The 54,187-nt window shown below is 62.8% G+C and carries 58 protein-coding genes (2 of these 58 running past the window's edge); 21 read left to right on the forward strand and 37 right to left on the reverse strand.

The window, feature by feature from the left end:
• Positions 1 to 422, forward strand: partial view of a LysR family transcriptional regulator gene (locus AC1D13_RS02810; protein WP_477667496.1) — the final stretch only. The gene continues 487 nt to the left of window position 1, outside the view; only the last 422 of its 909 coding nucleotides appear in the window; its start codon lies beyond the left edge, outside the window; the stop codon is at positions 420 to 422.
• Between the two features lie 17 nt (positions 423 to 439).
• Here the strand turns inward: AC1D13_RS02810 and AC1D13_RS02815 are convergent, their stop codons facing one another.
• From AC1D13_RS02815 to AC1D13_RS02825, 3 genes are all read right to left on the reverse strand, one after another.
• Positions 440 to 655 (reverse strand): hypothetical protein, encoded by a 216-nt coding sequence (locus tag AC1D13_RS02815; RefSeq protein WP_477646876.1) that lies wholly within the window; start codon positions 653 to 655, stop codon positions 440 to 442.
• 297 nt (positions 656 to 952) lie between these two features.
• Complete coding sequence (locus tag AC1D13_RS02820; RefSeq protein ID WP_477667495.1) at positions 953 to 1,405, reverse strand: hypothetical protein; 453 nt, start codon at positions 1,403 to 1,405, stop codon at positions 953 to 955.
• A 232-nt stretch (positions 1,406 to 1,637) separates the two neighbouring features.
• Positions 1,638 to 4,226 (reverse strand): ABC transporter permease, encoded by a 2,589-nt coding sequence (locus AC1D13_RS02825; RefSeq protein WP_477688903.1) that lies wholly within the window; start codon positions 4,224 to 4,226, stop codon positions 1,638 to 1,640.
• A 193-nt stretch (positions 4,227 to 4,419) separates the two neighbouring features.
• Between AC1D13_RS02825 and AC1D13_RS02830 the strand changes: the two genes are divergently transcribed.
• Positions 4,420 to 5,391: a threo-3-hydroxy-L-aspartate ammonia-lyase gene (locus AC1D13_RS02830; protein ID WP_477667493.1), complete on the forward strand. Its 972-nt coding sequence runs from the start codon at positions 4,420 to 4,422 to the stop codon at positions 5,389 to 5,391.
• Positions 5,392 to 5,415: 24 nt separating this feature from the next.
• Here the strand turns inward: AC1D13_RS02830 and AC1D13_RS02835 are convergent, their stop codons facing one another.
• The 4 genes from AC1D13_RS02835 to nudK form a co-directional block, all read right to left on the reverse strand.
• Complete coding sequence (locus AC1D13_RS02835) at positions 5,416 to 6,063, reverse strand: ABC transporter ATP-binding protein (protein WP_477688904.1); 648 nt, start codon at positions 6,061 to 6,063, stop codon at positions 5,416 to 5,418.
• Positions 6,060 to 7,034, reverse strand: coding sequence for a tRNA (adenosine(37)-N6)-dimethylallyltransferase MiaA (miaA, locus tag AC1D13_RS02840; RefSeq protein ID WP_477667491.1), 975 nt, complete (start codon positions 7,032 to 7,034; stop codon positions 6,060 to 6,062). Before miaA ends, AC1D13_RS02835 begins: the two co-directional genes overlap by 4 nt.
• The gene (locus AC1D13_RS02845; protein ID WP_477667490.1) at positions 7,012 to 8,253 is read right to left on the reverse strand and encodes a multidrug effflux MFS transporter; all 1,242 of its coding nucleotides are present in this window, start codon (positions 8,251 to 8,253) and stop codon (positions 7,012 to 7,014) included. Before AC1D13_RS02845 ends, miaA begins: the two co-directional genes overlap by 23 nt.
• Positions 8,254 to 8,315: 62 nt before the next feature.
• Complete coding sequence (nudK, locus tag AC1D13_RS02850; RefSeq protein WP_477667489.1) at positions 8,316 to 8,963, reverse strand: GDP-mannose pyrophosphatase NudK; 648 nt, start codon at positions 8,961 to 8,963, stop codon at positions 8,316 to 8,318.
• Positions 8,964 to 9,058: 95 nt separating this feature from the next.
• Between nudK and AC1D13_RS02855 the strand changes: the two genes are divergently transcribed.
• On the forward strand, positions 9,059 to 9,817 hold the full coding sequence (locus tag AC1D13_RS02855) for a DeoR/GlpR family DNA-binding transcription regulator (RefSeq protein WP_477667488.1): 759 nt from the start codon (positions 9,059 to 9,061) through the stop codon (positions 9,815 to 9,817).
• Between the two features lie 43 nt (positions 9,818 to 9,860).
• Here the strand turns inward: AC1D13_RS02855 and AC1D13_RS02860 are convergent, their stop codons facing one another.
• From AC1D13_RS02860 to mutL, 4 genes are all read right to left on the reverse strand, one after another.
• Positions 9,861 to 10,220, reverse strand: a complete 360-nt coding sequence (locus tag AC1D13_RS02860; protein ID WP_457278969.1) for a hypothetical protein — start codon at positions 10,218 to 10,220, stop codon at positions 9,861 to 9,863.
• A gap of 27 nt (positions 10,221 to 10,247) precedes the next feature.
• Positions 10,248 to 11,579: an ammonium transporter gene (locus tag AC1D13_RS02865; RefSeq protein WP_457278968.1), complete on the reverse strand. Its 1,332-nt coding sequence runs from the start codon at positions 11,577 to 11,579 to the stop codon at positions 10,248 to 10,250.
• Between the two features lie 106 nt (positions 11,580 to 11,685).
• Positions 11,686 to 12,636, reverse strand: coding sequence for an alpha/beta hydrolase (locus AC1D13_RS02870; protein WP_477688905.1), 951 nt, complete (start codon positions 12,634 to 12,636; stop codon positions 11,686 to 11,688).
• 32 nt (positions 12,637 to 12,668) lie between these two features.
• Entirely contained in the window at positions 12,669 to 14,579 is a 1,911-nt protein-coding gene (mutL, locus tag AC1D13_RS02875) for a DNA mismatch repair endonuclease MutL (protein ID WP_477667487.1), read from the reverse strand.
• Positions 14,580 to 14,717: 138 nt separating this feature from the next.
• Here mutL and AC1D13_RS02880 point away from each other — a divergent pair, with 138 nt between their 5' ends.
• From AC1D13_RS02880 to AC1D13_RS02890, 3 genes are all read left to right on the forward strand, one after another.
• Positions 14,718 to 15,383 (forward strand): hypothetical protein, encoded by a 666-nt coding sequence (locus tag AC1D13_RS02880; protein WP_477667486.1) that lies wholly within the window; start codon positions 14,718 to 14,720, stop codon positions 15,381 to 15,383.
• A 48-nt stretch (positions 15,384 to 15,431) separates the two neighbouring features.
• On the forward strand, positions 15,432 to 16,085 hold the full coding sequence (locus AC1D13_RS02885; RefSeq protein ID WP_477667485.1) for a DedA family protein: 654 nt from the start codon (positions 15,432 to 15,434) through the stop codon (positions 16,083 to 16,085).
• A gap of 127 nt (positions 16,086 to 16,212) precedes the next feature.
• Positions 16,213 to 18,063, forward strand: a complete 1,851-nt coding sequence (locus AC1D13_RS02890) for an AMP-dependent synthetase/ligase (RefSeq protein ID WP_477667484.1) — start codon at positions 16,213 to 16,215, stop codon at positions 18,061 to 18,063.
• On the opposite strand, the gene AC1D13_RS02895 is transcribed toward AC1D13_RS02890, so the two are convergent.
• From AC1D13_RS02895 to AC1D13_RS02915, 5 genes are all read right to left on the reverse strand, one after another.
• Positions 18,047 to 19,303 (reverse strand): ROK family transcriptional regulator, encoded by a 1,257-nt coding sequence (locus AC1D13_RS02895; RefSeq protein WP_457278962.1) that lies wholly within the window; start codon positions 19,301 to 19,303, stop codon positions 18,047 to 18,049. The genes AC1D13_RS02890 and AC1D13_RS02895 overlap by 17 nt on opposite strands.
• Positions 19,300 to 19,752: an RbsD/FucU family protein gene (locus AC1D13_RS02900; RefSeq protein WP_457278961.1), complete on the reverse strand. Its 453-nt coding sequence runs from the start codon at positions 19,750 to 19,752 to the stop codon at positions 19,300 to 19,302. The genes AC1D13_RS02895 and AC1D13_RS02900 overlap by 4 nt, the downstream gene beginning before the upstream one ends.
• Before the next feature lie 146 nt (positions 19,753 to 19,898).
• Complete coding sequence (locus AC1D13_RS02905) at positions 19,899 to 20,708, reverse strand: ATP-binding cassette domain-containing protein (RefSeq protein ID WP_477688906.1); 810 nt, start codon at positions 20,706 to 20,708, stop codon at positions 19,899 to 19,901.
• Entirely contained in the window at positions 20,708 to 21,664 is a 957-nt protein-coding gene (locus AC1D13_RS02910) for an ABC transporter permease (RefSeq protein ID WP_457278959.1), read from the reverse strand. Before AC1D13_RS02910 ends, AC1D13_RS02905 begins: the two co-directional genes overlap by 1 nt.
• Before the next feature lie 85 nt (positions 21,665 to 21,749).
• A complete protein-coding gene (locus AC1D13_RS02915; protein ID WP_477688907.1) occupies positions 21,750 to 22,739 on the reverse strand; it encodes a substrate-binding domain-containing protein in 990 nt (329 codons plus the stop codon).
• A 129-nt stretch (positions 22,740 to 22,868) separates the two neighbouring features.
• Between AC1D13_RS02915 and AC1D13_RS02920 the strand changes: the two genes are divergently transcribed.
• The 3 genes from AC1D13_RS02920 to AC1D13_RS02930 all read left to right on the forward strand — a co-directional run bounded on the left by AC1D13_RS02920 (position 22,869) and on the right by AC1D13_RS02930 (position 25,814).
• A complete protein-coding gene (locus tag AC1D13_RS02920; protein ID WP_477688908.1) occupies positions 22,869 to 23,882 on the forward strand; it encodes a PfkB family carbohydrate kinase in 1,014 nt (337 codons plus the stop codon).
• Positions 23,883 to 24,000: 118 nt separating this feature from the next.
• Positions 24,001 to 25,323 carry an aromatic ring-hydroxylating dioxygenase subunit alpha gene (locus tag AC1D13_RS02925; RefSeq protein WP_457278956.1) on the forward strand — a complete coding sequence of 441 codons (1,323 nt, stop codon included), beginning with the start codon at positions 24,001 to 24,003 and terminating at the stop codon, positions 25,321 to 25,323.
• 29 nt (positions 25,324 to 25,352) lie between these two features.
• Positions 25,353 to 25,814, forward strand: coding sequence for an aromatic-ring-hydroxylating dioxygenase subunit beta (locus AC1D13_RS02930; protein WP_457279778.1), 462 nt, complete (start codon positions 25,353 to 25,355; stop codon positions 25,812 to 25,814).
• Positions 25,815 to 25,884: 70 nt separating this feature from the next.
• Here AC1D13_RS02930 and AC1D13_RS02935 read toward each other — a convergent pair whose 3' ends face one another.
• The 3 genes from AC1D13_RS02935 to tsaE form a co-directional block, all read right to left on the reverse strand.
• Positions 25,885 to 26,100: a glycine zipper 2TM domain-containing protein gene (locus AC1D13_RS02935; RefSeq protein WP_457278955.1), complete on the reverse strand. Its 216-nt coding sequence runs from the start codon at positions 26,098 to 26,100 to the stop codon at positions 25,885 to 25,887.
• Between the two features lie 190 nt (positions 26,101 to 26,290).
• Positions 26,291 to 27,682 (reverse strand): N-acetylmuramoyl-L-alanine amidase, encoded by a 1,392-nt coding sequence (locus tag AC1D13_RS02940; RefSeq protein WP_477688909.1) that lies wholly within the window; start codon positions 27,680 to 27,682, stop codon positions 26,291 to 26,293.
• Positions 27,679 to 28,167 carry a tRNA (adenosine(37)-N6)-threonylcarbamoyltransferase complex ATPase subunit type 1 TsaE gene (gene tsaE, locus AC1D13_RS02945; protein ID WP_477667478.1) on the reverse strand — a complete coding sequence of 163 codons (489 nt, stop codon included), beginning with the start codon at positions 28,165 to 28,167 and terminating at the stop codon, positions 27,679 to 27,681. Before tsaE ends, AC1D13_RS02940 begins: the two co-directional genes overlap by 4 nt.
• Before the next feature lie 15 nt (positions 28,168 to 28,182).
• On the opposite strand from tsaE, the gene queG reads away from it, so the two are divergent.
• Positions 28,183 to 29,235 (forward strand): tRNA epoxyqueuosine(34) reductase QueG, encoded by a 1,053-nt coding sequence (gene queG / locus AC1D13_RS02950; RefSeq protein WP_477667542.1) that lies wholly within the window; start codon positions 28,183 to 28,185, stop codon positions 29,233 to 29,235.
• Between the two features lie 204 nt (positions 29,236 to 29,439).
• On the opposite strand, the gene AC1D13_RS02955 is transcribed toward queG, so the two are convergent.
• Genes AC1D13_RS02955 through AC1D13_RS02965 form a run of 3 tightly spaced genes read right to left on the reverse strand, consistent with a single transcriptional unit; the run spans position 29,440 to position 31,704 of the window.
• Positions 29,440 to 30,171 (reverse strand): DnaJ domain-containing protein, encoded by a 732-nt coding sequence (locus AC1D13_RS02955; protein WP_457278952.1) that lies wholly within the window; start codon positions 30,169 to 30,171, stop codon positions 29,440 to 29,442.
• A 47-nt stretch (positions 30,172 to 30,218) separates the two neighbouring features.
• Entirely contained in the window at positions 30,219 to 30,743 is a 525-nt protein-coding gene (locus AC1D13_RS02960) for a hypothetical protein (protein ID WP_457278951.1), read from the reverse strand.
• Positions 30,744 to 30,798: 55 nt separating this feature from the next.
• Positions 30,799 to 31,704, reverse strand: coding sequence for an AEC family transporter (locus tag AC1D13_RS02965; RefSeq protein WP_477688910.1), 906 nt, complete (start codon positions 31,702 to 31,704; stop codon positions 30,799 to 30,801).
• Between the two features lie 110 nt (positions 31,705 to 31,814).
• Between AC1D13_RS02965 and AC1D13_RS02970 the strand changes: the two genes are divergently transcribed.
• Positions 31,815 to 32,795 carry a tripartite tricarboxylate transporter substrate binding protein BugE gene (locus AC1D13_RS02970; RefSeq protein WP_477688911.1) on the forward strand — a complete coding sequence of 327 codons (981 nt, stop codon included), beginning with the start codon at positions 31,815 to 31,817 and terminating at the stop codon, positions 32,793 to 32,795.
• Positions 32,796 to 32,884: 89 nt separating this feature from the next.
• The gene (xerD, locus tag AC1D13_RS02975; RefSeq protein ID WP_457278948.1) at positions 32,885 to 33,787 is read left to right on the forward strand and encodes a site-specific tyrosine recombinase XerD; all 903 of its coding nucleotides are present in this window, start codon (positions 32,885 to 32,887) and stop codon (positions 33,785 to 33,787) included.
• Between the two features lie 285 nt (positions 33,788 to 34,072).
• Here the strand turns inward: xerD and AC1D13_RS02980 are convergent, their stop codons facing one another.
• Both AC1D13_RS02980 and AC1D13_RS02985 read right to left on the reverse strand, forming a co-directional pair.
• A complete protein-coding gene (locus AC1D13_RS02980) occupies positions 34,073 to 35,359 on the reverse strand; it encodes a class I SAM-dependent methyltransferase (protein ID WP_477667477.1) in 1,287 nt (428 codons plus the stop codon).
• A 98-nt stretch (positions 35,360 to 35,457) separates the two neighbouring features.
• Positions 35,458 to 36,270, reverse strand: coding sequence for a ferritin-like domain-containing protein (locus AC1D13_RS02985; protein WP_477667476.1), 813 nt, complete (start codon positions 36,268 to 36,270; stop codon positions 35,458 to 35,460).
• A 151-nt stretch (positions 36,271 to 36,421) separates the two neighbouring features.
• On the opposite strand from AC1D13_RS02985, the gene AC1D13_RS02990 reads away from it, so the two are divergent.
• Complete coding sequence (locus AC1D13_RS02990; RefSeq protein WP_457278945.1) at positions 36,422 to 36,946, forward strand: gamma carbonic anhydrase family protein; 525 nt, start codon at positions 36,422 to 36,424, stop codon at positions 36,944 to 36,946.
• A 160-nt stretch (positions 36,947 to 37,106) separates the two neighbouring features.
• Positions 37,107 to 38,075, forward strand: a complete 969-nt coding sequence (hslO, locus tag AC1D13_RS02995; RefSeq protein ID WP_457278944.1) for an Hsp33 family molecular chaperone HslO — start codon at positions 37,107 to 37,109, stop codon at positions 38,073 to 38,075.
• A gap of 32 nt (positions 38,076 to 38,107) precedes the next feature.
• Here hslO and AC1D13_RS03000 read toward each other — a convergent pair whose 3' ends face one another.
• The 6 genes from AC1D13_RS03000 to AC1D13_RS03025 form a co-directional block, all read right to left on the reverse strand.
• Entirely contained in the window at positions 38,108 to 38,608 is a 501-nt protein-coding gene (locus tag AC1D13_RS03000; RefSeq protein WP_457278943.1) for a hypothetical protein, read from the reverse strand.
• Positions 38,609 to 38,638: 30 nt separating this feature from the next.
• A complete protein-coding gene (locus tag AC1D13_RS03005; RefSeq protein ID WP_457278942.1) occupies positions 38,639 to 38,914 on the reverse strand; it encodes a septum formation initiator family protein in 276 nt (91 codons plus the stop codon).
• Between the two features lie 197 nt (positions 38,915 to 39,111).
• A complete protein-coding gene (eno, locus tag AC1D13_RS03010; protein ID WP_457278941.1) occupies positions 39,112 to 40,395 on the reverse strand; it encodes a phosphopyruvate hydratase in 1,284 nt (427 codons plus the stop codon).
• A 27-nt stretch (positions 40,396 to 40,422) separates the two neighbouring features.
• Entirely contained in the window at positions 40,423 to 40,728 is a 306-nt protein-coding gene (locus tag AC1D13_RS03015) for a DUF1330 domain-containing protein (RefSeq protein ID WP_457278940.1), read from the reverse strand.
• Positions 40,729 to 40,761: 33 nt separating this feature from the next.
• Positions 40,762 to 41,619, reverse strand: coding sequence for a 3-deoxy-8-phosphooctulonate synthase (kdsA, locus tag AC1D13_RS03020; RefSeq protein ID WP_477688912.1), 858 nt, complete (start codon positions 41,617 to 41,619; stop codon positions 40,762 to 40,764).
• Between the two features lie 2 nt (positions 41,620 to 41,621).
• Positions 41,622 to 43,313 carry a CTP synthase gene (locus AC1D13_RS03025; RefSeq protein ID WP_457278938.1) on the reverse strand — a complete coding sequence of 564 codons (1,692 nt, stop codon included), beginning with the start codon at positions 43,311 to 43,313 and terminating at the stop codon, positions 41,622 to 41,624.
• Positions 43,314 to 43,614: 301 nt separating this feature from the next.
• On the opposite strand from AC1D13_RS03025, the gene coaBC reads away from it, so the two are divergent.
• From coaBC to AC1D13_RS03045, 4 genes are all read left to right on the forward strand, one after another.
• A complete protein-coding gene (gene coaBC, locus AC1D13_RS03030; protein ID WP_477688913.1) occupies positions 43,615 to 44,886 on the forward strand; it encodes a bifunctional phosphopantothenoylcysteine decarboxylase/phosphopantothenate--cysteine ligase CoaBC in 1,272 nt (423 codons plus the stop codon).
• Entirely contained in the window at positions 44,883 to 45,311 is a 429-nt protein-coding gene (locus AC1D13_RS03035; RefSeq protein ID WP_457278936.1) for a hypothetical protein, read from the forward strand. The genes coaBC and AC1D13_RS03035 overlap by 4 nt, the downstream gene beginning before the upstream one ends.
• Positions 45,312 to 45,314: 3 nt before the next feature.
• Complete coding sequence (dut, locus tag AC1D13_RS03040) at positions 45,315 to 45,761, forward strand: dUTP diphosphatase (protein ID WP_457278935.1); 447 nt, start codon at positions 45,315 to 45,317, stop codon at positions 45,759 to 45,761.
• Between the two features lie 231 nt (positions 45,762 to 45,992).
• Positions 45,993 to 46,502 (forward strand): outer membrane lipoprotein, encoded by a 510-nt coding sequence (locus AC1D13_RS03045; RefSeq protein ID WP_457278934.1) that lies wholly within the window; start codon positions 45,993 to 45,995, stop codon positions 46,500 to 46,502.
• Positions 46,503 to 46,584: 82 nt separating this feature from the next.
• Here the strand turns inward: AC1D13_RS03045 and AC1D13_RS03050 are convergent, their stop codons facing one another.
• Positions 46,585 to 47,109, reverse strand: a complete 525-nt coding sequence (locus tag AC1D13_RS03050; protein ID WP_457278933.1) for an FKBP-type peptidyl-prolyl cis-trans isomerase — start codon at positions 47,107 to 47,109, stop codon at positions 46,585 to 46,587.
• A gap of 14 nt (positions 47,110 to 47,123) precedes the next feature.
• Between AC1D13_RS03050 and AC1D13_RS03055 the strand changes: the two genes are divergently transcribed.
• The 3 genes from AC1D13_RS03055 (at position 47,124) to AC1D13_RS03065 (ending at position 49,349) form a co-directional block, all read left to right on the forward strand.
• Positions 47,124 to 48,353, forward strand: coding sequence for a JmjC domain-containing protein (locus tag AC1D13_RS03055; protein ID WP_477688914.1), 1,230 nt, complete (start codon positions 47,124 to 47,126; stop codon positions 48,351 to 48,353).
• 30 nt (positions 48,354 to 48,383) lie between these two features.
• The gene (locus AC1D13_RS03060) at positions 48,384 to 48,899 is read left to right on the forward strand and encodes a hypothetical protein (protein WP_477688915.1); all 516 of its coding nucleotides are present in this window, start codon (positions 48,384 to 48,386) and stop codon (positions 48,897 to 48,899) included.
• A 219-nt stretch (positions 48,900 to 49,118) separates the two neighbouring features.
• The gene (locus AC1D13_RS03065; RefSeq protein WP_457278930.1) at positions 49,119 to 49,349 is read left to right on the forward strand and encodes a hypothetical protein; all 231 of its coding nucleotides are present in this window, start codon (positions 49,119 to 49,121) and stop codon (positions 49,347 to 49,349) included.
• 105 nt (positions 49,350 to 49,454) lie between these two features.
• Here AC1D13_RS03065 and AC1D13_RS03070 read toward each other — a convergent pair whose 3' ends face one another.
• From AC1D13_RS03070 to AC1D13_RS03095, 6 genes are all read right to left on the reverse strand, one after another.
• Positions 49,455 to 50,228 carry an MBL fold metallo-hydrolase gene (locus AC1D13_RS03070; protein WP_457278929.1) on the reverse strand — a complete coding sequence of 258 codons (774 nt, stop codon included), beginning with the start codon at positions 50,226 to 50,228 and terminating at the stop codon, positions 49,455 to 49,457.
• A gap of 48 nt (positions 50,229 to 50,276) precedes the next feature.
• The gene (gene bamC, locus AC1D13_RS03075; RefSeq protein WP_457278928.1) at positions 50,277 to 51,422 is read right to left on the reverse strand and encodes an outer membrane protein assembly factor BamC; all 1,146 of its coding nucleotides are present in this window, start codon (positions 51,420 to 51,422) and stop codon (positions 50,277 to 50,279) included.
• Positions 51,423 to 51,453: 31 nt separating this feature from the next.
• The gene (dapA, locus tag AC1D13_RS03080; protein ID WP_477688916.1) at positions 51,454 to 52,338 is read right to left on the reverse strand and encodes a 4-hydroxy-tetrahydrodipicolinate synthase; all 885 of its coding nucleotides are present in this window, start codon (positions 52,336 to 52,338) and stop codon (positions 51,454 to 51,456) included.
• Between the two features lie 105 nt (positions 52,339 to 52,443).
• Positions 52,444 to 53,055, reverse strand: coding sequence for a class I SAM-dependent methyltransferase (locus AC1D13_RS03085; protein ID WP_477667471.1), 612 nt, complete (start codon positions 53,053 to 53,055; stop codon positions 52,444 to 52,446).
• A 100-nt stretch (positions 53,056 to 53,155) separates the two neighbouring features.
• Positions 53,156 to 53,965, reverse strand: coding sequence for an SDR family oxidoreductase (locus AC1D13_RS03090; protein WP_457278925.1), 810 nt, complete (start codon positions 53,963 to 53,965; stop codon positions 53,156 to 53,158).
• 191 nt (positions 53,966 to 54,156) lie between these two features.
• A protein-coding gene (locus AC1D13_RS03095; RefSeq protein ID WP_457278924.1) for an MFS transporter crosses the window boundary here: on the reverse strand, positions 54,157 to 54,187 show its end. Its footprint extends 1,190 nt past the window's final position; 31 of the gene's 1,221 nt are visible here — the last part of the coding sequence; its start codon lies beyond the right edge, outside the window; the stop codon is at positions 54,157 to 54,159.

Raw genomic sequence — 54,187 nt, forward strand, 5'->3', positions numbered from 1 at the left:
TGGTGGGCCGCAGGCTGGGCGCTGTGCGCTTTGTGGTGTGCGGATCAAAAACGCAGGCCAGGGCGGTGTCGTCCAAAAAAATCCCCTTGCTTGATGCGTTGGCGGGCTTTGACTGGATAGCGCCTGACGAATCGCTTCCGGAGCACCCCTCGGTGCTGTGGCGGCGCAAACAGTTGCCCAAAGTTATGCCGCGGCACTATGCGGACGGCATTGTGGCGGTGATGGATGCGATCAAGGCGGGGTTGGGGGTGGGCATTGTGCCGCGCTTCATGCTGGCGGGAGAGCCCGGGCTGGTGCCGCTGGGGGACACCCTGGCCGACTGCGAGTCAGACCTGTGGCTGCTGGCGCACGCGGAATCGCGCCACCTGCGGAGAATTTCCGTGGTGTATGACCACTTTGCAAACAGCATCAGGCTGGACTGATGCGATGGACTTCGACTTCAAAATGCTGAAGTCCGGAAGACGACTTCCCCGCTGGGAATGTGCACGACGCGCACTTCCTGCCGCGTGGGGTCGGCCACACTTTTCACGGCCACCGCCACAGCCAGCGAGTAGTCTGCGAAAAGATGATTCGAGCTCGACGGCAGCAGGCTGCCTTCGGCCGGATCAACGTTTTCAATGCGGTAGTCGTGCGGCGGTGCTTTAGCAGGTCTCATGATGCAAGCCCTCTCTGGTGAATGCCTCCATGGTAGGAGTTCATCCCGGCGCTGTGATGACAATCGCGCGTCAGAAACGTGACCATGAGTAAGCAAACGAAAACGCCTTTCGGCGTGGTCGCCTGCATTGGAGAAAGCTAAAGATGGGAAGGCGGCAGGTGCTGCACCATGCAGCGCGCAGGCCCTGTATTCATTGGCCAACCCGCGGAGCGCCTCGTATCAAGATGTACAGCACGATAAACAGGATGAGACGAGGCTCGCACGGGGACGCGGCCATTGCCTGGCGGGCAGCAATTCTCAGTGCAGTTCGCGCCGCGGATCGTGGTCGGAGAGCTCCAGGTTTTTCATCTCGACGGCGATGGACTTCAGCATGTCGAGTGCGGTTTCAGGCGTTTGCACAATGCCCAGCCAGCCAAACAGGTGGTGGCGCAGGAACAGCAGGATCTTGCCGGTCAGCGGGTCGCAGGCAACCCAGTGCCGCGGGCTGTAGCTGGGCTCCAGCGCACTCAATGGCGGGCAGTCCAGCGGATAGGGCGGGTCCATGTCCGCGCGCAAGCCGGCAAGGCTGGCGACGAGTTCTTCGAGTTCTTCGGCCTGCAGCCTCAGGGGCTGGTTGAGTGCCAGGGTCACGCTGCCGTCGTCATTGCGGGTGAGCTGCAAGCCGTGGGACGGCCGGGAGGAGGCATGCCGTGCGAACTTGCCTGTCGGGTTCGCGTTGGCGCCGGTCAGGGGGCTGGTGTTGGTGGTCATCGCGTTCTCCGCAGGCATTTGAAAGAGAAAAAGGGAGAGAAAAAGGGGCGTGGGAGACAAGGGCTGGCAAAAAAACCTGCGCACTTGACGGCCATCGCATGAGTCACAGTGTGATGCCGGGAGCGGCCGGATGACGTCGGAAACCGGCCTCCACGCCTGTAGGACGGTACACGGGGGCTGCCCCTTGCCCGTGGCGTATCCTTTCGCGGCAAATGCCGCAAAGGGGCAAGGCTTACCAGTCTTCTTTCACCGCCAGCACGGCGTCCCGGCCTGCGGCCGCGCGGCCCGCCAGCCAGGCCGTTACGGTGCCGGCCGCCACCACCGCGGCGCACAGCAGGGCCAGGCGCAACCAGGGCACCATCAGGTCCATGGTCCAGTGAAAGCTTTGCGGGTTCACCACGTACACCAGCACGGTCGACACCGCGAGTCCCAGGGCCAGCCCCGCAAGCGCGCCTATCACCGTCCAGGCCGCGCCTTCGCCGGCCACCACGGCCAGGATTTGCCGGCGTGTCAGCCCGAGGTGCGCCAGCAGGCCAAACTCCTTGCGGCGTGCCAGCATCTGGGCGCTGAAGCTGGCGGCCACGCCGAAAAGGCCGATGGCGATTGCCACGCCCTGCAGCCAGTAGGTGACGGCAAAACTGCGGTCAAAAATCCGGAGCGATGTGGCGCGCAGCTGGCTGACGGAGGCCAGCTCCAGCAGCGCGCCGGCGCCGGACTGCTGCTCGGCCAGGCCGCGCACGGCCTGCTGCACCTGGCTGTCGCTGGCGCCCTCCGTCAGCCACAGCGCGAGGTCGTTGGTGCGCTGGTCGCCGGTCAGGCGTTCGAAGTCCGTGTGGGCGATGGCGATGGCGCCGAACTGGCGTGCGTAGTCGCGCCAGACGCCCGCCACATAAAACACGGGCGTCCCGGATCCCACCTTGCTTGCTATCAAATCAGGAGCTGCTCGCGCTCGTCCTGATTGGGCTAGAGCCATAAAAGCTTGTGAAAGTGGGCGAAAAACGGTGCCTGGGCGTGCCCCGTACAGGTCCACCATCGGCTCGCTCACATAGATGCCAATGTGCCCGGGCGGCACCGGCAGCGCCTGGCCCACCAGCGGCAGTGCGGTGGCCGGGTTGTCCAGCGGGCGGGCGATCAGGGTGACGCTGGGCCTGGCGGTATCCAGCAGCAGCTGCGTGGTGCGCAGGCTGCCCACCCGCGCCACGCCGGGCAGGCGGCCCAGCGCATCAACAAACTCCGGAGAGAAGTACGCCGTGTCGCTGGCGGAGGTTCCCAGCGCCGTGCGCACATACAGGTCGGCCGGCAGCACCACGTCCAGCCAGTGCGTGACCGACTCGCGAAAGCTGGTCACCATCACCGTGAGCGCCACGGCCAGGCTCAGCGATGCCACCACGCCGCTCACGGCCACCGCGGCGCTTTCGCGCACGCGGCGCGCGCGCTCCACAGCCAGCAGCGGTAGCAGCCGGTGAGCCACCCGGGGGCTGAGCCGGTTGTAGATCAGCGAAATCAGCCAGGGCAAGGCGGTGATGCCGCCGACCAGCAGCAGGCCTACCGACACGTAAGCCGCCAATGGAATGCCAAATAGCGGTGGAACCAGCGCCAGTAGAGCGCCAGCAGCTATCAAAATGATACTGAACCAGTGGCCGCCGCCGGTGCCTGCCGCAGCGCCGAGGCCCTTGAGGGTTTGCGCGGGCGGCAGTTTTTGCGCCGCACGAGCCGGCCACCATCCTCCCACCCCGGCGGCAGCAATTCCCAGCGCACCGTAAGTGAGTGCGGCCCAGCCGTTCCATTGCAGGGTAGGTGCGACGCCGGAAAAGTAGCCGCCCCCCAGGTCCCCGCCCAGCAGCCGCAGCGCCAGCGCAGCCAGGCCGGAGCCCAGCGCGATGCCCAGCACGCTGCCGGCCACGCCCAGCAGCAGCGACTCGGCCAGCACCAGCTGCAGGCGTTCACGGCCGGTCAGGCCCAGCACGCCCAGCAGCGCGAATTGCTGCGCGCGTTTGGCCACACTCAGCGAGAGCACCGAAAACACCAGGAAGGCGCCTGTGAACAAGGCCACCAATGCCAGCACCGTCAGGTTGACGCGGTAGGCGCGCGACAGGTTGCTGACGCGTTCGGCCGCATCGCCCGGCGCCGTGGCGGTGATGTTGGACGGCAGCTGCAGCGACTCGATCACACGGCGCGCATCGGCGCCGGCGCTGAGCCTGAGGTCGATGCGCGAGAGTTGTCCGGCCTTGCCGAAGAGTTCTTGCGCGGCGGCAATGTCCATCACGGCCAGGGGCCCGCCACCGGCGCCGACGCTGCCGGCCACAGAAACCCTGCGCAGTTCAAGGCCGCTTTGCAGGCGCAACTCCGGCGAGTGCAATGCTTGCTGCGCGGCGGGGTTCAAGAACACCTTGCCAGGCGCAAACAGGGCGAAGCGTCCCGCGTCGGAAGACGGCACCGGCATCAGCGACGGCGCGATGGCGGCCACCGCCAGCGCGTCGACGCCGATGATGCGCAGCGGCAGGCGGCCGGTGGGGGAGGTGTCGTCCAGCGCATACGTGCTGATTTCAAGCACCGGGCTGGCCAGCGCGACTTGCGGATGGTTGGCCACGCGCGCGTACACCGCCTCGTCAAAGCTGCCCTGCACGGCACGCAGCTCCAGGTCGGGTTGACCGTTGACCGCGCGCACCGCCTGTGAGAACTCACTGAGTGCCGACGCATTGATGAGCTGTACGGAAAACGCCAATGCCACGCCCAGCATCACAGCCACCACGGCGGCGGCGTTGCGCCAGGGGTGGTGTTGCAGTTCCCGCCAGGAGAAACTTGAAAGCAGGGCGCGCATGCGCTCATTGTGCCTTTCAGCGCCGCGGCGAAACCTGCTCGCAGCAATTGAACGAATCAGCCATCTGTATCGGTACAGAATCGGGCTTTCTGGCTCTGCCCAGAAAATGCCTCGTCATTTAAGCTTGCAGTCTCTTTTGGATGCCTCCCCGGATCTTTCTGAGTTTCTACCCCGGAATGAAAGCGTATTCACCATGCAACTCCCTACCTACGACGACGTCACCGCCGCTGCCGCGCGGCTTGAAGGCCATGCGCACCGCACGCCCGTGTTGCGGTCCAGTACGGCCGATGCCCGCTGGGGCGCGAATTTCTTTTTCAAATGTGAAAACTTCCAGCGCATGGGCGCTTTCAAGTTTCGCGGCGCCTTCAATGCGCTGTCAAAGTTCGACGCGGCGCAGCGCCGGACTGGTGCCATCGCGTTTTCGTCGGGCAACCATGCACAGGCGATGGCGCTTTCAGCGCGCCTGCTCGGTATGCCCGTGGTCATCGTGATGCCCAAAGATGCACCCGCTGCCAAGCTGGCCGCCACGCGGGGCTATGGCGCGGAAGTGGTGCTGTACGACCGTTTCACCGAAGACCGCGAGGCGCTGACGAAACGGCTCGCCACCGAACGCGGCATGACCTTGATCCCGCCTTATGACCACCCCGACGTGATTGCCGGGCAGGGTACGGCAGCGAAAGAGCTGATCGAAGAAACCGGCCCGCTGGACCGTCTCTACATATGTCTGGGCGGCGGCGGGCTTACCAGCGGTTCGGCGCTTGCAGCCCGCGCCCTGTCGCCGCAGTGCAAGGTCTATGGTGTCGAGCCTGAAGCGGGTAACGACGGCCAGCAGTCGCTGCGCGCAGGCCGCATTGTGCATATTGAAACGCCAAAAACCATTGCGGACGGCGCACAAACCCAGTACCTGGGCGATTACACCTTTGCCATCATCCGGCGGGATGTGGACGACATCCTCACCGTCAGCGATGCGCAGCTGGTCGAGTCCATGCGCTTTTTTGCCGAGCGCATGAAGATGGTGGTGGAGCCTACTGGTTGCCTGGCGTTTGCCGGGGCGTGCGCCGCGCTGCAGGCCAACCCGCCGGCTGCCGGCGAAAAGGTGGGCGTCATCATCAGCGGCGGAAATGTTGATTTGAAGCGCTACGCGGAACTGCTCGCCCAGCCTTGACGCCCTGAATGCGAGGAGCGCAGCTTAGGGAAGAATCCCGTCTGCGTTTAAATGCAGCCGGCGGTCTGCGCGTGCGGCCGCGGCTTCGGAATGGGTGACCAGCACCAGTGACGCGCCGTGCTCGCGGGTCTGGGCAATCAGCGCATCCATTACTTTGGCGGCCGTCGTTGGGTCCAGGTTGCCGGTGGGTTCGTCGGCCAGCAGCAGGCTGGGCCGGTGCACCAGGGCGCGGGCAATCGCCACGCGCTGCAACTGGCCGCCGCTGAGCTGCTGGGGCAGCCGCCCGCCCATGCCCGACAAGCCGACCGCATCCAGCAGTGACTGCACGCGCGCATCATTCGGCTCGCCGAGCAGCAGCAATGGCAGGGCGACGTTCTGCGCAACATCCAGGTGCGGCAGCACATGAAAGGCCTGAAACACAAAACCCACATGGCGCCGCCGCAGCAGCGCACGCTGGTCATCAGTCATGGCGCCCAGGTCCTGGCCGTTCAGCAGTACCGTGCCTTCGTCCCAGGTATCGAGCCCGGCCATGCAGTTGAGCAGCGTTGATTTGCCGACGCCTGATTCGCCGATGATGGCGACGAATTCGCCGGGCTCAACATCCAGCGTGACATGGCTGAACACGGCAGTTGTGCCGTAGCGTTTGGCGAGGTCCCTGAGTTGAAGGCTCACGTTATCTGCCTCACGGAAGCGTCAACCAGCGCAAGCACCTGCTGCAACGCATCGGCCGCATCGCAGGCCACGACCTGGCGCTGCGGCATGGAGCGCAGCCAGGTGATCTGGCGCTTGGCCAGCTGGCGCGTGGCGAAAATGCCTTTGTCGCGCAGCTCGGCCAGCGGGTAGTTGCCATCCAGTGCTTCCCATGCCTGGCGGTAGCCGACGCAGCGCATCGAAGGCAGGTCGGGGGTGAGGTCGCCGCGTGCGCGCAAGGCTTTCACTTCGTCCATCAACCCGCCGGCCAGCATGGCGTCGAAGCGTTGGGCAATGCGCTCGTGCAGCCAGCTTCGGTCTTGCGGTTCAAGGGAAATAAGGGCTGTAGCCATTGATGGCTGTGCGCCAGCAGCTATGTTTTTTGTAGCGTTTTGCTGATGAAAGGATGACAGCGGCTGGCCTGACACGCGGAAAACCTCCAGCGCACGCGAGATGCGCTGCGAATCGTTCGGTGCGAGCCGGGCGGCCGTGACCGGGTCCACCCGGGCCAGTTCGGCATGCAGCGCCGGCCAGCCGTTGGCGGCTGCTTCGTCGGCAATCAGGGCGCGCGTGGCGGGGTCGGCCCTGGGCATGTCGTCCAGCCCGTCGAACAGCGCCTTGAAGTACAGCATGGTGCCGCCCACCAGCAGCGGCAGTTTGCCGCGTGCGCGGATGTCTTCCATCAGCCGGTTGGCATCGGCCACAAACTCGGCCGCGCTGTAGGCGTGCAGCGGATCGCGGATGTCGATCAGGTGGTGCGGCACAGCGGCCAGCTCGGCCGGTGTGGGCTTGGCGGTGCCGATGTCCATGCCGCGATAGACCAGGGCGGAATCGACGCTGATGATTTCCACTGCGTGGCGCTGCGCGATGGCCATGGCGGCGGCGGTTTTGCCGGAGGCCGTCGGCCCGGCCAGCGCGATGCCGCGCATGTCAGGCCCTGGCTGCGGCCTCATGGGCAGGCTCTCCGTATTTCTGGATCACGGTCCAGGCCGTGGCGGCGATCAGTACGCTCCAGAACCAGACGCCGTTGGTCAGCGGCCGCACCGTGCCGTCCATGTGGGTTCCCAGCCAGCCGCCCATGCCGAAGGCTACGACCATCATCAGAAAACCGTTGAGGGCCGAGGCAGCGCCCGCCGCCTGGGGGAAGGGGCCTACCGCGCCGCTCTGCCCGCAGGGCTGGTGCACGCCATGCCCCAGCATGAACAGGTAGTAGGGCAGCATGATGGCCCAGACGTTCTGGATGCCGGCCCAGGCCAGCACGCCCATCAAGGTTCCGCCGGCCAGCGTGAGGCACGCGGCCACAGCCACCGAGCGCCGCACGCCAAAGCGTGGCAGCAGCCGACGGCAGATGAAAGTGCCGGTGAGGTAGCAAAAACACATCGAAAACATGATGAGGCCGTAATGTGTTTTGGTCAGGCCCAGCACCTTGATAAACACGAACGACGAGGTGGCCAGAAAAGTGAAGAGGCCGCCGTAGGAGGCCGCGGTCAACACCGAAAACGCCAGGAACGTGGGGTTGCGAAGAATATGGACCCAGGTGCGCAGCAGTGTGGCTGGCTGCAGCGCACGCGGGTTTTTCTGTGCCAGGGTTTCTTCAAACCGCAGCAAGACGAGGGCCAGCGTGGCCGCGCCGAACACGGCCAGTGCCATCAGGGCCATGCGCCAGCCGAAAAGCTCGGACAGCAGGCCGCCCAGTGGTGCACTGATACAGGCCAGCACGCCCAGGCCGCTCAAGCCCTTGGACATGGCGCGGGCGCCTTCAAGCGGCTGGTACAGGTCGCGCACAATGGCGCGCGCGCACATCACTGCCGCGCCCATGGCGGCGCCCTGCACGATGCGCCAGGTGATCAGCAGCGTCATCGACGATGCGAGCGTGCTGCCGACGGAGGCGAGGGTGTAGGCGCACAGACCCCAGAGCAGGATGGGACGGCGGCCGAAGCGGTCAGACAGCGGGCCCCAGATCAGCTGGGAGGTGCCGAAGGCCAGCAGCAGGGCGCTGAGCGTGAGTTGGGCCTGCGACATCGGCGCGCCGAAGCCTTCGGTCAATGCGGGCAGGGCGGGCAGGTAGAGGTCGGTCGTGACCGGCTGGATGCCCAGCAGCATCGACAGCACCAGCACGACCATGCCGGGCGACATGGCAGGCGCCGCGGTCTTCGAAACAGGAACATCCATTGAGCTGAGCGTATCAGACAAACGCTGGCGTGGCTCCGCGGAGCGGCCGTCTCCAGAATGGCTCAGGACCCGGAAGAAGAGAACGGAGGGCGCAGGGGGAGCAGGCGGTCCAGGCCGGTGATTTTTGCATGCTGCAGCAGCATGATGGTCTTGGCGTCTTCAATGGCGCCGCTGCGCACCATGGCCAGCGCGTCTTCCAGCAACAGCTCGATCACCTCAATGTCTTCGCCTTCATTGACGATGCCGCCGCCTTCCCCGGTGCGGTCCGAGCTTTCGTAGGAGGCCACGAAGAAGTGCAGCTTTTCAGTGACCGAGCCCGGGCTCATGTAAGCCTCGAACACCTTGTGCGGTGCCTGGATGCGGAACCCGGTTTCTTCGGCTGCTTCGCGGCGGATGCAGGTCTCGGGGTCGTCGCCATCGAGCAGTCCGGCGCAGGCCTCAATGAGCATGCCGTCGGCGCAACCATTGACCCAGGCCGGCAGCCGGAACTGCCTTGTCAGCACCACGGTTTGCCGCCGGACGTTGACAAGAAGGATCGCTGCGCCGTTGCCGCGGTCGTAGACCTCGCGTGTCTGCTGCTGCCACGTGCCGCCGCGGCGGCGCAACTCGATGGTGAGTTTGCGCAACACATACCAGTTGTCGGACAGGCGTTCATCGCCGAGCACGCGCACGTGTTGTGCGGGCGGTGGAGTCAGGAAGGAAGGGCGCATTCGGGTTGGTTGATTTCGTGTAATATCGTGCATTATCATGAAATTTCGTGCAATGTCCAGTTCCAGACCGCACAAGAGACCGGAGCCGAAACCCGATGCTGACCAGCCAACGCAAACACCTGCTGCTGACGCGCCTTGACCGTGACGGGCAACTGGTTGCCAAAGCCGTCAGCCAGGAATTGGGTATTTCGGAAGACACCATCCGGCGCGACCTTCGCGAGCTGGCCCAGGCAGGCAAGCTCCAGCGTGTCCATGGCGGGGCCTTGCCTGCTTCGCCGGCCGTCGGTAATGTGGCTGTGCGTGAGCAGATTGCGCCGCTGGACAAGCAGGCCATCGGCCAGGTGGCGGCGGCCATGGTCCTGCCCGGGCAGGTGGTGATCATTGACGGCGGCACCACAGCGTTGCAGATGGCGCGGCACCTGAGTGAAGACCTCCATGCGACGGTGTTTACCCACAGCCCGGCGGTTGCCCTAGAACTGGCGCGTTGTCCCCACATCGTGATTCAGCTGCTTGGCGGGCGGCTTTTCCGGCACTCCATGGTGGCCATGGGGGCCGAGTTGATGGAGCAGCTCTCGCGCTTGCGGGCGGATGTGTTTTTCATGGGGGCGACCGGCGTGCATGCGTCGGCGGGCGTGACCACGGGAGATTCCGAAGAAGCCGCCGTCAAGCGGGCACTGCACCGCTGTGCCTCGGAGACAGTGCTGCTGGCATCGGGCGAAAAACTTGGCGCGGCCTCGGCCTGCCGCATCATGGCGTTGGCCGATGTGTCGGCGGTGGTGGTTCACAGGGGCACGCAAGCAGCGTGGATCAGCAGCGCCAGACGTGCCGGCGTGCGCGTGGTGAGGGCCGGCTGATCAAGCCTGGGGTATCAGGGCGCTGTCGGGGCGGCCAGGCTGTTCAGCGCAGGCCCGACTTGTACCGGGCGATGGCCTTGGCCCGCAGGTCTTCGCTGATTTCTGTTTCGCTTGCGGCGGGAGCGGCAGCCACTACGGCGGGCGATGCTGCGGACGCTGACAGCAACGGTTCGCTGCCGCTGCGGGGTCCGAAAATCTTGGTCTGCGCATAGGCCGCGTAGCTGCGCAGGCGCTCGTCCTTGCTGTTGAGCGCTTCCTGAATTACCTCAGTGGCGTACGGCAGGTCGTGCAGGAATTGATGGACATTCAGTGAACGGCCGAACTCCCGCTTCATGGGAATGACCATCCGCACCGCGTAGGCCATGAGATCGGAGTCGTCAGGCGGTGTCATGGTTAACAGCATGGTTTACGTGTCTTGATGGGTGGGAACTCAAGCACCTGAAATCATCTCGCCGTGCTGGGCAAGGTCAAGGCCCAGTTCTTCCTCTGCCGCGGTGACGCGAAGGCCTGCCAGGGGTTTGACCACCAGCAAAATCAGCCAGGTCGCGACGCCTGCGTAAGCTGCAACGGCGCAGGCTCCCACGAGGTTGGTAAACACGGTGGCGGTCACGGGTGCAATTTCCTTGAGCGCAAAGACCGGGGTCAGGACCGTGCCGATGATGCCGCCCACGCCATGCAGGGCAAATACGTCAAGCGAGTCGTCAATTCCTGTGGCACGCTTGAAGCGGGTCACGGCCAGGAAGCAGCCGACGCCGCCCGCAAAGCCCAAGACCGATGCGCCCATGACGCCGACAAAACCGGACGCCGGCGTGATGGCGACGAGGCCGGCAATGGCGCCTGTTGCCATGCCCAGCACGCTGAACTTGCCGCGCTGGACATATTCGCAAATGCCCCACATGAACGCGCCGACGCAAGCTGCCACCTGGGTGGCCAGCAGGGCGCCCACGGCGCGTGAACTCGCCTCAAAGGCCGAACCGGCATTGAAGCCGAACCAGCCCGCCCACAAGAGCCCGGCGCCGATGATGGATATCAAGAGGTTGTGCGGCACCATGGGTTCGGTTCCGAAGCCTTTGCGCGGACCCACGACCTTGGCCGCCACCAGGCCGCTGAAGCCGGCCGCGATGTGCACCACCGTGCCGCCCGCAAAGTCCATATGCCCCATGCTGGCGAGCCAGCCGGTGGGTTGCCAGATCCAGTGCGCCACAGGGGCGTATACCAGGATGGTCCAGAAGGCCGCAAAGAAAATGGTGGCGCTCAGGCGCATGCGCTCCACGGTGGCGCCGATGATCAGTGCGAAGGTGATGATGGCGAATGCCAGCTGGAACAGGAAGAAAGCGGATTCCGGCACGGAAGGCGCTGAAACGTGCGCGCCGACTTTTGCGCCCAATAGTCCTTCGCTTAGCGCGCGGCTCATGTCGCCGATCCAGGGGTTGCCGGGCGTGAAGGCCAGTGAATAGGCAATGCCCGCCCAAACCAGCGTGACAACCGTGGTGGCCGCAAAAGTGTGCGCCACGATGGAGAGCGCATTTTTGGCCCGCATCATGCCGCTGTAGAACAGCATGATGCCGGGAATGGTCATCAAAAGCACCAGCACGGTCGAGATGAGCATCCAGGCGGTGTCCGCGCCATTGAATTTCGCAACGGCAGGCGCCGCGGCAGCGGCGGCGGTCTGGGCGTGGAGAGGGGTAGATGCCAGCAGCGCCAGCGCAGGGGCCAGCAAAGTGAAGGCAGACGACCTGCGGGTAACCAGGACTTGGCTCATACATTCCCCTCTCGTTGTTTCAGCTGTTATCAGCTGCTATGCGGTACGGGGAATGTTACATCCGGCTACATGTATTGGGTAAGTAAAAAATACCCGTTTTTGGGCATTATTCCTTGTTCTGTAGCATTTCGGCTTGTTTTGGGGCGCGTTTGCCGCCAGCCACCTGCAATGCCTCATTGTGCGCACCGTCAGCAAGGCTCCTGTCCATCCGAAACAGCTGTGCCAGCGCTTGTCGGTACTGGGGCTGGCCGACCAGGTTGGTGTCGTGGTGCGAGCCACCCGGCACCAGCAAGAAGAGCTTGGGCTGCGCTGCAGCGTCATAAAGCTTGCGCCCCAGGTCCGGCAGGATCAGGCGGTCTTCGCCGCCATGCACCACCAGCAGGGGGGAGCCGATCTTGCCGACTTTTCGGACGGCCTCGAAACGCTGGGTGATGAGCAGCGACACCGGCATCCAGCCCCACTGGGACGTACTCACGACATCGGCGATGGAAGTGAATGTGCTTTCGACAATCGTGCCGCTTTCATCGGCCACCTCCGTGGCCAGGTTGATGGCAATCGGCCCGCCCAGCGAGTGTCCGAAGATGTAACGGGGACGGTCGGGGTACTTTTTGGCCAGCCAGTCCCAGGCGGCGCGGGCGTCTTCGTAGGCCGATGTTTCCGACGGCAGTTCGTAGGTGCTTCTACCAAAACCGCGGTAGTCGATCCCCAGGACCGAGAAGCCGAGCTCCTGCATGCGGCGCATGCGCGGCGCGGAGCCGGTGACGTTGTAACGCGCGCCATGGAGGTACAGCAGCACGGGGGTTTTGCTTGCGGCATCCGACTCGTCTGCCGGCAGCCACAGGCCGTGCAGGCGGACGGGGTGGTCGCCGCCACTGCCGCTGGCGGCGTTGAAGTCAATCCAGACGTCTTCCATTCCCACCGCGGCGGCTGCAGCCCCGCCCCAGGTGCGGTCGCTGGGCTGAAAGATCCAGGCTCGCTGCTTTTCGTCAAGGGTGGCACAGCCTGCCAGCAACGCCAGCGTCATCAGGAAGGAAGTAAAGAGGTGCCAGCGTTTCATGCAAGTGAATGATTCGCCGGGCGCCGGAAAGTTCAGCGTCCGCGCATGAAGAGCGTGTCAAGCTCCCGGATGCTGACCTGCCGCCAGGTGGGCCGCCCGTGGTTGCACTGGTCGGAGCGCTCAGTGGCTTCCATCTGGCGCAGCAGGGCGTTCATTTCGTCGAGCGTGAGCTTGCGGTTGGCGCGCACGGCGCCGTGGCAGGCCATGGTGGACAGCAACTCGTTCCGGGCCCGCTGTATGACGGTGCTGGCGTCGTGCTGGGCCAGTTCGGCCAGCACGCTGCGGGCCAGCTCCACCGCATCGCCCTGCGCCAGGCTGGTGGGCACGGCGCGCACCGCCAGGGTTTTGGGCGAAAAAGGCGTGATTTCCAGGCCCAGCGTTGCCAATGCCTGGGCGTTGGCCTCGGCCGTGGCCACTTCCTGGGGGCTGGCGGCAAAGGTGGCCGGAATCAGCAGCGGCTGGCTGATGATGCTGGCGCCATCGGCACCGTCCATCTGGGTTTTCAGGCGTTCATAGACGATGCGCTCGTGGGCAGCGTGCATGTCCACAATGACAAGGCCCTGGGTGTTTTCGGCCAGCACGTAGATGCCCTGCAGCTGGGCGATGGCGCGGCCCAGCGGCCAGTCGCCGGAGGGCAGGGCGCTTGCGCCTTCAGGCACGCCCGCCATGCCATTTCCGACCGGGGGAATGGTGACGTACAGGGCATCCTCGCCAGATTCCCGCTGGCTGGGCGCGACGGCTTGCGATGACGGCCACATGGCGTCAAAGTCGGAGGCCCTGTGACCGCCGTTTGCTACAAAATTGATAGCTGGTTGCGCCCATCCCTGTTGCGCAAAAGCCTTGTTTTGCTCAAGAAATCCGGTGGGCGTGACAGCAGCGTCTTCCGCGCCTGCCTGGGCAGCTGCCGTGGAGCGCGGGATGGCCAGCGCGTTTTCGGTGGCGTGGCGCACCGCCTGGTGCACCTCACGGCTGTCGCGAAAACGCACTTCGATCTTGGTCGGGTGCACGTTCACGTCCACGCGGGACGGATCGATCTCGACATACAGCGCATAGACCGGCTGGCGGTGGCCATGCAGCACGTCTTCATAGGCGCTGCGCGCGGCGTGGGTCAGCACCTTGTCGCGTACGTAACGGCCATTGACATACGCGAACTGCTGGTCGGCGCGCGAGCGGGCGGCATCCGGAATGCCGGCGACGCCCCAGACGCGCACGGCGGGCAGGCCGTCGGCGCGGCGCGCTGAACTCTCATAGCTGACGGTCACGGACTGCTCGACAAATTCGCTGCCCAGCACATCGGCCAGGCGCTGCTGGTGGGCGTTGTCGCCTGTCGCCGCGCGCCATTGTTCGACCAGCTTGCCTTCGTGCCAGATCGCAAAACCCACATCGGGCCGCACCAGTGCATGGCGGCGTACGGCTTCGATGCAGTGGGCCAGTTCGGTGGCATCGGTCTTCAGGAATTTGCGGCGCGCGGGCGTGGCGTAAAACAGCTCCCGCACTTCCACGCTGGTGCCACGGTTGCGCGCGGCGGGCTTCAGTTCGCCGGTGCGGCCGTCAAGCTGCCATGCGTGTTCATCCGCGGCGGTTCTGGACAGCAGGCTCATGTCGGCGATCGAATTGATCGCCGCCAGCGCCTCGCCCCGAAAACCCATGGTGCCGACGGCTTCCAGGTCTTGCAATGAGGCAATCTTGCTGGTGGCATGGCGCCTCAGGGCGACGGGAAGTTCTTCGCGCGGGATGCCGAAGCCGTCGTCTTCGACCACGATGAGCCGTACGCCGCCGGCCAGCAGCCGCACAGTCACTTGCGTGGCGCCGGCGTCCAGCGCGTTGTCCACCAGCTCGCGCACGACGGACGCTGGGCGCTCCACCACTTCGCCGGCCGCGATCTGGCTGATCAATTCATCGGGAAGTTCGCGGATCGGGCGGCGGGCAGGAAGAGGGGTCATTGCTACTGATTTTACGGGTTGGGCTTTTTGGAGTGAGGAAGCAACAAGTCCGGCAACTGCCCCTTTTCCGGATCTTGTAAGATTTTGTTGCGACAACCATCATGGTTCCGATTTATTTTATTGATGTAAGGGAATCCCATGCGATTGAAAGCCCAAGCTTCTTCCTTGATCTTCGCCCTTTTTCTTGCCGGTATGGCGCAAGCGCAGGTGCAAACACCCAAGGTGCCCGTGTGCATACAGGATGAAAGCATCAAGGAGCGGTTTTTGCCAGTCGAACTTCTCACCGGCAACCCCATGACAGATAGCCGGGAACTGGTATTTGCAGCGGTTGATCGGGTGTATCCGTTTGTCGACGAGTTACCCGATGGTTCTGTGGGCAAGGCAGACGTGACACTCAAAGGACCCATGCAGTGGGAAGGCCAGGGCGGTACTGTCTACGAAATCTACGAACGCAAGGTCCCGCGTGCGCACGAGCGTTTTGCGCTGACGCCCGACCGTACCGCCATTGGCCGGGTGTATGACCAGCGTTTTGGCAACGCGACCAACGAGGGGAAGTTTCCGGTGGGCATGTGGTCGCAGGGCCAGGTACGCCGCTACAACACCACTTATTTTTCACCGAGAGGCACGCGCAACGAAGTGACGTCCGTCGAGATTGAAAAGCTTTCATGCGTGTATGACGGCACACCCGGTGCCGTGCAGTATGGCTGGAAAACCGGTTCGGGGACGAGCTACGGCTATATCTATGCGCCTGGCAAGGGTCTGGTACATGTCATGACGCGGGTCAGCGGCAACAGTGGCCGCTGAGGCCGGTACGCGGCGGGCGCGGGTTTCATACCTGTCAAAATCACCGGTATGGAATTTGCCACCTTTCTCATTGATTTCATTCTTCATGTCGACAAGCACCTGGAAGCCTTTGTCACCAGCTACGGCGCGTGGGTGTATGCCCTGTTATTCCTGATTATTTTTGTGGAAACCGGCGTGGTCGTCATGCCATTTTTGCCGGGTGATTCACTGCTGTTTGTGGTGGGCGCGATGTGCGGCGTCGGCCTCATGAGTTTTCCGGTGGCGGTGGCGTTGCTGTTTGTGGCAGCTGTGCTGGGCGACCAGTGCAACTACGGCATAGGGCGAGCGTTGGGTCCCAAGGTGTTTCAGTGGGAAAACTCGCGTTGGTTCAACAAAAAGGCTTTTGACCAGGCCCATGCGTTTTACGAGCGGTACGGCGGTATCACCATCATCGCGGCGCGTTTCATGCCGTTTCTTCGTACTTTTGCCCCCTTTGTGGCGGGCGTGTCGGACATGACGCGCAGCAAGTTCACGCTGTACAACCTTGTGGGCGGTGCACTGTGGGTCGGCGGCATCGTGACGGCTGGTTATTTTTTCGGCAACATCCCGTTCGTCAAAACCCATCTCGACAAGATCATCTGGGCCATGATTTTTATTCCCGGCCTGATTGTTATTTTCGGCGCCTGGAAGGCCAGGCGCAAAGCAGGCAACGCCGGCGCCTGAAGGTGCGCTGATACGCATCCGCCCAAGAGGCCTGTTGTTGAACGGGCTTGATGCAACGCAGTCACGCGCAACTGCGCACGTGATAAAAAATGACAGTGCCGCCTTTCTGGCTGGCAGGAAAACCTGAATGAACATCACTCCCCTGGATATTGCCGCAGTGCACACGCTGCCGGAATTACTGGCCTTTCGCGTGGCACACAGTCCCGAGGCTGAGGCTTACCGTGAATTTGATGCCCTCACCGGGCAATGGCACAGCACCTGCTGGGCTGAGGCCAGCGAGCGGGTCGCGCAGTGGCGGCGCGCGCTGGCGGCCACGCAGCTGCCGGCCCATGCGAGTGTTGCGATCCTGCTGCCCAACGGCCTCAATGCCGTGAGCATCGACCAGGCGGCCCTGTCGTTGGCGCTGGTGCCTGTACCGTTGCATGCCATTGACAATGCCGGCAGCATTGCCTACATCCTGGCGGACTGCGAAGCTTCCCTGCTGATGGTGTCGTCGCTTTCACAGTGGCAGGCCGTTGAGGCTGTCGGAACGCCCTTGCCGGCGCTGCGCTGCGTGGTGGTCGCCGTGCCTGAAGCGCCGTTGAGCGGGGCGGGTGGGGCGGTGGCAGTTGTGCCCCTGGCCGACTGGCTGGCGGCGGGGGAAGGGTACGCCGGCTTGCTGCCCGCACCGCAGGAGGACGACCTTGCGGCCATCGTCTATACCTCAGGCACCACGGGCAAACCCAAGGGTGTGATGCTGACGCACCGAAACATCGTGTCCAATGTACGGGCCATCCTGTCGCTGGTGGTACCGATGGTGGACGATGTGTTCCTGTCGTTCCTGCCGCTGTCGCACACGTTTGAACGGACCGCCGGTTATTACCTGCCCATTGCCGCCGGAAGCTGCGTGGCTTATGCGCGTTCCGTGCCCTTGCTGGCCGAGGACCTGAAAACCGTGCGTCCCACCGTGCTGATTTCGGTGCCGCGTATTTACGAGCGCGTATTTGCCAAACTGCAGGAGACACTGACGCAGTCGCCGCTTAAAACACGCCTGTTTCTGACGGCGCAGTCTGTCGGCTGGCGGCGGTTTTGCCGCGCACAGGGATTGCTTTTGGCGGAAAGCGAAAAAAGTCCGTGGGCATGGCTGGATCCCCTGGTTTGGCCCCTGCTGGAGCGGCTGGTGGCCGGAACCTTGCGGGCGCAGTTTGGTGGACGCGTGCGGGTGGCGGTGAGCGGTGGTGCGCCCTTGTCGCATGCGGTGGCACGCTGTTTCCTCGGGCTAGGCCTGCCGCTGCTGCAGGGCTACGGCATGACGGAGACATCGCCCGTGGTGTCGGGCAATGGTGTGGACGACAACGACCCGGCCACAGTGGGCAGGGCCTTGCCGGGTGTCGAGGTGCGCATCAGCGCCAACCAGGAACTGCAGGTGCGCGGCCCGCTGGTAATGAAGGGCTACTGGAAACGCCCCGAAGACACGGCCCGCGTGCTGACGGACGACGGCTGGCTGTGTACCGGAGACCAGGCCGTGATCGATGGCGGGCGTATCCGCATCATGGGACGCCTGAAGGAAATCATCGTGACGTCGACCGGCGAAAAAGTACCGCCGGGCGACCTCGAGGTGGCGATTGCCGCCGACTCCCTGTTCGACCAGGTCTTTGTGGTCGGTGAAAACCGCCCCTTCATCGCCTGTGTGGCAGTGGTCAACCCGGCGGAATGGCGGCGTGTGGCTGCGGCGCTGGCGGTGGACCCCGAGGACCCGGCCAGCCTGCACCTGCCGGCTGTGCACAAGCTCGCGCTGGAGCGCATGGCCGCCCAGGCGAAGGACTTCGCACGCTACGCGACGCCGCGTGCCGTGTACCTCACGCGGGAGCCGTGGACGCCCGAAAACACCCTGATGACGCCGACGCTCAAGCTCAAGCGCAACAACCTGATGGCTCGTTATGCGCGCGAAATCGAGGCGATGTACCGTCCCGAAGCGCGGATCAGCGGCCACCCTTGAGAAACAGGTCGCGGTCGGGTGCGAAGTTGGCATGCAGAGGCAGCATGGCACCGCCCAGTGCGCGAGCGTCGGAGCCAATGCTGCCGGCCATCACCTGGGCGGGCCAGAGACCTTCCCAGTTGTAGCGGCCGAGTGCTGCGCCCGTGGCTTCAATCAGGCGCTGCAGCAGCGGGCGGCAAAAGGAGCCATCCATCACCACGGCATCGATATCCAGCAGGGCCGTTGCGCTGACCACGCTGTGGGCCAGTGCATTGGCGGCGCTGGCCACCCAGGCCTGGGTGTCGGACTCGAACGGCGGCTGCAGGGCGCGTTCGTCGTAGGCTGCAGCCGGGTCAAGCCCGCGCGCCTTGAAACACTGCTCCAGTTCCCACAGCGAAGCCTGGCTGACCAGCTGTGGCGGCGCGCCGGGTGGCTGGGCCGCCTGCAATGGCAGCGACGCCACGGCGCCGGCGTTGTTGTGGATGCCTGCGTGAAGTTGTGAATTGATGACCAGGCCGCCGCCCACAAAGGTGTCGACAAACAAGTAGAGAAAGCTCTTGAGGTCGCGTCCGCGGCCCGACACCAGTTCGGCCACGCAGGCCGCCGAGGTGTCTTTGGCAAAACTCACGGGCAGGTCGGTCATGGCTTGCACTTCGGCGCTGAGGTCGATGTGGTTCCAACGGTCCGACTGCTGCGCCGACAGCCCCAGCATCCGGTGCCAGCCACCGAGCTGGAAGGGCGCGGCCACCCCCACACCGACCAGCCGCGGAGCCAGTGCACCGAGTTGCTCACGCAGGGTGCGCAGGTTCTGGCCGATCACGGGGAGCAGGGTGTCGGCATCGGGGAAGGCATAGGCCAGCGACAGGCGTTGGCGGACCTGCCCGGTGAAGTCGACCAGCAACCAGTCGGTGCTGCGCCGGCCAATCTTGATGCCCACTGAGAAGGCGCCGTCGGGGTTCAGCGCCAGCGGCACCGAGGGTTGGCCAATGCGCCCGCGCACGCGGTCGTGCCGGATCAGCAGGTCGTCTTCTTCCAGCCGGGCAGTGATCAGCCCGATGGTCTGTGCGGTCAGGTTGGTCAGGCGGGCCAGTTCGGCTTTGGGTACGCTACCGTGCAGGCGGATGGCCTGCAGCACCACGCGTTCATTGAACTGGCGCATGCCCACGTGGTTGGAGCCGCGCTGGCGCAGCCACACAGGCGTGGCTGCTTCGGATTCCGCGGGGGTAGCGGGAGTGGCCGCAGTGACAGGAGATTCGGTCATGGACGCAGATTTTCGCCGATGACCCCTTTGCGCAGGATGAAGTTGCCAAAAGGCTGCAATTCACCCGTCACCACAATCGCATAGGCCTGGCGTACCCGCTCATAAAACGCGTAGCGCTCAACGGCCTCGGCCTGCTGATGCGGCAGCCACCCCGGGGCCAGCAGCGCCAGTACCTCGCGCTGTAGCTCCGAACGGTAGGGTGCCTCGGTACCGCTGACCTGCATGTAAGCCACCGGGTGATCCACATCTTCAGCCAGAGGCAGCAGCGAAGCCACGGCCCGTGCTGTTCGCGCCATGCCGTGGCCAGGCAGGCGCAGCACGGGTTTGCCCGCGCCCACACTCATGGCCGTGAAATTGGCATCGGCCAGCAGCAGCGCGTCGTCATGACCCATCTCGGCCAATACCTTGAGCAACTCGGGCGTGAGCAGGGGGTCAATGCCTTTAAGCATGAGCGGGCCTCATGCGTTGCGGTGTGACAAGCGTGGAAGCTTCTTCTTCACCAGCCGGGGCCGCGGAACCGGCTTCGCCGGGCCGCAGGCGCAGCGCCCCCTCGGGGGGCAGCGAGGACACGTCAGTGCCGAGCGTGGGGGCTGTTTCAGGCAAGCGCAGACTCCGGAAGTTCTTCGGCCGTCTTGGCGCCTGTCATCACGGCCACGGTGTCGCTCATGCTGATGGTCTTGGGATTGACGACCGCCGCACGGCGGCCCAGGCGCTGGATGTGGATGCGGTCGGCGATTTCAAACACATGCGGCATGTTGTGGCTGATCAAAATGACGGGCAGGCCTTTGTCGCGCACCCGGCGAATCAGCTCCAGCACCATGTTGCCTTCTTTCACGCCCAGGGCGGCCGTGGGTTCATCCATGATGACCACATGCTGCGCAAAGGCAGCGGCGCGCGCCACGGCCACGCACTGGCGCTGGCCGCCGGAGAGTGTTTCCACGGCCTGCGTCATCGAACGAATCCCGACCTTGAGCTCCTGCATGCGGGCAATGGCCTGCTCCAGCATCTTCTTCTTGTCGAGCACACGCAGCCAGCGGCCCAGGGGACCGGGCCTGAGGAGTTCGCGGCCCAGGAACAGGTTCTCCGCAATGCTCATGGCAGGGGCCACGGCCAGGTCCTGGTAGACGGTTTCGATCCCGGCACGGCGCGCATCGATGGGGGACTTGAAACGCATCGGCTTGCCGTCGAGCAGCAATTCACCTTCGTCGGGCACAGTGGCGCCCGACAGTGCCTTGATCAGCGAGGATTTGCCGGCGCCGTTGTCACCGATCACGGCCAGGATTTCGCCGGCGCGTAGTTCGAAGTCGGTACCGTCCAGTGCGGTGACCTGACCGTAGCGTTTGACCAGCCCTTTGGCCTGCATGATCAAAGGCGCAGGAGTTTGGAGGGGCGTTGGGGTGTTCATCAGCGAGGCCCTTTGCGCGACATCTGGTCGGCCGCGACCGCCAGGATCACCAGAATGCCGGTAATCAGTGTCTGGTAGACGGAGGCAACGCCCATCAGGGTGAGACCGTTGCGAAACACGCCCACAATCACCGCGCCGACGAGTGTGCCCAGAATGATGCCGCGTCCGCCAAACAGGCTGGTGCCACCCAGCACCACGGCGGTGATGGCATCCAGGTTTTCGGTTTGCCCGGCATTCGGATCGCCGACGCCGGTGCGCGCCACCGACAGGAGCGCGGCGATGCCGTAAAAGAGGCCGGCCAGTGCATAGACGGCCACCAGCACGCGGTCGACCCGGATGCCGGTCAGCCGTGCGGCTTCGGCGTTATTGCCCACTGCATACAGGTGCCGGCCCGGTGCGGTGTCACGCAAGACAAACCACGCCAGCAGGTAGAGGCCGATCATGGCGACGGTGCCCAGGCTGACCTCCGTACTGCCCAGATCGAAGGTGTTGCCCAGCGCCGTCAATTCCGTCGGGAGGTTGGGAACGATTTGCGCGTTGGAGTAAATCTGGGTGATCGCAAATGCGATGTTCAGTGTGCCCAGCGTCACGATGAAAGGGGGCAATTTGATGCGGGTGACCAGCAGGCCATTGAGGAGGCCGAAGCCGGTCGTGACCGCCAGGCCGCAAGCAATGGCCAGGTAGGGGTCGATGCCGTAATTCACGGCGAACTTGGTCATCACCATGCCGCCCAATGCCATCACCATGCCGCAGGACAGGTCGATGCCGGCCGTCAGGATGATCAGGGTCTGCCCAATGGCCAGCACGCCGACGACCATCACCTGCTGCAGCACCAGGGACAGGTTTGCGCCCGTCAGGAAGCGGTCTGACTGGGTGGTAAAAAAGATGCAAGTGGCCAGCAGGGCCAGCCAGGGGCCGAGGGCCCCCCACGGGATGTGGCGCGAAGACAGGTTCATCGGTAAGGGCCCAGGATGAGGAAAATGATTTTGTCATCCCGCACCGGGTTCGGTCCGGGATGACAGCTGGCAAGCAGCAGGTCGATTACTTGGTGCCCCAGCAAAGGTCCATGCCGGTTTTGACGTCTTTGCTGTCTACGCCCGGGAGAGCTTTGGCCGAGATCAGGGTCACGCCGGTGTCGGTGTAACCCGACGCTTTTTTGCCGCCCTTGGCGTAGCTGACACCTGCTGCCACGCCCAGTGCCGCCATGGTCAGGGGGTATTGCTGTGAAGTCGCGGTGATGACGCTGGCTCCCGTGTCCTTGATGCCCTGGCAGCCGCCGTCGACCGAGAGGATGGTCACGCCTTTTTCCTTGCCGGCCTTTTTCAGTGCATTGAATGCGCCGGCGGCGGCCGGTTCGTTGATGGTGTAGACCACGTTGATATCGGGATTTTTTTGCAGGCAGTTTTCCATGGCGGTCTGGCCTTTGGCCTGGTCACCAAAACTGTCAGCCATGCAGACCACGGCTGGGTCTTTGGACAGCTCGTTGGATTTCGCGTCTGCCGCTGCCAGGCCGAAACCCTTCATGAAACCGTTGTGACGCTGTGCGCCCACGGGGTGACCGGGGAACAAATCGAGCGTGGCGATTTTGGCTGGCTTGCCGGCCATGGCCGCTTTGGCGTACTGGCCAATCAGCACACCGGCCTTGTAGTTGTCGGTGGCAAACAGCGCGTCAGCTCCCGCAAAAGGGCTGTCCAGTGCAATGACCTGCACGCCCTTGGCCTGCAGTTTTTTGACGGTGGGTGCGATGGCATCTCCGCTGGCGGTGATCAAAATGGTCTTGGCGCCGGCGGCAGCCATGTTTTCGAGGGCCGTGATCTGTCCAGCGGTGTCGCCGTCCGATTTGCCGGCGGCGGTCAGCAGCTTGGCGCCGAGTTTTTTGGCCTCGGCTTCAGCGCCTTCCTTCATCTTGACGAAGAAGGGGTTGGTTTCGGTTTTGGTAATCAGGCCGATCACAGGTTCGCCCGCTGCAAAGGCCGATGTGGCGGCCAGCGCGAGGCTGGACAGTGTCAAGAGAGTGGTGGTCTTTTTCATCAAATTGTCTCCTTGTTGAATCGACATTCCAGGCCGCCAGGCACTGGAGTTCGCGGGAAAATACCCATGAGTGCTGGGCGTTGCTGAACTATAGTGGCGCTTGAGTTATTAAATCAAGTTGTTTTAATTATGGATTACCCTGAGAAAAACCCTGAAAAAGTGCTGCAAGTTGCAACCGCTGGTGAAGCGTTGATTGACCTGATCGTTCAATCGGACGGACGTTATGAACCCTGCCCGGGTGGCGCTGTTTTCAACCTGACGCGCGCGCTGGCCCGGCAGGGCGTCAACACCCTGTACCTCAACCCTCTGTCGCGCGATCGCTTTGGCCGCCAGCTGGCCGCAGCGCTGACCGGAGATGGTGTGCGGCTGGCCTGTCCACAGCCCGTGGCACAAAGCACCTCACTGGCCGTGGTGGGGCTGGATGACGCAGGCCATCCTGACTATGTTTTTTACCGGCAGGAAGTGGCGGACCGTGCAGTCACGGCGGACAGCCTGATCCAGTCGTGTCAGCGCGTCCCCGGGCTCGAGATGGTGTACACCGGCGCCCTGGCGCTCGCGCCCGAGGATGCGGGCCGCTACCTGCCATGGCTGCGAGCCCAGCATCAGGCGGGCAGCGTGGTGGTGGTGGATGCCAACCTGCGGCCGTCGGTCATGCCGGACCTGCAGGCCTACAGGCGCAATGTGCACGCTGCGCTGCAACACGCCGACGTCGTCAAGGTCAGCGATGAAGACCTGGAAAGCCTGGAGATACCTGGCACCGATGTATTTGCGCGGGCGCAGCATCTGCTCGGCACGAGCGGTGCCGGCTTGCTGGTTCTGACCCTGGGGCCGCACGGAGCCTGTCTGTTGACACGCGATGGCCGGCAGTGGCGCGCCCGCGAATCCCGGCCGTTGGCGGTGGTGGATACCGTGGGGGCGGGTGACTGTTTCCTCGCCGGCTTCATGGTTGCCTTGCTCGCGCGGAAAACCGCTGCGAGCGGTACTGGCGCTTTGGTGGCGTTGGTCGGCGATGACGCGGGGCGCAGTTTGCTGGCCCATGCTGTGGCCAGCGCCAGCTTGTGTGTCATGCAGCGTGGCTGTGTGCCTCCGACCGGGGCGGAAGTGCAGGCCAGGATTGAACAGGCAACCTGCGTATTTGACTGACGGCCGCTACCGATGCCTTACTGAAAAGATCAGGGAAAGAAGTCAGAGATCGTAAGTAAGCGTATTATCTGTCCGAAATCCTGTGCGCAGGTACGCTGCAGGACCCGGAGACACTCAGATGAACGCACCCCATACCCTGTCACGCTGGAGCGACCCCGGCTCCAGTCGCGTGCCCTTCTGGGCCTACACCGATGCGCAGCTATACCAGCGCGAGCTGGAGAAAATCTTTTACGGCGCGCACTGGTGCTATGTGGGCCTGGAAGCCGAGATTCCCAATGTGGGCGACTACAAACTCAGCCATGTCGGCGAACGCCAGGTGCTGATGGTGCGGGACCGTATCGCGCCCAAAGACCGTGCCACCGACCACGGCATACGCGTTGTTGAAAACCGTTGCGCCCACCGTGGTGTGCGCTTTTGCCAGAACCCGCAGGGCAATGCGCGCAGCTTTGTCTGCCCGTATCACCAGTGGACCTACAAACTCAACGGCGACCTGGCGGGGTTGCCCTTCAAGGACGGCGTGAAAGAGGGTGATTGCGTCAACGGCGGCATGCCCGAAGGGTTCGATCTCAAGGATCATGGGCTGACCAAGTTGCGTGTTGCAGTGCTGCACGGCCTGGTGTTTGCCACTTTCAGCGACGACACCGAACCGCTGGAAGACTACCTCGGCCCGCAGATCATGCCGTGGCTGGACCGCATCTTCAAAGGCCCTGACGGAGCGCGCAAGCTGACGCTGCTGGGCTACAACCGCCAGCGCATTCCGGGCAACTGGAAGCTGATGATGGAAAACATCAAGGACCCTTACCATCCCGGCTTGCTGCACACGTGGTTTGTGACCTTCGGCCTTTGGCGTGCCGACCAGAAAAGCCGCATGGTGATGGACGGCGAGGGCCGCCATGCCGTGATGATTTCCCGCCGCAACGAGGGTGGGCAGAACGACGCCGTGACCGAAGGCGTGACCTCGTTCAAGGCCAACATGGCCCTGCATGACGACCGCCTGCTGGACGTGGTGCCCGAGCCCTGGTGGAAGATGCCCGACCCATCCAGCCCGGGCAGCGACATCACGCCCACCGTGACCATGATCACGCTGTTTCCCAGCCTGATCATCCAGCAGCAGGTCAATTCGCTGAGCACACGCCATATCGTGCCGCGTGGGCAGGGTGAGTTTGATTTCATCTGGACGCACTTCGGCTTTGCCGACGACACCCCCGACATGACGCAGCGTCGCCTGCGCCAGGCCAACCTGTTCGGCCCGGCCGGTTTTGTCAGTGCGGATGACGGTGAAGTGATCGAGTTCAGCCAGGCCGGCTTTGCACAGGCTGGCGACACCGGCTCAACACTGTGCGAGCTGGGCGGCACCGGCACCGAGATGACGGAGCACATGGTCACCGAAACCCTGATCCGCAGCATGTATGCCTACTGGAAGAAAGTCATGGGTCTATGACGGCGACTGAACAGGGACTGCAGCGCCTGATGCTGCAACTGGAGGTGGACCAGCTCAACGCAGCCTACGCGGCGGCGCTGGACGAAAAGCGGTTTGATGCGTGGCCGGAATTCTTTGTGGAAGAGGGCAACTACAAGGTGCAGGCCCGCGAGAATTTTGACCGCGGCCTGCCGCTGGCCCTCATGGCGCTGGAAAGCCGGGGCATGATGAAGGATCGGGTGTATGGCGTCACGCAGACGATCTATCACGGGCCTTATTACATGCGCCACATCGTCAGCCCGGCGCGCATCCTCTCGGAGGAAGGCGATGTCGTCAAGGCCGAGGCCAACTACGCGGTGTTCCGCACCAAGCCGGGCGGCGTGAGCGAGGTCTACAACGTCGGGCGTTATATCGACGAGCTCATCAAAAAAGACGGCGTCCTGAAATTCAGGAGCCGTCTTTGTGTGTATGACAGCGAGATGATCCTCAACTCGCTGATCTATCCGGTGTAGCAGGGATACTGGTGTGGTGCAGGCAGCACCAACCCGGCAGGTGCCGGGGCCGCGTTGCCTGGCGTTTCTTTTAGCGCCTCTTACCGACCTCGTTACCGATCACCGCTCCGGCTGCCGCGCCGCCCACGGTGCCCAGGGTGCTGCCGAATACGGCATTACCGACCAGGCCACCGGCCACGGCACCAACACCGGTGCCTATCTGTGCATTGGTCGGGCTGGTGCTGCAACCACCCAGGCCTATCAGTGCCGCCGCTGCTACCGCTGACATCATCAATTTCGTATTCATCTTGTCCACCTTTGCTCAGAGTTTCAGGCTCTTGCTGGGGTATTCACATCGTGAAGTCCTGACCTTGCCTGTGATTTCACTGTAGGGGGACGGGTATGTGGAGGTTGTAGGAGAAGGTTGCCGCGGCGTGTCGGCTTGCTGCGGTCTTTGGTGGTAATTTTCGGCGCATCAATGCGCGCCGATGCGGTACTTAAACAGCGCGGTTGCGCGCCAGCGGCGGGTTGCGCGCGAAGTAGCGCGTGATGCCGCGCATCAAGGCGTCGGCCAGCTGTACCTGGTATTCGTCGCTGCGCAGTTTGGCTTCTTCGTCGGGGTTGCTGATGAAGGCGGTCTCCACCAGCACGCTGGGGATATCGGGCGCTTTGAGGACAGCGAAGCCGGCTTGCTCGACCTTCGGTTTGTGCAGCTTGCCGACATTGCCGATCTCGCCCAGCATGGCACTGCCGAGCTTGAGGCTGTCGTTGATCTGCGCCGTGGTGCTCATGTCGAGCAGGGCTTTCTGTACCTGGGCGTCCTTGGCCTTGACGTTGATGCCGCCCACCAGGTCGGCGGAGTTTTCTTTATCGGCGATCCAGCGCGCGGCGCTGCTGGAGGCCCCTTTTTCGCTGAGCGCGAAGACGCTGGCGCCTTGCGGTCGTGCCGTAAAAAATGCGTCGGCATGGATGCTGATGAAAAGGTCGGCCTGCACGCGCCGCGCTTTTTGCACGCGCACATGCAGCGGCACAAAGAAGTCGGCATCGCGCGTGAGGTAGGCGCGCATATTGGGCTGCTGGTTGATACGGTCGCGCAGGCGGTGCGCGATCTGCAGCACCACGTCTTTCTCGCGCGTGCCGCCGGGGCCGACGGCGCCGGGATCTTCCCCTCCATGGCCCGGGTCCAGCGCGACGATGACGAGACGGTCGGTCTTGTTCTTCGCAATGACGGCCGCTTCGGGCGAGGTCTTGGCGCCGCCGGGGGTGGCAGGGCCGGTCGTTGGCCCGTGGGCCTTGTCCTTGTCTTTTTCCGCGACGACTGCCGGCGGTGGCTTGCCGTCGGCCTGCTTGCCCGACTGCCGCGCGATCAGGTCGGCGATAGGGTCATTGGCGGGGGCGGGTGTGGCGCCCGGTTGCCTGTCGGCGAGCTTCTCGGCAATCAGGGCTTCGAGCGGGTCGGCGACCTGCGTCGGGTACAAGTCGAACACCAGCCGGTACTGGTAAGCCGCTACAGGCGGCAGGGTGAATACCTGCGGCTGGATGGGCTGCTTGAGGTCTATTACGAGCCGCACCACGCCAGGGGCGTTTTGCCCCACGCGTATGCCCGAGATATTCGGGTCGTCGGATTTCACCTTGGCGACCAGTTCGCGCAGCGCGGGAATCAGGTCTATGCCTTCCATGTCGACGGCAAGGCGCGGCGGGTCGGCGATGAAAAATTGTTTTGCCTTGATCTCGCCGTCGGATTCGATGGTGAGCCGCGTGTAGTCTTTGGACGGCCAGACACGCACGGCCACGATGGTCGCGCCGCGCGCGATGTGCTGCACGCCCAGCAGAAGCACCACGCTGCCCAGTTGCAGGGCGCTGCGGCGGGTGACGGGCTGCCGCTTCATGCCAGCAATTCCGCGCCTGTGGGCGTGTGAGCCGTCAGGGTAACTGTGCGGGTATCGTCCGGCAGGACTTCCAGGTGGAGCAGCAGATCAGGTTGCGGCAGATGCGGTCCTGCTTTTTCCGGCCATTCGACCAGCTTGAGCCCGGTGCTGGCAAAGATGTCGCGTAACCCCGCCTCTTCCCACTCGCGCGGATCGTTAAAGCGGTAGAAGTCAAAATGCCAGATATTCATCTTCGGCAAAGTGTAGGGCTCGACCACCGCATACGTGGGACTTTTGATGCGGCCTTCGACGCCCAAACTCTTGAGCAGGTGGCGCACAAAGGTGGTCTTGCCGGCGCCAAGGTCGCCCTGAAGCTCAATGAGCGCGCGGCCAATGGCGGGATGACCCGCCAGTGCCTGCGCGAAGGCTGCCGTGGCCGCTTCGTCCTGCCAGGCAATGTTTTTTACAATCAGCGGGTGCCCGCCAGCAATTCTTTGAACAGTCATCAATTCGTTTCTCAAATTCAAACTTGGGCGCGCGAGCTTGGATTTTCGCAAATTGGCGTGGCCGGTGTGGATTTATCGTCGGCCGAGCCTGGATTATCAGCCTGGCTCGCTGCAGGCTTCCATGGTGACATGCATTACATGGCGGCGCACGGGCTCAAACGGGCCCGGCCGGCCGAGCTGATTCCGGGCACCATCAGCGTCATCACGGCACGCATGGACTATCTGCCTGCATCGACGGCTGCCGCCCCAGGCGAATGGCAGGCCCTTGAGTTCAGCCGGCTTGAGCGGCCGGCGGAAGGCATTGTGTCGGTGTATGCACGTGGCCGCGACTATCACAAGATCATGCGCGCCCGTCTGCAAAAACTCAGCGAACGCATCTCCGGCCACGTCGGCCAGCTCGGCCATCGGGCTTTCACCGACTCCGCGCCCGTGCTGGAGGCCGAACTGGCAGCCCGTAGCGGCCAGGGCTGGCGCGGCAAACACACCTTGCTGCTCAACCGGGAGGCGGGCTCCATGTTCTTCCTGGGGGAAATCTACGTTGACATTGTCCTGCCGCCCAGCGAGCCGGTGACGCCGCACTGCGGTACCTGCCAGGCCTGCATTGACGTGTGCCCCACGCGGGCGATCATCGCGCCCCACAAGCTGGATGCGCGGCGTTGCATCTCTTACCTCACCATCGAACACGCGGGCCCGATTCCCCTGGAGCTTCGCCCGCTGATGGGTAACCGGATTTATGGTTGCGACGACTGCCAGCTGGTCTGCCCGTGGAATAAATTCGCCCAGCGCAGTGCCTTGCCCGATTTTGACGAGCGCAGCGGCTTGACGGGGCAGCAGCTCGTCACCCTGCTTGGCTGGACGGAAGCGGCGTTTTTGCGATTCACTGAAGGCAGCCCGATACGCCGTATTGGCCATGAGCGCTGGCTGCGCAACCTTGCGGTGGCCATGGGCAATGCCCTGCGGGTGCTCGATCCTGAGGCGGGACAGCCCCTGCGCGAGGCCCTGCAAATGCATGCCGCTTCTCCCAGCGAGCTGGTGCGGGAACATGTGGCCTGGGCCCTTGATCAGTAAATTTGAACGAAAATGGCCTGCAGCCCTTTGGAGACAAGCGCAAGCAGCTCCTAAATCAATAGCAAAGCATTTGGCATGTCATGCGCTTGAGCGATAAGCGCATATTAGACTTAAGGCTCGAACCGAGGTGCTGGCTTCGCGCCGGCCATCAGGCATCCGACACGAAGTGCCTGACCGGGCAGCCACAAAAGGCAGCGCGGTCTTTTAGCAGTCCCAGCGCCGGTAGTTCTGGTAGCACAACTCGCGAATACGGGCTTTGTCTCTGGCCAGCTGGTTTTGCGCTTCCCTTACCTTGTTTTGTTCACGTGATTGGGCTTCGTACTCCTTGCGCTGCGCTTCACGCTGTTCAGCACTGGCTCTTTGTGATTCCAGATAGCTGCGCTGCGCTTCCGCTGAACGGACATTGTTGATTGCGCGCTCGCTTTCCTGGCGGAATTGCCGCTCTTGCTGTGCTGCCTGCTTGGCAATCTGCTGTCTGTTCGCTTCTTCCGCAGCCAGACGGAGTTCTTCCTTCCTGGCATCCTCTTCCGCTTGTACCTTCAGCCGAAGTTCTTGTGCGGCCTGTTCCTTGCGCGCAGCTTCACGCTTGGAGCTGATGTAAAAACTCCCTGCGAACAGCATTGCAACTCCCACAGCCAGAATGACCACAACACGTGTGAGTCCCGACGATTCCTGCTCGACTTTGATTGTTCTGTCCAGACGTGCGGCCGCGGGCCTCGTTAGCGTACTGCTGAGCTTGCGATCATGCGCAGCCCTGGACTCGTCGTCTCGCAGTACCTGGTAGGCGGTTTTGACTTCCAGGAATCTGTCAACGGCTTGTGGGTCAGCCGCCAGCCTGGCCGGGGAGTAATGGATATTTGCCTTGTTAAAGGCCACTTCAATGTCTTCTTTGTTGGCGTTTCCGGGTACTCCCAGAACCAGATAGGCTGACTTCATGAAATCCCTGTGAGGTAGATATTGTTAGTGGTTATCCGCGACGGAGCCTAGCGCCGGCTTGACGTACTTACAGTTACTGTGATTCTTCTTGCTGTATGTGCTTCAGCTCCGGCATCGACACCTGTAAGTCGGGAATTTTCTGGATAGACGCTCGGTGTCGATATAGCAAGACGAGCTTTGCTTGTCCGTTTGCTGTCCATGCACTCGGCCTCAATGGCTCCCCTAATCTCTGCAGGATTGCCTTTCTTGGCAAACACGGAAGAAACCAGTTCTTTTTGCTGAATTTTTTCCAACCGACCAATAGTTTTGGCATCAATTTGGGCATGCAAGCCCTCAAGGGTTTCCTTGTGGGCTCTGGCCTGAATAATGGGCATGGCACGGGCTCCCAAATCTGCGCACTGCGTGTCGGCAGCGGCATTGACCTGTTCCTTGCTAAAGGAGCCAGTTAAGGAGGAATACTTTTTCTGGATCTCGGTGTCGCAGGGTTTGTCCTGGAATGTGGCTCCACATTTGAACAATTGCTGACTGCTTGCTGCAGAACACGCGATCGCCGCAAATACGGCGACCATCATTGGCCTGTAAATTCCCACGTATTTCCTCCCTGCCGGCGTCTGATGTCACAAATTTTTACATCAGTATACCGAGAGCGAAAGGCAGGCTAAGAATGCCCAGCATTGTTGAAAGTGTCACCAGGCCCGCCACGTAACCCCCGTTGTAGCCCATGCGCGCCGCCAGCACGTACGCGCTGGAGGCCGTCGGCAAGGCGGAAAACGCCAGCAGGATGGTGCTTTGCACCGGCGACAGCCCGAAGGCTTTGCACAGGCCCATAGCCATGAGCGGCATCAGCAGGTGCCGTATCGACAGCACGGCCACTGCCAGCGTCTTGGCTTGCGACAGGTGGCCGAACTGCATGCCGGCGCCTGCCGCCATCAGGCCCAGTGCCAGCGAGGCGGCTCCGATGCGGGTCACCGTGGGTTCGAGCCAGACAGGCAGGGTAAAGCCGAGCAGGTTGGCCACCAGGCCTGTGGCGGTAGCGAGGATCAGCGGATTGCGCGCCAGCTCGCCCATGAAGCCGCGCCTGGCATGCCGCGCCATGGGCCACACCGCCGCCACGTTGAAAAGCGGCACGCATACACCAATCAGCACGGCGATCAGCTGCAGGCCCTGGCTGCCCGCCAGCCGGTCGGCCAGGGCCAGCGCAATGAAGGAGTTGAAGCGAAACGCCACCTGCGCGCTGGCGGCGTGCTCACGCGAGTCGATGTGCCTGCCCAGCCAAGGCAGGTGCGGCAGGCTGTAGGCCATCGCAATACCGGCTATTCCCAGCAGGATGCCGGCGCTGATGAGGCTGGAGGCGGCGCCCAGGTCCAGCGGGCTTTTGACGATCGAATGAAAAAGCAGGACCGGAAACAAAAAGTAATAAACCAGGCTCTCCACCTGTTCCCATACGGTGCGGTTGAGGGCGGTGTAGCGGCAGACGAGGTAGCCGCAAACAATCAGGGAAAAGTCGGGAAAAAGAAGCTGCGCGTAGTTCACTCGCCGAGAATAACCGCAATCCCCCCGGGTTTGCCCTTATGCGTAATCCACAACTGCGGGGCATGAATGTTGCGATTACCATTTCTGCTGTTTTTATTGAAGGACTGAACATGCAACGTCGTTATCTGTTTGCCTATTCCGTGGTGTCCGCGCTTGCGCTGGGCGCCGCCGCAGGCCCCGCATTGGCACAGGGTTATCCCAACAAGGTGGTCAAGCTCGTGGTGCCGTTTGCACCGGGTGGCACCACTGATATCGTCGCCCGCGTCATCTCCGAGCCACTGGGCAAGGCCTTGGGCCAGAGCGTGATCGTCGAAAATCGGGCCGGCGGCGGCGGCGTGGTGGGCGCACTTGAGACATCGCGCGCCGTTCCCGATGGTTATGCGTTGGGCGTGGCCACGGTGTCCACCACCGCGGCCAATCCGGCCATCAACCCCAAAATTCCGTACAACACGCTGACGGACTTCACGCCCATCATCAATATCGCGGCAACGCCCAACATCATTGCGGTTCACCCGAGCTTTCCGGCGCGCAACTACAAGGAGTTTGTGGCTGAGCTCAAAAAGAACCCCGGCAAGTATTCCTATTCGTCCTCGGGCACCGGCGGAATCGGTCACCTGCAGATGGAGCTCTTCAAGAGCATGTCGGGTACCTTCGTGACGCACATTCCCTACCGCGGCGCGGGTCCGGCCCTGAACGACACCGTGGCCGGGCAGGTGCCCATGATTTTTGACAACCTTCCATCGGCCCTGCCGTTCATCCAGCAAAAGCGCCTGATCCCCATTGTGGTGGCCGCGCCCCAGCGCCTGGCTGTGCTGCCGGATGTACCCACTTTCAAGGAAGTCGGCCTGGAGCCTGTGAACCGCATGGCCTATTACGGCATCATCGGCCCGAAAGGCTTGCCAAAGGACGTGGTCGACAAGGTCAGCGCCGGGGTGAAGAAATCGCTGGAAGATCCGGCGATACGCAAACGGATCGAAGACACCGGCTCCCTGATCATTGCGAATACGCCCGAGCAGTTCACGGCGCAGATCAAGGCCGAATTTGATGTCTATAGAAAAGTGGTCGACTCGGCCAGGCTCAAGCTCGAATAGAACTTTGAAGCCGGACTGACCGGAAGCAAAGCTACCCGTAAGCCGCCGCGCATTCAAATGTGCGGCGGCTTTTTTGTTATGGTCACCCCATGCAGCCAGAAAGCCAGTCCAGTATTGATGGGTTTATTGACGCCTTGTGGCTGGAAGACGGGCTGTCCAAAAACACCCTGGCGGCTTACCGCCGCGACTTGTCGCTCTACGCCGGATGGTTGGCTGCCAGGGAGCAGGGAGGGCGAAAACTTGACGAGACGGCGGAGGCCGATCTCAACCGCTACTTTTCGGCCCGGCACGCTGCGACCAAGGCAACATCCGCCAACCGGCGCCTGACGGTGTTCAAGCGCTATTTTCGCTGGGCATTGCGCGAACACCTGATTGCCGCGGACCCGACGCTCAAACTCCAGTCGGCAAAGCAGGCGCTTCGGGTGCCCAAAGTCATGAGCGAAGCCCAGGTTGAAGCCCTGCTGGCCGCACCCGACGACGGCACGCCGCTGGGCCAGCGCGACCGCGCCATGCTGGAACTGTTGTACGCCAGCGGCCTGCGCGTAAGCGAGCTGGTGGGCCTCAAGACATTTCATGTGGGACTGAACGAAGGGGTGCTTCGCGTCATGGGCAAAGGCAGCAAGGAACGGCTGGTGCCCTTCGGCCAGGTGGCACGGGAATGGATTGTGAAATACCTGGCAGACGCGCGGCCGGCCATCCTGGGCGGGCAGCAGACCGACGACCTGTTTGTCACCGGCCACGGCAAGGGAATGAGCCGCGTGATGTTCTGGATGCTGGTGAAAAAATATGCGCGGCTTGCCGGCATCAACTCGCCGCTGTCTCCGCACACCTTGCGCCATGCATTTGCCACGCATTTGCTGAACCACGGCGCCGACCTGCGCGCGGTGCAGATGCTTTTGGGCCATGCCGATATTTCCACCACGACGATTTACACCCATGTGGCGCGTGAACGGCTCAAAGCGCTGCATGCGCAGCACCACCCCAGGGGGTAGTAGAGCCCCACGGTCGTTCGCTGCGTAACTCGCTGCCCCCGAGGGGCCGCCCACCCTACGGCCCGGCAAAGCCGGTTCCGGCGCTCATGCTGGCATGAATAGTTCCGCGGGCGTAATCGAGTAGAGAGGTATTTCACCAGCAGGTGCCGCGGAACCGGCTTTGCCGGGCCGCAGGCACCGTCCCCTGCAAGGGGAAAAGGGCTACACGAAGTGAGCCCGATAGGGGTGTGCCGATTTTTCGGTTTCGCCGGCCCCCGGCGCCGCCCCCTGCAAGGGGGGAACAGGCTACACGGAGTGAGCCTGGACGGGGGTGTACATGTAGTCCCGGTTGAACGGGTAGCTAGACTGGGCGCCGGTGACCGGTGTGTTGTGCACATCACCTGAGGGCCGCGCCGCCAGCATCTGGTGCAGCGAGATCCAGCCTTGCTCAAAGCTCATTGCGCTGCCTGCCAGGTAGAGGCGGTAGGCGCGCAAAGTCTTCTCCGCGCGTTCGGCGCCGCCGTCTGCGGCCAGTACCTGACGCGCGTCGTCCAGCCTGGCCTCCAGGGCGTCCGACCAGTTCCACAGCGTGCGTGCATAGTGGGGGCGCAGGTTTTCGGTGTCCACCATCTCCAGGCCTGCGCGTGACATGTGCTCCAGCACGGCGCTGACGTGCATCAGCTCACCGCCGGGGAAGATGTACTTTTCGATGAATTCGCCCATGCCGGCGCCGAGCTGGCGGTTTTCCAGGCCGCCGGCCGTGATGCCGTGGTTCATGACCAGCCCGCCCGGGGCCAGCAGGCGCATGATCTTCTGGAAGTAGGCCGTCATGTTGGCATGGCCCACATGCTCAAACATGCCCACGGACGAGATCTTGTCGAAGGGCTGGTCTTCCGGCATGTCGCGGTAGTCGCGCAGCTCCATGCGCACGTGCCCCTCCAGGCCTTTTTCCTGAATCAGCCGCTGCACGTGCGCGTGCTGGTTTTTCGACAGGGTGATGCCGGTGGCATCGACGCCGTAATGTTCGGCCGCCCACATCAGCAGGGCGCCCCAGCCGGCGCCAATGTCCAGGAAGCGTTCGCCGGGCTTGAGCATGAGCTTGCGGCAGATGTGGTCGAGCTTGGCTTCCTGGGCCTGGGCCAATGTCATGGCGTTGTCGCTGTAGTAGGCGCATGAATACACCCGCCGGGGGTCGAGCCAGAGCGCATAGAAGGCGTCGGACACGTCATAGTGGAACTGGATTTGCGCTGCATCCCGGCTTTGGGTGTGGGCGGCCAGGGACTTGGCGCGATGCAGCAGGCCGGACCACCAGCCGGTGTCGCTTTGCACCGGGTTGCCGGGCAGCAGTTTGGTGACGGCGCGCATCACGTCGCGCATGGCGCCCTCGAGCTGGAGTTTGCCTTCGACGTAGTCCTCTGCCAGGGCGCCGATCTGGCCGGCCTTGAGGCGGGCGATGGAAGACCAGTGCGAAAACGCGAGCTTGACGGGGGCGTTAGGCTCTCCGAGACGCTGGCCCTGCGGCAGCTGCAAGGCGATGTCCGCGGGCAAGCCCGGCATTTGCGAAGGGATGTCTGGAACGAGATGCCGGATCATGCGCAAACTCCTTTTCAAGAGTTTTGCAGTCTAGCGCTGTTCGAAAATCCCTGCCGTGACTGTATGTGTAGGAATTCGCCGCGTCCTGGAACCTGTTGCTAGACCAGAAGCGCCAGTTCCGCCTCGTCAAAACCAGCCCGCCGGCGGGCGTCCAGGTTCAGCGGGCCCTTCAGGCGAGGCGCCCCATACTGCCTGGCCAGCACCGGGTAGGTCGCCACCGGATCCAGGCCCCGCTGGGCGCACAGGTAGCGGTACCAGCGGTTGCCGATGGCGACGTGGCCGATTTCGTCGCGCAGGATGATGTCCAGGATGTCCACGGCTCGCAGCGCGTCCGGCGTGCCGACCTTGCGCAGCTTGGCCTGCATGGGTGGGGTGGCGTCCAGGCCGCGGGCCTCCAGGGTGCGCGGCACCAGCGCCATGCGCGCCAGCACGTCGCCTTCGGTTTTGGCGGTCATGTCCCATAGCCCTGTGTGCGATGGGAAATCGCCGTAGTCGTAACCCATGGCCTGGAGATGGGCGCGCAGCAGGCTGAAATGGTGGGCTTCTTCGGCGGCTACCTGCCGCCAGTCCAGGTAGTAGGCCCGCGGCATGCCGGCAAAACGCCAGATGGCGTCCAGGGCGAGGTTGATGGCATTGAACTCGATGTGCGTGACGGCATGAAGCAGGGCCGCCAACCCCTCGTGTGTGAAAGGTGAGCGCTTGGGTACATCCAGGTGAGAGCGCAGTTCCGGCCGTTCCGGGCATCCGGGCAGACCCGGCGGCGCAGGAATCGCCAGCTCCTTTGCTATCAAAACAGTAGCTGCTTGCGCTTGCGCCTGTTGGGCCAGGCGCACTTTTTGCTCTGGATTTTTGGTGAGAAGGGCCTGCAGCGCTTGCTGGCGCAGTTCTGCAGGGGCCAGTAGATCCGTCATGAATCCATTGTCGTTGATACCTCGGGATGCCGGGATTGGTTGCCGGCGGTGTACGCTGAATGACAGGGGAAGCTGCCTCCTTACAATCGGTGCATAGCCGCCACGCTCTTTCCCGTTTGTGGCCTTTGGCTTTAATTTTGAGTGAGAACGCATGGCTATTTATCAATTGGACAAGCTGACCCCCACCGTTCCTGCGTCTGCCTGGGTGGCCGACAACGCCCAGGTGATCGGCGATGTGCGGCTTGGCGAAGACTGCAGCGTCTGGTTTGGCGTGGTGATCCGGGGCGACACCGAAACCATCACGGTGGGCCGGGGCACCAATGTCCAGGACAACAGCGTGCTGCATGCCGACATGGGCGTGCCCCTTACCCTCGGGGAAGACGTCACGGTCGGCCACCAGGTCATGCTGCACGGCTGTACCATCGGCGATGGTTCGCTGATCGGCATCCAGGCGGTTGTGCTCAATCACGCAAAGATCGGCAAGAACTGCCTGGTCGGGGCGGGCTCCGTGGTCACCGAAGGCAAGGAATTCCCGGACGGCTCCCTGATCATCGGCAGCCCCGCCAAAGCGGTAAGGCAGCTTTCCCCCGAGCAGATCGAGGGTTTAAAAATGATCGCGAAGCACTATATAGAAAATGCCCAGCGCTACAAGGCCGGGCTCAAGAAAATCGCCTGAGCACCCAGAATGACCAAACTACCCAATACATGCAGAGCGCTAACGTCAGGGCTCCCCTTCCAGCTGGGGCCGCGGAACTGGCTTCGCCAGGCCGCAGGCGCAGCGGCCCCCTCGGGGGGCAGGGAGCTACACGAAGTGAGCGACCGTGGGGGCCTGTTTAATGTCTGAGTTGCATAAATTCATCTTTGAAGGCCTGCCGGTTCGCGGCATGCTGGTTCGCCTGACCGATTCCTGGCAGGAAATCCTCAAGCGCAGACAGGCGGCCGGCGGCTACCCGGCCGAGGTCATGCAGCTGTTGGGCGAAATGACGGCCGCCGGCGCGCTGATGCAGAGCAACATCAAGTTCAATGGTGCGCTCATTCTTCAGATCTTCGGCGACGGCCCGGTCAAGCTGGCCGTGGCCGAGGTTCAGCCCGACCTGAGCTTGCGCGCCACCGCCACGGTGACGGGTACGGTCGATGCGGGCAGTTCGCTGAGCCAGCTGGTCAACGTGAGCAATCAGGGGCGCTGCGCGATCACGCTGGACCCCAAGGACAAGTTGCCGGGGCACCAGGCCTACCAGGGTGTGGTGCCGCTTTTTGGCGATCAGCGCGAGAAGATTGAGAACCTGGCGGAAGTGCTTGAGCATTACATGCTGCAAAGTGAGCAGCTCGACACCAAACTGATTCTGGCAGCCGACGGCAAGGTGGCTACCGGCCTGCTGATCCAGCGGCTGCCGGTCAAAGGCCAGGGGAACCTTGAAGGCCAGATCGACCGGGACGCCAACGAAGACCAGATCGGCGTCAATGAAGACTACAAACGTATTGCCATGCTGGCCGGCACGCTCAAGCGCGAAGAGCTTTTAACTCTCGATGCCGACACGATCCTGCGCCGCCTTTTCTGGGAAGAGCAGGTCACCCGGTTTGAACCCGCCACCCCCAGTTTTGCCTGCAGCTGTTCGCGCGACCGTGTGGGCAACATGCTGCGCAGCCTGGGTACAGACGAAATCGAAAGCATCATTTCCGAACGTGGCAAGGTCGCGGTTGGGTGCGAATTTTGCGGCGCACAGTATGAATTTGACCCGGTGGATGCGGCGCAGCTTTTCACCAGCCAGACCAACCAGCAGCCACCCACGTCCACCGTGCAATAGTTTCGTCGGCCGCGCTGCGGCAGGGCAATGCTTCAAGCGGTTGCTGCAGCGCGCTCCGCCAGCAGGTCGCTGAGCAGGCGGTGCTCACAAGCAGGATCGCTGCACTTTTCGCAGACCCACACCCAGGCCTTCCTGCTTTTTTGGGGGCTTGCTGTCGCGCCGGGCGTGCTTCGGGTGAAAGTCGGGGCACGGGGCCGCAGACTTTGCGCGGCCTCCAGCGCCCGGGCAAGGCGCTGCTCTGCGGTCCCGTACATCACGCGATAGGGAATGCCCGCGTGCGACAGGGTTGCACGAATCGACTGGTCGGCGCTGTGTTGAAGTTGCCGGCGTTCATCGGCCGTTGTTGCCGCCTGCACTTCTTCCAGTCCCATGAGCAGCGTCAGCCCAAAGCTGGGGAGGTCGGCAGGAAGGGACGCGGCATCGGTCACGGCTACGGTGGCTTCGTGCCCCGAGATTTTCAGGGCGCAGTCCAGCGCAGCGGCAAGCTGTCTCTTTCCGGTAAGTGGAGCGCCGGTAACGGCAATTTTCAGCACGGGTACTTTCGCAGGCTGGATACCCAGGGCTTACTTGGTCACCTGCACGAAGATTTCATTCGGCTTGACCATTCCGAGTTCGATCCGGGCTTTTTCTTCGACCATTTCGAGCCCCTCCTTCAGGTCTCGGACTTCTGCAGCGAGCTGGTCATTGGCAGCCTGCGCCTGAACGTTTTTGGCGAGCTGCTCGGTCAGCCGGTGCTGCATGTCGCGCACGCTGGGAATGCTGCCCCGGCCGATCCAGAGTTGCGCGTGGAATATGGCTAGCAGCGCAATCAGGATGGCGGGGACGAGTCGGTTTCCCATGCCTATGCTTGAGGGTGATGATTAAAGGACAAGGTTTTTTCGCCGGGCCGCCCCAAGAAAAAACGCGCCCCCTCGGGGGGCAGCGAAGTACGCGAAGCGACGAGCGTGGGGGCTGACTTTTCGCCGGGCCGCCCCAAGAAAAAACGCGCCCCCYCGGGGGGCAGCGAAGTACGCGAAGCGACGAGCGTGGGGGCCATTTACCGGAGGTTATAAAAGGCCGCGCGGCCCGGATAGGTGGCGATGTCACCCAGGTCTTCTTCGATGCGCAGCAGCTGGTTGTACTTGGCCATGCGGTCCGAGCGCGAGAGTGAACCGGTCTTGATCTGGCCCGCATTGGTGCCCACGGCGATGTCGGCAATCGTGGAGTCTTCGGTTTCGCCCGAACGATGGCTGATGACGGCGGTGTAGCCGGCGCGCTTGGCCATCTCGATGGCGGCAAAGGTCTCGGTCAGCGTGCCGATCTGGTTGATCTTGATCAGGATGGAGTTGGCAATCTGCTTGTCGATGCCTTCCTTGAGGATCTTGGTGTTGGTGACGAACAGGTCGTCGCCGACCAGCTGCACCTTTTTGCCCAGGCGTTCGGTCAGGGTCTTCCAGCCGTCCCAGTCGCCTTCGGCCATACCGTCTTCGATGCTGATGATGGGGTATTTGTCGACCCAGGTTGCCAGGATGTTGGTCCATTCGGTGGCGTCCAGGCTCAGGCCTTCTGCGCCCAGGACGTATTTGCCGTCCTTGTAGAACTCCGACGCTGCGCAATCGAGGCCCAGGGCAATTTGTTCGCCGGCCACATAACCAGCGGCGTCGATGGCCTCCAGGATCATCTGGATGGCCGATTCATGGTTGGCCACATTGGGTGCAAAGCCGCCTTCGTCGCCGACGGCCACACTCATGCCCTTGTCGTGCAGGATTTTCTTGAGCGCATGAAACACTTCAGCACCGTAGCGCACGGCCTCGCGAAAGCTTGGTGCGCCCACGGGAATGATCATCAGTTCCTGCAGGTCCAGGTTGTTGTTGGCATGCGCGCCGCCGTTGACGACGTTCATCATGGGCACGGGCATCTGCATGGCACCGCTGCCGCCGAAGTAGCGGTACAGGGGCAGGCCGGCTTCTTCAGCTGCTGCGCGTGCCACGGCCATGCTGACGGCCAGCGTGGCGTTGGCGCCCAGGCGCGATTTGTTGTCGGTACCGTCCAGGTCAATCAGCGTGCGGTCCAGGAAGGCCTGTTCGCTGGCGTCCAGGCCCAGCACGGCTTCGGAGATTTCGGTGTTGATGTGTTCGACGGCCTTGAGCACGCCTTTGCCGAGGTAGCGCGACTTGTCGCCGTCGCGCAACTCAATGGCTTCACGCGAACCGGTGGACGCGCCCGAAGGCACTGCAGCACGGCCCATGACGCCGGACTCCAGCAGCACGTCGCACTCAACGGTAGGGTTGCCACGGCTGTCGAGAATTTCGCGGCCGACGATATCAACAATTGCGCTCATTAGGTTCCTTTTTTTGTAGAGAGGGGATCAGACCGGGGCGGCAACGCCTTCGACCAGGACCATATTGAAAAACTCGGTGGCGCCAGCACGCTTGGCACGTGCGGCGCGGTACATTTCGTCGTCATAAAAGGCCTTGGCCTTTTCGTAGCTGGGAAAGCGCAGCATGGCGACGCGTGCAGGTTGCCAGGTGCCTTCCAGCGCCTCAAACTTGCCACCGCGCACCAGGTATTCGCCCCCAGCGGCTGCAACCGCGGCGGGCGCGGCCGCCATGTACTGCTTGTACTGCTCGGGGTCGGTGATCTTCATGTCGACAATGATGTAGGCGAATGTCATGGCTTGTGTAGGTTTCCGGGATGGATCGCTGGCTCAGGCGCTGAAGTTGTTTTCGAGGAAGCCGTTTTTCTTGGTGACACGATCCAGTTCGAGCAGTGTTTCCAGTAGCGCCTTCATGTGCTTGAGCGGTACGGCATTGGGGCCGTCGCACAAGGCCCTGGCCGGGTCTGGATGGGTTTCCATGAACAGGCCAGAGACGCCGACGGCCACCGCGGCACGCGCCAGCACCGGCACCATCTCGCGTACGCCGCCGCTGCTGGTGCCCTGGCCGCCGGGCAGCTGCACCGAGTGGGTCGCGTCAAACACGACCGGCGCGTTGGTCTCCCGCATGATGGCCAGGCTGCGCATGTCGCTGACCAGATTGTTGTAGCCAAAGCTGGCGCCGCGTTCGCAGGCCATGAAGTTGTCTTCCGGCAGACCGGCCGCCTTGACGGCCGCGCGCGCCTTGGTGATGACGTTCTTCATGTCGCCCGGGGCCATGAATTGGCCCTTCTTGATATTGACCGGCAGGCCGGACAGCGCGACGGCGTGGATGAAGTCGGTCTGGCGGCACAGCAGGGCCGGCGTTTGCAGCACATCGACGACCTTGGCGACCTGGGCGATCTGGTCTTCGGAGTGGATGTCGGTCAGCACCGGCACGCCAATTTCCTTTTTGACCTTGGCCAGGATCTCCAGTCCTTTTTCCGTGCCCAGTCCACGAAAGGCCGTCTCGCTGGTGCGATTGGCCTTGTCGAAACTGCTCTTGAAGATGAAGGGAATACCCAGCGAGGAAGTGATTTCCTTGAGCGTACCGGCGGTGTCCATCTGCAATTGCTCGGACTCCACCACGCAGGGGCCGGCGATGAGGAAGAAGGGTTGGTTCAGGCCAATGTCGAATCCGCAGAGTTTCATGGTCAGGCTACCGCCTTGAGGGGCTTGGCGGCAGCTTTCGGGTCCTGGCCTGCCGTGGCGCGCTGTTGGAGTACGGCCGCAATATAGGCATTGAACAGCGGGTGGCCATCCCAAGGCGTGGACTTGAACTCGGGGTGGAACTGCACGCCGACAAACCAGGGGTGGACGTCTTGCGGCAGCTCGACGATTTCGGTGAGTTGCTCGCGCTGCGTTAGCGCGGAGATGACCAGGCCCGACGCACGCAGGGCATCGAGGTAGTTGACGTTGGCTTCATAGCGGTGGCGGTGGCGTTCTGTCACCACGTCACCATAAATTTTGTGGGCCAGCGTGCCGGCTGCGACGTCCGAGCTTTGCGCGCCCAGGCGCATGGTGCCGCCCAGGTCGGATTTGGCATTGCGTGTCTTGATCGTGCCGTCGGCGTCTTTCCACTCGGTGATCAGCGCGATCACGGGGTGCGGTGTGGCGGGGTCGAACTCGGTGCTGTTGGCGTCCTTCAGGCCAGCCACATGGCGCGCGAATTCGATGGTCGCTACCTGCATGCCCAGGCAGATGCCAAGGTAAGGCATCTTTTGCTCGCGGGCGAAGCGGGCCGCGCAGATCTTGCCTTCGACGCCGCGTATACCGAAGCCGCCGGGCACCAGGATGCCGTCAAAGCGCGCCAGGCGCGAGACATTGTCCTGCGTGATGGTTTCGGAGTCGACATACTCGATGACCACCTTGGCGTGGTTCTTCATGCCGGCGTGGCGCAGGGCTTCGTTAAGCGACTTGTAGCTGTCTGAAAGGTCTACGTACTTGCCGACCATGGCGATGTGCACTTCGGTCTGCGGATGCTCGGTCTCGTAGACCAGGTCGTCCCAGCGCTTGAGGTTGGCCGGTGGCGTGTTCAGGCGTAGCTTGTCGCAGATCAGGCCGTCCAGGCCCTGTTCGTGCAGCATGCGGGGCACTTTGTAAATGGTGTCGACGTCCCACATCGAGATCACGCCCCACTCGGGAACGTTGGAGAACAGCGAGATTTTTTCGCGCTCTTCGTTGGGAATGCGGCGGTCGGCACGGCACAGCAGCACGTCGGCCTGGATGCCGATTTCACGCAGTTGCTTGGCGGTGTGCTGGGTCGGCTTGGTCTTGAGCTCGCCGGCGGCGGCGATCCAGGGCACGTAGCTCAGGTGAACGAAGGCGGTGTTGTTGGCGCCCAGGCGCAGGCTCATCTGGCGCACGGCTTCAAGAAAGGGCAGGGACTCGATGTCGCCGACGGTGCCGCCGATTTCGACGATGGCCACGTCGACCGCATCAGCCGTCTCGTAGCCGGCGCCGCGCTTGACGAATTCCTGGATTTCGTTGGTGACGTGCGGGATGACCTGCACGGTCTTGCCCAGGTAGTCGCCACGGCGTTCTTTCTCAAGCACGCTTTTGTAGATCTGGCCGGTGGTGAAGTTGTTGGCCTTGCGCATGCGCGTTTCGATGAAACGCTCATAGTGGCCGAGATCCAGGTCGGTCTCGGCGCCGTCGTCGGTCACAAAAACTTCGCCATGCTGGAAGGGCGACATGGTGCCCGGATCCACATTCAGGTAGGGATCGAGCTTGATTAAAGTGACTTTGAGGCCTCGCGATTCGAGGATCGCAGCTAAGGAGGCTGAGGCGATTCCCTTGCCCAGGGAAGACACCACACCGCCGGTGACGAAGACAAATTTGGTCATGTCAGGTACGAACCGCAAGTTCGTAGAGGTGGTAAACGGAGATTATACGGGTTGCCCGCCGGGTTACTTCTTGCAGGGGATACTGAATTTCAGCCCACAGCTGTTCGGGCTTGCACGGTGGCTCGCAGCCCACGTAAGGCTGGCCGGTGTTGACCAAGCAAGCCGGGGCCGCGGAACCGGCTTAGCCGGGCCGCAGGCGCAGCGCCCCCTCGGGGGGCAGCGCATTACGCGAAGCGAAAAGCGTGGGGGCCTTTCCTCCAACTGAGATACATTGCGGAACATGACGAATCAAGTGAATCCCATGGGAAGCGGCCCGGACGGCAATGAAGCCCTGGACTTGGCCGGCAGACACATCGTGCTGGGCCTGTCGGGTGGCATTGCATGCTACAAGGCCGCTGAACTGTGCCGGGCGCTGATCAAGGCGGGTGCCACGGTGCAGGTAGTCATGACCGAAGCTGCCGAGCAGTTCATCACGCCCGTCACCATGCAGGCCCTGAGCGGACGGCCGGTCTACACCAGCCAGTGGGACAGCCGTGAAGCGAACAACATGGCGCACATCAACCTGTCGCGCGAATCCGATGCGATCCTGGTTGCGCCCATGAGCGCCGATTTCATGGCCAAGCTGCTTCACGGGCGTGCCGACGACCTGCTGAGCCTGATGTGCCTGGCCCGGCCCATCGACAAGGTCCCGTTGCTGGTGGCCCCGGCCATGAACCGTGAGATGTATGCGCACCCGGCGACCCAACGCAATTTTGTCCAACTGGCCGGTGATGGTGCCACGGTGCTGGGCGTGGGCAGTGGTTTTCAGGCCTGCGGCGAGACCGGCGACGGACGCATGCTGGAGCCTGAGCAGATCCTCGAAGACCTGATTGCCTTCTTTGCGCCCAAGGTGCTGGCCGGGCAGCATGTGCTGGTCACGGCCGGACCGACCTATGAGGCCATAGATCCCGTGCGCGGCATCACCAACCTGTCGAGCGGGAAAATGGGTTTTGCCATTGCGCGGGCGGCGCACGAAGCAGGAGCAGAGGTCACTCTTGTTGCGGGCCCGGTCGGGCTGTCAACGCCACGCGGGGTCAATCGCATTGACGTCAAATCTGCACAAAATATGCTTGAAGCCGTTACAGGGCATGCGCAAGCAGCTACTATTTTTATAGCAACTGCGGCTGTCGCTGACTGGCGGCCGGCCGCGCCTTCAACGCAGAAGATCAAGAAAGACGGCTCCGGCCAGACGCCGCAGCTGGTGTTTACCGAAAACACGGACATCCTGGCCACTGTCGCCCAGTCACCCGCCGCCCAGGCCGGCCGGTTATTCTGCGTGGGTTTTGCCGCTGAAAGCCATGACCTGGCCGACAACGCCGGGGCCAAGCGCCTGCGCAAAAAAGTGCCGCTGCTGGTCGGAAACATCGGCCCCGACACTTTCGGTCAGGACCACAACGCGTTGCTGCTGGTAGATGCGGAGGGTAGCACCGCGCTGCCCAGGGCTTCCAAGCTCTCGCTGGCGCGCCGTCTGGTGCAGGAGATCGCCGCCCGGATGGCGGCCGGGCCATCGCACGGAAAGGCGGCTGCACCATGAATCACCCCTCGGACACACCGCCTGACGGTGATTTCGCCAGCTACGTGGAGCGCCTGACTGGCGCCAATGCCGCTGCGGGAGTGCGTGAGGATTTGCTCAAACCCCAGGCGGGTGTTTCCGCCAACCCCCGGTTTTCAGCGAGTTCAGGCACGCCTTCGGTGAAGGCTGCGCTGGCGCCTTTGGCTGGCATGTCCTTCCTCAGCCACGTTAGATGGGTAGTAGTGTTGTGGATCGCTACCCAGGCGCTCTCCGAAGTGCTGCCCGGCGCGGGCTTTTTGTTTTTGCCCGCGCTGCTGGTCTATGGGGCCTGGGTGGTCTTCAAGGCCAACCGCAACTCCTCGGGTGCGCTGGTCCAGCGGCTGCGCGAGCTCGCCCGGCAGGCCGCCGAAGAGGCGCAAAAAAATCAACAACCGAAGAAAAAATAATTCATGCTCATCGACGTCAAGATTCTCGACCCCCGCCTTCAGGACAACCTTCCTGCTTACGCCACGCCCGGCAGCGCCGGCCTGGACCTGCGCGCCTGCCTGGAGGCGCCCCTGACGCTGGCCGCCAACGCGTGGCAACTGGTACCGACCGGCATTGCGATCTACCTGCACAACCCCGGCTATGCCGCGCTCATCCTGCCGCGCTCGGGGCTGGGCCACAAGCACGGCATCGTGCTGGGCAACCTGGTCGGCCTGATCGACAGTGATTACCAAGGGCAGCTGATGGTCAGCGCCTGGAACCGCAGCGATGTGCCATTCACCATTGAGCCGATGGAGCGGATCGCCCAGCTGATGATCGTGCCGGTGGTGCAGGCGCAGTTCAATGTGGTGGCGGAATTTCCCGCCAGTGAGCGTGGCGAAGGCGGGTACGGCTCCACGGGCAAAGCCTGACCGCCTGAAGGGCTGGCGCTGGCGGGCAAAAGGCGTCAGGGGAGGGTGTTTTCCTACAACCCCTGCGACACGGCTCCCACGCCGCGACAGCTCTAATCCCCACCTTGTATTTGCTGCGGCGTGCCCTTAATGGGTCATGGGAGTCTCCGCGCTCCTGGTATCGGCTTCTCGCTAGCGTGAAGCCGATGGCAGGGGCCGGGAAGCTCATGAACTTATTAACAGGAGAGACTCATGCAAAACACATTCCGCTTTATTTCCTCGGCTTCCGCTGTGCTGGCACTGGTGGGCTTGGCTGCTTGCGCGCCCATGAGCCCCAGCGGCGATTCGTCCTACCCGGCCACCACCTCAACCTATCCCGCTTCTTCGTCCTATCCCGCCAATCAGCAGAATGCTTATGTTGAGTACGGACGGGTCATCAATGTGGAAGCCATCCAGACTACGGAAAAGGGCCGCGGCTCTGGCGTGGGTGCTGTCCTGGGCGGTGTGGCGGGTGCTGTGGTGGGTCACCAGATCGGTGGCGGCAGCGGCAAGGATGCTGCAACCGTGGTGGGTGCGGTGGGCGGCGCAGTGGCCGGCAACGCCATTGAAAAGAACCGCAATGCGACCATTCGTGAAAGCTATCGCGTCTCCGTGCAACTGGACAATGGCAGCTCACGCGCCTACGACGTGCCCAGCTACGGCAACCTTCGCGTGGGAGACCGCGTAAAGATCGAAAACGGCCAGATCAACCGGGTCATGTAAAGCTGCGGTTCCTCCGCATATGAAGAGCCGGCTACTCCCGCAGGGAAGGGCCGGCTTTTTTACGCCTGGAATTGCACGCGTCTCAGTGCAGCGTGCCACTTCCCGGTGTGATCGGCTCAAGTTTGAAAAAACCGGTACCAAGTGAGCCCTGGCCGATTTCCTCTTCGCTGGCTTCGCGCACGGCTTCAACCTTGAGGTTCAACCGGATGGCAATGCCCGCAAGGGGATGGTTGCCATCGAGCACGACGTGATCGGGGTAGATCTCGGTCACGGTGTAAATATGATCATGAGGCGCTTGCCCGCTGCTTCCTGGCGGAAGGGCCATGCCGTCGAAGGTCATGCCTTCTTCCAGTTCGGCTGGAAAAATCTTGCGGGGTTCGAGGAAAACCAGATTCTCGTCGTAGTCACCGAAGGCGTTTTCGGGCTCAAGGTGCAGCTCAAGCTTCTCTCCGGCTTCATGGCCTTGCAGTGCCTCCTCGATCTTCGCGAGGAGATCATCGCCGCCGAGTAAAAACTCGATGGGTTCGTCCAGCTCGTCCAGCACATCGCCCAGAGTGTCTTTCAGCGTCCATGTCAGGGCTACGACGCATTGCGGGGTGATTTTCATCCGACAATTGTCCCATGGATGTAAATCAATCTCTAGAGCTCCTCGCCGGCCTGAGCCCGGCGCAATTCATGCGCCGGCACTGGCAAAAAAAGCCGCTTCTCATCCGCCAGGCGCTGCCGGGGCTGCAACCTGTGCTCAGCCGCGCAGCACTGTTCAGGCTCGCGTCGCGTGAGCAAGTCGAGTCCCGGCTGATCGTCCAGCAGCCCAAGGGATGGCGGATGAAACAGGGGCCTTTTGCCGCGCGAAGCCTCCCGCCGCTGAGCCAGAAAGCCTGGACCTTGCTGGTGCAGGGGGTGGACCTGCATGACGCCGGCGCGCATGCGCTTTTGCAGAAGTTCCGTTTTGTGCCTGATGCCCGGCTCGACGACCTGATGATTTCGTTTGCCACGCCCGGCGGCGGCGTTGGGCCGCACTTTGACAGCTATGACGTGTTTCTGCTGCAGGCCAGCGGCCGGCGGCGATGGAAGATCGGGCGGCAGAAAGACCTGACGCTGCAGGAAGGCGTGCCGCTGAAAATCCTCCAGAATTTTGTTCCTGAGGAAGAGTTTGTACTGGAAGCGGGCGACATGCTCTACCTGCCTCCGCGCTATGCCCACGACGGCATTGCCGAGGCGTCGCTGCAGGCCGACGGAAAACCTGCAGATTGCATGACATATTCCATCGGATTCAGGTCGCCTGCACAGGGGGAACTTGCCGCGGAACTGCTGCATCGCCTGGCCGAGTTCACTGAGGACGATCGCCATGAGGGTGATGAATCTGCCGCGGAAGAACTCGGCCGCAAGGCACGGCCCCGCCTGTACCGCGATGCGGGGCAGGCCGCAACCCCAACACCGGCCGCCATGCCGTCAGAGCTCACGGCCTTCGCCGGCCAGGCGGTTCTGGACGCGTTGAAAGATCCCCTGGCCGTGGCTTGCGCCCTGGGCGAATACATGACCGAACCCAAGCCTTCGGTATGGTTTGATGAGGTGGAGTGCGAGTGGGATGTCGATGCGGCGCGGCAGGGGAGTGCCGGCGTGCATCTCGACACACGCACGCGGATGATGTATGACAGCGACCATGTGTTTATCAATGGCGAAAGCTATCGCGCCAAAGGTGCCGATGCTGCCCTGATGCACCGCCTGGCCGACCAGCGCAGCCTGGCCCCCCGGGAGCTGCGCAAGGCTGGCGCATCTGCCATCGCGCTGCTGGGCGACTGGCACGACGCGGGCTGGTTGCGGCAGACGCTGCCTGCGGAAGACGACTGACCTGATTGCCAAACAGCCTGGAGACGTTTTATGGATACGGAAAAAACCAGTTCTGCCCTGCCGCCCGCCTTGCTGGAAGGCCGGTTTACCGGCCGCAGCGATTTCACGGAGTTGATCAGGAAGTCGCTTTCAGCGGCAGCCGCACAGGGGTGGCGTGAAATCATTGTGTGCGATCCCGATTTCGAAGACTGGCCCCTGGGAGAACGTGCAGTCGTTCAGGCGCTGAATGATTGGTCCATGACGGGCCGGAAATTCACGATGCTGGCAAAAAACTACGATGAAGTGGTCAGGCGGCACGCCCGGTTCGTCACCTGGCGGCGTACCTGGGCGCACATTGTGGAATGCCGTGCCAATGCGTCGGGTGCGGCGGACGATATGCCCAGCGCCTTGCTCGGCCCCGGCTGGGTCTTTGAGCGGCTGGATGTGCAGCGCTGCACTGGCATTGCCGGCTCTGAGGTTGCGAGGCGGGTGGCGTTGAGGGAGCGCATCAATGAGCGTTTGCTGAAAAGTTCGCCGTCGTTCCCCGCCACCACGCTGGGGCTTTAAGGCGGGCATTTGTGCGTCTGAGGGCGCTACAGGCCTGTAAAGGCTGGCTTAGGGTTTTCCGGCTTGCGTTCCCATTTGTAATATCCGGCATATAATTTAAAGCTGGGTAGAAAGAGCTCGAGTCCTTTCCCCGGTCAAAAATAACTTGAATTCCGGTTTGGGTTTTCTTTTGGCAATTTCCGGAAATTGTTTTCTTAAATATCATCAAGGATCGTAAAAATGAACAAGTCACTCGTTTTGGCAGCTATCGTTGCCGCTGTTGCTCTGGCTGCTTGCGGCAAGAAAGAAGAAGCTCCAGCACCAGCTCCAGTTGCTGCACCAGCTCCAGCCCCTGCTGCTGACGCATCGGCTCCTGCCGCTGCCGCATCTGCACCTGCATCGGCACCTGCTGCTGACGCTGCTGCCGCTGCTGCCGCTGCTACCGCCGCTCCAGCCAGCGCTGCGAAGTAATTCTTCAGCGAGTCGAAAAAAGCCGCCGCGAGGCGGCTTTTTTATGGGCGCTTGTTTGCCGCGATGGCCGGTATGCACCCGCATTGCAGGGCCCACGACCCTTCCTCAGATATGGATCCAGCGTGTGCCGACGTCGGGCCTGGCCACAATAATGTCTTCTGCGCCACAGCCCAGGGCCTCGGCCATCAGGGCTTGCACCAGCTCCGGCCGGTTGTTTTGCGCGCTGAGATGGGCTGCCACCAGGTGGCGTAGCCCCTGATGCATGACGCCGCGGGCGACATCCGCAGCGGCCGTATTGGAAAGATGCCCAAATTGGCCGCCCACCCGCCGCTTCAGGAATGCGGGATAGGACGATTGGGCCAGCATGTCGGAATCGTGGTTGCACTCCAGCATCAGGGCGTCGCAGCCCCCAAGGTGTTCCAGTACATGCGAAGTGGCATGACCGAGATCAGTGAGGATTCCCAGCTTTGCCGAGCCATCGGTGCAGCTGAGCTGCAAGGGTTCCCGGGCATCGTGGGGCACCGTAAAAGGCGTCAGCTGCATGCCGCCGAGGTCAATGGCTTTCCCGTCGCGCGCCTTGTGCAGCAACCCGTCAAAATCTGGTGCCCCTATGCCTGCGTGGGTGCCATGGCTCATCCAGACCGGGATCCGGTAGCGAAGCGACAGTGACCGCGCGCAACCGATGTGGTCACCGTGCTCATGGGTGATGAACACGGCGTGGATGTCTTCGGGTTGCAGGCCCGCCTCACCGAGCCTGTAGAGCAGGTGCTTGAGCCCCAACCCGCAGTCGACAAGAATGCGAAGCGGCGTGATCCCCGACGCTTCAACCAGTGTGGCATTGCCTGAACTGCCACTGCCCAGGCTTTTGAACCTCAGCACACCGGTATGGAATCTTCAGTCGGGATGAACAGGATCACGAACCGGGATTTACCGCAGATCGTCGGCAATCACCTGGATGATGCGCTGGGCATTGGCCGATGCTTCAGGGGCACCCTGGGCATTGAGGACCGACACCGTGGTGCTTTCACCCTGGCTCTTGACGGCGATACGGTACTTCAACGGCGGCACGGCGGCTGGCGAGCCGCTGAACAGCTTGCTGAAGAAACCGGGCTCGGTTTTGTTCACGATGGGCTCGACGTAGCGCACGAAGTAGGTTCCCTGGCTGCGGTCGCGGTCTTCAACCGTGAACCCGGTGCGGTCCAGTGCCAGTCCGACGCGGCGCCATGCACGTTCAAAGCCTTCGTCGATCTGCACGACGGGCTGGCTGTTGACAGTGGCGATCCGCGAGGTTTGTTTGTCTGCACCGGCGGCCACCAGGGCCTTCGATTGCTCTTGCGTGACACCCAGCTTGACCATCAGGCGGCGCAGGAATTCGGCTTCCAGCTCCGGGTCGGCAGGGCGGGGTTGCCACATGGTGCTGTCGCCGCCGGTGGAGCCGGCCTTGACGCCGGTCAGCACCTCGACCATACCGCGGTGGCTGACATAGATTTCGGTGCCGCCATCAGGGCGGCGCTCCAGCCGTGTGCGGAACTTGTCGCGTTCACCTGTGGAGTACAGGCTGTCGAATACTTTGCCGATAGTGTTGCGGATGAAATCCTGCGGGAGCTTGGCGCGGTTTTCAGCGTAATCGGTTTCCATGATGCCGAGGTTTTCCTGGTCCTGGGACAGCAGGAAGCCGCTCTCCAGCCAGAAATCGCGCACGGGCGTCCAGAGCTTGTCTGCCGGCCGGTTCACCACCAGCCAGCGCTGGCTTCCTGCGCGTTCGATGCGAACGTCGCCCACGGTCACTGCGGCTGTCTGCACGGCCTGTGTCGGCTGGCCAACCTGGTAGCTGCTGGCGGACACCGCCGTACCGGGCACCACATAACGGGTTTCGCGGCTGAGTTGTGTCAGGTCGGGAGGGATCGCCAGGGAAGGGGCTTTGGCGCCGCTGCTTTTGTAGTCGACGCGTTCGCCTTCCATCACATCCCTGATGGAAGAGCAGCCGGCGAGCAGGCTGAGGGCAACCAGTGCAGACACGGTTGCGGCGCTCCGGGCTTTGGAAAATGCAGGATGTGTTGGCAATATCTTCACTTGGGTTCCCTTAAAAATCAGATCAGGCAAATCAGATCAGGCCGCAGATGCGCAAGGCGCTTTCCACGGTGGCTTCATTCGATGCTTCCAGCGGCGTCATCGGCAGGCGCAACGTCCCACCGCAAAGACCCATGCGGGCCATGGCCCACTTGACGGGAATCGGGTTGGCTTCGACAAAGAGGTTTCGATGCAGCGGCAGCAATTTAAGTTGCAGCTCCATGGCGCGACGGGTGTCGCCGGCCACTGCGGCCACGCAGAGTTCATGCATGAGGCGGGGCGCGACGTTGGCTGTCACGCTGACATTGCCCTGGCCGCCGCAAAGCATCAGCGCCACCGCGGTCGGGTCGTCGCCTGAATACACGGCAAAGCCCTTGGGCACTTCCTTGATCAGCCACTGGGCGCGCTCGATATTGCCGGTGGCTTCCTTGATGCCGACAATGCCGGGCACCTGGGCCAGGCGCAGCACGGTGGCATGCGCCATATCGGCGACGGTGCGGCCGGGCACGTTGTAAAGCACGGTGGGGAGGTCGCCAACCGCTTCCGCAATCGCCTTGAAGTGCCGGTACTGGCCTTCCTGGGTGGGCTTGTTGTAATAAGGGACGACCTGCAGCTGGCAGTCCGCGCCAACGCCTTTGGCAAATTTGGCCAATTCGATGGCTTCGGCCGTTGAGTTGGCACCGCAGCCAGCCATGATCGGCACGCGCTTTTTGGCCTGCTCAACTGACACCCGGATGATTTCGCAATGTTCTTCGACATTGACGGTTGGGGATTCGCCGGTGGTGCCGACCACGCCGATGCAGTCGGTCCCTTCGGCAATGTGCCAGTCAACCAGCTTGCGCAGGGTGGGGTAATCTACGCTGCCGTCTTCGTGCAAGGGCGTTGCCAGTGCAACGATGCTGCCAGTAATGGGTTTCATGCTCTGCTTGTAAACGTTCGCGGCCATGCAGGTATCTGGGGTGTTCCGGCCTGAACAGCTTCAAGCCGGCCCCGGAAAAGGCCAATCCTGCATTCTACCCAGAGCCTAGGTCAGTCTATAGCGGGGTGGACCCCCTTCCGCGGTATGAAGGGGGGCGGATAAACCCGCGGTGCTGGCTGAGTCGCGGACGGCGGCGATGCGCTGGACAAAGCGTGGCGGACGCTCCTCAAAACCCTCCTCGAAGGCCACCACTTTCAGGCCCTGGCAGACCTGCAGCAATTCACCGGGACGCAGTAAAAAGTCGGGGCGCGAGGGTTTGCCTACCGTTTCATTGCCCTGCGTAAAAGTTTCGTAAATCAGCACGCCACCCGGCGCCAGGCTGGCCAGCAGCGTGGGCAGGAGCGGCCGCCACAGGTAATTGGTGACGATGACGGCTTCAAACTGTCGTCCTTCAAAAGGCCAGGGACCTTCCTCAATGTCGGCCACCACGGCTTCAACGGTTTGGGCGGGGCGCGTGGGAAGAGCTGATGCTATGAATTCGATAGCTGCTTGCGCAAGATCCACAAGGGCCAGAGGGTGATTTCGTTCATAAAACCAGCGGGCATGACGGCCATGGCCGCAGGCCACGTCCAGCACTACGCCGCGCTCAGGCACCAGGTGCGACCAGCGCTGCACCCAGGCGGAGGGTGGTTCCGTGCCATGCGCGGTACCGGTCATAGGGTTTTTCCGCCGGGCCGCCCCAAGGAAAAATGCGCCCCATAAGTGAGATCAGGGGCAGCGCGCCGCAGGCTCGGAGTGACAAGCGTGGGGGCTGTATTCATGGTCTTACGTCATCTTTGAGCGCGGCGAGCGCCATCGCCTCGACCCGGCCCGGCGCGATCAGCTTGAGCCAGCGGCCCAGCTTGCCCTTGGCCGTCATGACCACCTCGCGTTCCCGGCGCGCCATGCCCTCAAGGATGAGCCGTGCGCATTCTTCCACGCTCATGGCGTCGTCTTCCTTCAGGCCGCTGGCACCGGCCGCCTCACCGGCCGCGTTGAAGCCGCGGTGGCGGATGCGGGTGGCGACCACGCCCGGGTAGGCCGTCGTTACGCTGACACCGGCCGTTTTAAGCTCGGCGCGCAATGCCTCGAAGAAGCCCGTCATGGCGAATTTGGTGGCGCTGTAGGCTGTGCGGCCCGGCACACCGATCAGGCCCGCCAGGCTGGAGACCGCCACGATGCTGCCGTGGCGCACTTTTAAGTAAGGCAAGGCGGCATGGGTGCACCAGACGCTGCCCCAGAGGTTGATGCGCATCAACTGTTCGTACCAGGCCAGGTCCTGGGCCTTGACGTCTTCAAAAAGGGCTTGCGCCGACATGCCTGCGTTGTTGATCAAGGCATCGATTTGCCCGAACCGGCCGATGGCGGCGGCCACCAGCTGGCGGCATTGGTCCTCTTGCGACACATCGGTTTTGACGGCCAGGGTCAGCGCCCCATGGGCGGCGCATTGGCCCGCAACCTCATTGAGCAGTGCTTCATTGCGCGCGGCCAGCACCAGCGCCACGCCGGCGCCGTGGGTTTTGGCCAATTGCCGCGCCATTTCAGCGCCTATGCCGTCAGAGGCTCCGGTAATTACTATTGTTTTCATAGCTGCTTGCGCCCGTCCTGATTGGGCCGCAGCCCAAAACACACATAAAACCCCTGGGAAGGGCCTTGCGCTAGAAGCAGGCCCAGACCTGGTTGGCGAGTGTGAACAGGAAATCCGGCCGTGTGTAGAGGGCAAACACCCCCAGCGACGCGATGATCGCAAGCGTCCACAGGCCGATTCTTTTGGCCATCTCAGGCCCCTTGGGGCACGGCCGCGCGTGCA

The sequence above is a fragment of the Polaromonas sp. P1_E12 genome (genome assembly GCF_056405975.1).

Excerpts from the sequence above, each read along its gene's own strand:
- AC1D13_RS02815 (WP_477646876.1), bottom strand. The coding sequence starts at position 655 with ATGAGACCTGCTAAAGCACCGCCGCACGACTACCGCATTGAAAACGTT.
- AC1D13_RS02820 (WP_477667495.1), bottom strand. The coding sequence starts at position 1,405 with ATGACCACCAACACCAGCCCCCTGACCGGCGCCAACGCGAACCCGACA.
- AC1D13_RS02825 (WP_477688903.1), bottom strand. The coding sequence starts at position 4,226 with ATGCGCGCCCTGCTTTCAAGTTTCTCCTGGCGGGAACTGCAACACCAC.
- AC1D13_RS02830 (WP_477667493.1), top strand. The coding sequence starts at position 4,420 with ATGCAACTCCCTACCTACGACGACGTCACCGCCGCTGCCGCGCGGCTT.
- miaA (WP_477667491.1), bottom strand. The coding sequence starts at position 7,034 with ATGAGGCCGCAGCCAGGGCCTGACATGCGCGGCATCGCGCTGGCCGGG.
- AC1D13_RS02845 (WP_477667490.1), bottom strand. The coding sequence starts at position 8,253 with ATGGATGTTCCTGTTTCGAAGACCGCGGCGCCTGCCATGTCGCCCGGC.
- nudK (WP_477667489.1), bottom strand. The coding sequence starts at position 8,963 with ATGCGCCCTTCCTTCCTGACTCCACCGCCCGCACAACACGTGCGCGTG.
- AC1D13_RS02855 (WP_477667488.1), top strand. The coding sequence starts at position 9,059 with ATGCTGACCAGCCAACGCAAACACCTGCTGCTGACGCGCCTTGACCGT.
- AC1D13_RS02860 (WP_457278969.1), bottom strand. The coding sequence starts at position 10,220 with ATGCTGTTAACCATGACACCGCCTGACGACTCCGATCTCATGGCCTAC.
- AC1D13_RS02865 (WP_457278968.1), bottom strand. The coding sequence starts at position 11,579 with ATGAGCCAAGTCCTGGTTACCCGCAGGTCGTCTGCCTTCACTTTGCTG.
- AC1D13_RS02870 (WP_477688905.1), bottom strand. The coding sequence starts at position 12,636 with ATGAAACGCTGGCACCTCTTTACTTCCTTCCTGATGACGCTGGCGTTG.
- mutL (WP_477667487.1), bottom strand. The coding sequence starts at position 14,579 with ATGACCCCTCTTCCTGCCCGCCGCCCGATCCGCGAACTTCCCGATGAA.
- AC1D13_RS02880 (WP_477667486.1), top strand. The coding sequence starts at position 14,718 with ATGCGATTGAAAGCCCAAGCTTCTTCCTTGATCTTCGCCCTTTTTCTT.
- AC1D13_RS02885 (WP_477667485.1), top strand. The coding sequence starts at position 15,432 with ATGGAATTTGCCACCTTTCTCATTGATTTCATTCTTCATGTCGACAAG.
- AC1D13_RS02890 (WP_477667484.1), top strand. The coding sequence starts at position 16,213 with ATGAACATCACTCCCCTGGATATTGCCGCAGTGCACACGCTGCCGGAA.
- AC1D13_RS02895 (WP_457278962.1), bottom strand. The coding sequence starts at position 19,303 with ATGACCGAATCTCCTGTCACTGCGGCCACTCCCGCTACCCCCGCGGAA.
- AC1D13_RS02900 (WP_457278961.1), bottom strand. The coding sequence starts at position 19,752 with ATGCTTAAAGGCATTGACCCCCTGCTCACGCCCGAGTTGCTCAAGGTA.
- AC1D13_RS02905 (WP_477688906.1), bottom strand. The coding sequence starts at position 20,708 with ATGAACACCCCAACGCCCCTCCAAACTCCTGCGCCTTTGATCATGCAG.
- AC1D13_RS02910 (WP_457278959.1), bottom strand. The coding sequence starts at position 21,664 with ATGAACCTGTCTTCGCGCCACATCCCGTGGGGGGCCCTCGGCCCCTGG.
- AC1D13_RS02915 (WP_477688907.1), bottom strand. The coding sequence starts at position 22,739 with ATGAAAAAGACCACCACTCTCTTGACACTGTCCAGCCTCGCGCTGGCC.
- AC1D13_RS02920 (WP_477688908.1), top strand. The coding sequence starts at position 22,869 with ATGGATTACCCTGAGAAAAACCCTGAAAAAGTGCTGCAAGTTGCAACC.
- AC1D13_RS02925 (WP_457278956.1), top strand. The coding sequence starts at position 24,001 with ATGAACGCACCCCATACCCTGTCACGCTGGAGCGACCCCGGCTCCAGT.
- AC1D13_RS02930 (WP_457279778.1), top strand. The coding sequence starts at position 25,353 with ATGCTGCAACTGGAGGTGGACCAGCTCAACGCAGCCTACGCGGCGGCG.
- AC1D13_RS02935 (WP_457278955.1), bottom strand. The coding sequence starts at position 26,100 with ATGAATACGAAATTGATGATGTCAGCGGTAGCAGCGGCGGCACTGATA.
- AC1D13_RS02940 (WP_477688909.1), bottom strand. The coding sequence starts at position 27,682 with ATGAAGCGGCAGCCCGTCACCCGCCGCAGCGCCCTGCAACTGGGCAGC.
- tsaE (WP_477667478.1), bottom strand. The coding sequence starts at position 28,167 with ATGACTGTTCAAAGAATTGCTGGCGGGCACCCGCTGATTGTAAAAAAC.
- AC1D13_RS02955 (WP_457278952.1), bottom strand. The coding sequence starts at position 30,171 with ATGAAGTCAGCCTATCTGGTTCTGGGAGTACCCGGAAACGCCAACAAA.
- AC1D13_RS02960 (WP_457278951.1), bottom strand. The coding sequence starts at position 30,743 with ATGATGGTCGCCGTATTTGCGGCGATCGCGTGTTCTGCAGCAAGCAGT.
- AC1D13_RS02970 (WP_477688911.1), top strand. The coding sequence starts at position 31,815 with ATGCAACGTCGTTATCTGTTTGCCTATTCCGTGGTGTCCGCGCTTGCG.
- xerD (WP_457278948.1), top strand. The coding sequence starts at position 32,885 with ATGCAGCCAGAAAGCCAGTCCAGTATTGATGGGTTTATTGACGCCTTG.
- AC1D13_RS02980 (WP_477667477.1), bottom strand. The coding sequence starts at position 35,359 with ATGATCCGGCATCTCGTTCCAGACATCCCTTCGCAAATGCCGGGCTTG.
- AC1D13_RS02985 (WP_477667476.1), bottom strand. The coding sequence starts at position 36,270 with ATGACGGATCTACTGGCCCCTGCAGAACTGCGCCAGCAAGCGCTGCAG.
- AC1D13_RS02990 (WP_457278945.1), top strand. The coding sequence starts at position 36,422 with ATGGCTATTTATCAATTGGACAAGCTGACCCCCACCGTTCCTGCGTCT.
- hslO (WP_457278944.1), top strand. The coding sequence starts at position 37,107 with ATGTCTGAGTTGCATAAATTCATCTTTGAAGGCCTGCCGGTTCGCGGC.
- AC1D13_RS03005 (WP_457278942.1), bottom strand. The coding sequence starts at position 38,914 with ATGGGAAACCGACTCGTCCCCGCCATCCTGATTGCGCTGCTAGCCATA.
- eno (WP_457278941.1), bottom strand. The coding sequence starts at position 40,395 with ATGAGCGCAATTGTTGATATCGTCGGCCGCGAAATTCTCGACAGCCGT.
- AC1D13_RS03015 (WP_457278940.1), bottom strand. The coding sequence starts at position 40,728 with ATGACATTCGCCTACATCATTGTCGACATGAAGATCACCGACCCCGAG.
- kdsA (WP_477688912.1), bottom strand. The coding sequence starts at position 41,619 with ATGAAACTCTGCGGATTCGACATTGGCCTGAACCAACCCTTCTTCCTC.
- AC1D13_RS03025 (WP_457278938.1), bottom strand. The coding sequence starts at position 43,313 with ATGACCAAATTTGTCTTCGTCACCGGCGGTGTGGTGTCTTCCCTGGGC.
- coaBC (WP_477688913.1), top strand. The coding sequence starts at position 43,615 with ATGGGAAGCGGCCCGGACGGCAATGAAGCCCTGGACTTGGCCGGCAGA.
- AC1D13_RS03035 (WP_457278936.1), top strand. The coding sequence starts at position 44,883 with ATGAATCACCCCTCGGACACACCGCCTGACGGTGATTTCGCCAGCTAC.
- dut (WP_457278935.1), top strand. The coding sequence starts at position 45,315 with ATGCTCATCGACGTCAAGATTCTCGACCCCCGCCTTCAGGACAACCTT.
- AC1D13_RS03045 (WP_457278934.1), top strand. The coding sequence starts at position 45,993 with ATGCAAAACACATTCCGCTTTATTTCCTCGGCTTCCGCTGTGCTGGCA.
- AC1D13_RS03050 (WP_457278933.1), bottom strand. The coding sequence starts at position 47,109 with ATGAAAATCACCCCGCAATGCGTCGTAGCCCTGACATGGACGCTGAAA.
- AC1D13_RS03055 (WP_477688914.1), top strand. The coding sequence starts at position 47,124 with ATGGATGTAAATCAATCTCTAGAGCTCCTCGCCGGCCTGAGCCCGGCG.
- AC1D13_RS03060 (WP_477688915.1), top strand. The coding sequence starts at position 48,384 with ATGGATACGGAAAAAACCAGTTCTGCCCTGCCGCCCGCCTTGCTGGAA.
- AC1D13_RS03065 (WP_457278930.1), top strand. The coding sequence starts at position 49,119 with ATGAACAAGTCACTCGTTTTGGCAGCTATCGTTGCCGCTGTTGCTCTG.
- dapA (WP_477688916.1), bottom strand. The coding sequence starts at position 52,338 with ATGAAACCCATTACTGGCAGCATCGTTGCACTGGCAACGCCCTTGCAC.
- AC1D13_RS03085 (WP_477667471.1), bottom strand. The coding sequence starts at position 53,055 with ATGACCGGTACCGCGCATGGCACGGAACCACCCTCCGCCTGGGTGCAG.
- AC1D13_RS03090 (WP_457278925.1), bottom strand. The coding sequence starts at position 53,965 with ATGAAAACAATAGTAATTACCGGAGCCTCTGACGGCATAGGCGCTGAA.